The sequence below is a fragment of the Streptococcus panodentis genome (assembly GCF_017884005.1).
GTDB lineage: Bacteria > Bacillota > Bacilli > Lactobacillales > Streptococcaceae > Streptococcus > Streptococcus panodentis.
In genome coordinates, this window is sequence record NZ_QFAY01000015.1 from 1 (window position 1) to 40,802 (window position 40,802).

A 40,802-nucleotide genomic window follows, 5' to 3' on the forward strand; every position below is an offset into this window, starting at 1 on the left:
TTTTCAGCCTGAGCTTAGAAACAAAAGAGTGAAGGGAACTAAATTTTTAAAAATTTAGTTCTGTCCCACCGCCCAGCCGTACGCCAGTACAGCCAGACAGTTTCACTACTAAAAGCAAACTAAAAGACTATAAGCTGACAAAGCAATAAAAGATAAACGGAATAACGTTAAGAGACTATTTCCTCCTCTGTCTCTCACTATTGGGAAGGCAAAAAAAGAAGAAACTTTCGCTTCCGAACAAGTCTAGTATAAAACCGGCCCCCAATCGTGTTGATTGGGGGCCGGCTGCAGGTTTATACTCCATTGATAATCAAAGATGACGGGCCGGGACAGACTCCCATGATGGCTGTCCCACTGCCTTTATTGGCAGTCACAAAACAGAGCTTTGGGCTGTCTGCATTGGTTGACCCTGTCCTCTTCCATTTTTTGAACATGAATTGGAGTCTTTTGAGTTGACAATCAGTGTTTCTTTGCTTGTTTGAGGACAAAGGCTGCTGCTGCCAGCAGAATAACTCCGACAATTCCCAGAAGGGTAAACTGCTCACCTGTTGATGGCAGGCCTTTTTTCTTGCTTTTGACGGACTGCTCATTTCGGTACTGCACTTGGTAGACAGAGAAATGGTCTGTCGTGAAGCTGATGGTCTGATTTTGGTTGATGGTTGCATCAAACTTCTCAACCTGCTTGCCATTTTCATCCAAAGCATAGACAGCATCTACTGGCAGGTCTTTGCGAACTGGGATAGTCACAAGGGTTGGACTGACCTGATGTACGGACTGACCATTGGGAGCAGTTAGGCTGATGTCGTAGGTATCTGTCGGCTGCAGCTTGCTGTCCAGCTTTTTGACAGACAGTTGGATGCCAGCCCTGACCAGCTCAGCATTCTGCAGGCGAATGCCGGTTGCTGCGTCCAGCAGACTGTCCCCCTCTGCACTTTCGACTTTCCGTGTATCAGAAGAACTGCTAGAAGTTTCTGAAGAGGAAGAACTTGATGAACTTTGAGCTGATGATGAGCTGATAGAGTCTTTGTTGGAGCTGGAAGGAGTCGTTTTGGTTGCTTCCTTGATTTTTGCTTCCATTTCTGCTTCCAGATCTTTCATTTCCTTAAAAACTGCTTCTGCCCGCTCTTTGCTTTCCTCGGTCACCTTGGCTGCAGAATCCGGCAGAGCTGCATTGGCCTCATCAAGTCCGGCCTGCTCTTCAATCAGGCGAGCTTCCAAGGCCTTCCACTTGTCTTGGACAGAAGTGCCAAAGAGGTCTGAATGCTTGGCCGCCATATCATAGATATGCGACGCTACCCAGTACCAAGAGTCTGGACTGTAGCTGGTCGTAGGGACCTGATAAGCACTGTAAGTATCGGTAATATTGCCATTGTAAGGCAGATAAGGCGAGAAGCGGGGACTGCCGACTGCCAGCCACATGGTGCCGCCGCCCATGCTAGCCGGCATGCCGTCTTTGAGCTGGAAGATATGGGCTTCCATGACATTGGGATTGCCCAGCGGGTATTTGTAAACAGGATCAACAGCTCCGCGCTGAGGAATTCCTTTGCCGTCCAACTCCATCTGATCCAGCGGTTTGAACGGGGTCCCCTCAAAGCGGTTGCGCTGCATGGCCATGACATCGGCTACAGAGATTTTCCTGTCGGTGGAGTGCAGAAGGTCAAAGTAAGGGTCATCATAAGACACGCCCGCATTCGGATCGAGACTGGTAATACCGGCCCAGGCGCGGGAGCGGTCAGCCTCTGCCATCGGTGGATTGTAAGACTGGGAGATATGGAATTGACCGTTAATTTCCTTGTACGAATTGGCTTTCTTAGCCACTTCTTCTACACCTTTGGAGGCAATGACATGGTCCGTATCTGAGAAGTTGACACTGCCAAGGAAGAACGTATTAGGGAAAACGGCATACTTATCATCTGGGAATTTGATGGCGACGTATTGGTGGCCGGAGAGGATTTCCATATACCAAACGCCGTCCTTATCGGCAATGGTGACGATATTGCCCTCTGCTGCTCCCTGCTCTTCGACAATCTTTGCCATCAGCTCCACGCCTTCTCTGGCCGTCTGCACATGAGGCAGGACAACTGTCGTCAGGATAGACTCAGCCAGACCGTTGCTGATGTAAGGATCCACCTTCTGAATCGCATCATTAGCCTTGGCTGAAACGGTAGCTGAGATAGATACGCCGTATTCATTGAAGCCGACTTCGTCATAAATCCCGTCTGCAGGGGTCACATCTGATACGGATGTATACTTGTAGCTCTCCTGCGGCAGGGTCCAACTAAAGCCGTTAGACTCATCAACCAGCTTTGCGCCGGCTGCATTGGTCTTTCGGGGATGGACCAGAAAGACTTTGTTATGATTGGGTTCCAAATCCTCCGTCCGGCCGTAAAGCGTCGTGCCGTCCGCCGTCAGATTCTTGCCGACGATAAATCCTGTACAGGCTTCAACCACCTGAAAAGGAAAAAGCAAGACAGTCGACAGAGCCAGAATCGAGCGAAAAAGTATTTTTTTCATAAAATAACTCCTTTGAAGTTTGCAAAATTACAAAACCGTATACCATATCAAGTATAGCTTTTTTTGCTTGTTTTTGCAAGCGATTTCAATATTTTATTATATAAAATTAAAAAGCGAAAACGGGTTTATCCCTACTGCCATTCAGCAGCAGCCATTTCAGGTCTTTGCCATGAAGGGCATGATAATAAAGCGGCTGCTCCATGAAAATCAGCAGCAAATCAGGCAGGAGCCAGCCGCAGGCCGTACTAGGGTACGGCAAGGCGAGTTAACGACATAATAAAAGATAAACTAAATGACGATAAAGAGGCTGAGACAGACTCCCATGATGGCTGCGCCCTCACCCACAGAGGGATGGATCTTTTGGAAGATACCGTATAAGAACGAATTTTCCCAAGCAAAAAAGCCAGGCAAAACCTGACTTTTAAAAAGCACGGCTGCGGCGGCACAATCCGCAGCCGCGCCAAGTCTTCAAGACTGGATTGGGAAGGATTGCACCAGCTGATGAAGCAAGATGGACAGGCTGGCTTTACCAGACACTGACCCGCTTGTCGGGATCCAGATACATGGCATCGCCTTTCTTGATCTCTGGATAGGTATCATAGAAGGCCTGTATATTTTTGAGCTGCTGGTTGACCCGGAGCTCGGCCGGCGCATGCACATCTATTTTCAGAAGCATTTGATTGAACTGAAGGCTGGATTTATTGCGCCAGATATTGGCATAGTTTTCAAAGTAAAGCTTGAGATCAGCCTTTGGATTTTCTTTCTTAACGACTTCCAGAGTGGCAGACAGGCCGCCTGCATCGGCTACATTTTCTGTCACTGTCAGCTTGCCGTTGACCTTGCCGCCGTAGATTTCGAGGCCGTCCCACTGCTTGGCCACAGCCGCCGTCTTTTCTTCAAAGGCTTTTTTATCAGCTTTTGTCCACCAGTTTTTCATATTGCCTTCTTCATCAAACTCGGCGCCATTTGAGTCAAAAGCATGGGTCATTTCATGGCCGATGACCATGCCGATACCGCCGTAGTTTTTTTCCATATCCTGCTCGGCATCAAAGAAAGGTGCCTGCAGGATTCCTGCTGGGAAATTGATACTATTGTCAATCTGTGAGTAGTAAGCATTGATGTCAAAGGAAGGCATGCTCCACTGTGTCTTATCCACCGGTTCTGAGAAATGATCAATAGCATACTGATTCTTAGCTGTGCTCATGGCAATGGTGTTCTCAAAGAAATTCTTTTGGCTGTCTGTTTTCAGTACCTTGGTCTCCTCCTGGATCTTATCCGGATAGCCGATGCGCAGTATCATACTGTCCAGCTTCTTGACCGCTTCCTGCTTGGTCTCCTCGCTCAGCCAGTCGTTTTTCAGCAAGCGTTCCCGATAGACCGTCTTGATACTGTCGACCATCTGAGCGACTTTTTCCTTGGCTTCCTGACCAAAGTATTTTTGTCCATAGTAGAGGCTGAGACTGTCTGCAAAGACTGTCGTTGTCTGGCTGTAGACATCATCCTCTTTTGAAGAGGCTTCCTTGGTCCCCTGCCAGGCCTTGTTAATCTCTGCATAAACCAGACGGTATTGGTCCGTCAAGAGATTGCTTGCCGCGCCGGCCTGTCTGACCAGCATCCATGACTTGAGCTTGGCAAAGTTCTTGTCGTTGACCACTTTGGCGAAATTTTCATAATACTTGGGATTTGGAATGTTGACCTGGTCAACCTCCTGCCCCAAGTAGGCATGGATGATTTCACTGAATTTGAAAGTATCTGAATAGCTGTTGATTTCTTCAACTGTCTTGGGATGAACCTGTTTTTTTATCTCTGATGCTTCCTCGCTGCTTAGGGCGTATTTAGCGATTTCTGCATCAATATCTAGCGCTTCTTTGACAATCCTTTGGCTGTCTTTCTCGCTGTAGCCCAGCAGCTGCAGAGCCTTTTGAGCTGCTTGCTCGACCGGCTGCATCATGCTTTTCTTAGCATTTTCGTCTTGATAGTAGGAGGTATCCGGTAGAAATGTACTTGGAGTTGACAGATGAATCTGCTTCTGATTGGTATTTTCCACATTCACACTGATATCAAAGCCAAAAGGCAGACTGAGACCCCGGCGCTGCCAGTCGGCAGCCTTGGCCGCCAAATCATCCAAGTCTTTCAAATCCTCGATTTCTTTCAAATAGGGCTTGAGAGGATCCAGGCCGTCCTTTTCCCGCTGCTTAAAGTCGGAGCCTTGCTGGTAGTAGCTGATAAAGTCATCCATCCCCTCGATGCTGGACTTCTCTTTTTCGGATGCTAGATTTTTGACATCGCCCTTGAGCCGCTCCTTGACTTCCTCGCCCAGTTCATAAACGACGCTGTTGGCTGGCTGATCGCTGGGAATTTCCGCCTTTTCCAGCCATTTTTTATTGATGGCCTGGTAATAATTGCTGCTGACCGTGGCATTTTTATCAACAGGCGTTTCCTGAGGGACAAAGGTCTTGTAGGCCCAATAGCCGCCGGCCGCTACAAGCAGTCCGGTCACCGTCAAAGCAGAAGTCAGAATAATTTTCGTTCTTTTCTTCATGTCTTCCTCCTTTACAGAACGTCAGATATAATTGACTTTTTTATTTTACCCATTTACTTTAACACAATCTTTTTTCTGCGTCAAATAAAAAATGGACAGCGAAAGAAAAATATTTTTTTGCCCTTTTTTTCCTTACATCCCTAGTATGCCATCTAAATTTCAAATATTTATCAAGAATTTCTAAATTATTTCTAAAGTTTTTGACCATTCAGTACAGACGAGGCAGGAGCAGACAGAATGGCTGCTCCTACTCTTTGAAAATCAAAGTTGACTCTATTCTTCCCCCTCTGTTCTATCTGCATCGGTTTGCCTCGGCCTCTGCAACTTTCGAAAAGGACAAGTTGGGGATCAGTCAGATCAGACAGTTCTGATTGCCGATGCTGCCCCCAATAAGCTCTCACTTGACAGAAATCGGGCGACAGAAAAGGCGCTATTCCAACTGAATACACGCCTGATTACTTTTATTTTATAGCGCTCTATAAAAATCATCAGCAAACTAGGAAGGGGCTAAAAAGATCCCTCGGACTTTCCCTGCTTTTCCGTTTCCGGGCAGGGGCTAAAAAGGTCCCCCGGACCTTCCCTGCTTTTCCGTTTCCGGGCAGGGGCTAAAAAGATCCCCCGGACCTTTTTACTCCCCAGACTGTTGGAACTGCCAAAGTTTGAAGAGATGTTCAAAGAGGATAAGATCGATTTCAAATCTTTAATTCCCCTTATCGCTTGGAGGAGTCCCATTCCCGGGAAAGGCAGGGTGATGGCCGTTGGGAAGGAGCGGCACTGTGTCTTTGGAAACCTTTCGGCCTGAAGGATGGGCTGTCGTTTGCTTGGTCCCCCGAACAGTTGCTTGATGGCCGTCAGAGCTTGTCACCGTGTAGGTTTTTCCGTCCTTGATGTCCTTATCTGAAAAGACAACATGGTCGAAGTCAACCTCCGCCTTGGTCTCCGCAATGAGACGGCCTTTGGAATCCCGTATCCGAATGGTATCGCCTGCCAAACCGGAGACAATCGCTGCTAGATAAGCCTGTTTGGTGCCGCTTGAGAAGCCCTGAGCAAATCCCATGTGTCCGATGGCCCAGGTCCTTCCGCCGGAAGCAAGGGCTGTGCCGTCATAGTCCAGAGCAGAATTATAATCCGTGACGGACTGTGTTTTTAGACTGCCGCCAGTGATGAGCAAATCACCATTCGAATCCATGCCATCCCCATTTGAAACGGCAGCCACATCAGCCCCTGCTATCACAATCGCCACCTTGTTTTTAATATCGGCTTTGCTGTTAGTCAGGGCTGACAAATCCGCATCATCTTTTCCTGTCCACTCAACAGCATTGATTGCATCATCTCCTGCTTTAATAGTGATATGGCCTTTCTTCAAATGGACATAACGGCCTTCCATGCCTTCAAAGCCTGCCGTAATGGTCAAAGCAGTCGAACCTTTTACGGTTATTTCATCATGAGCTGTGATTCCCTTGTGGGTAGAGGTGATGGTTACTGCCGAATCATTTATCTCTACATCGCCAGCATTGACGTCTGTACGATTTCCCGCCTGAATTCCATCATCCCCAGCAGAAATCGTGATAGCTGACTCCTTGATTGTCACGCTGGAAGCAGCGTGAATCCCATCCTTACTGGCAGAAGACAGGATTAAGTTGACCTTATCTGCTCTCAGTCTATCGGCCTTAATAGCATGGCCGGCTGTACTGCTGACACTGAAGCTGCTTTTCTTCTTGCTGGAAAGGTAGAGCGCCCCTCCTATTTCGACAGTATTTTTCAAAGAAGATAAGACAGAGCTGTCTGACAGAATGTTAATCTCTAAGTCTCTTGACGAATAGATGGTTGATTCACTTAAATTGACCGCATCAAACTTGAGCTTTACCCTATCCGTCACCTGATCTGCGATGACAATGCTGTAGCCGCTGGCAGAGCCTGCCAGAGTGTAGGTCCCCGCCGATGTAATGGTGATATTCTTCCCGTCAGCGCTCACACCAGACGAGGAGGTCCTTACTCCTGATGCATCAAAGGCAATATCTGCTTTTTTAAAGTTTTGATTTTCCCTGTGTTTTTTTGAATTCTCTTCTTCATCGTCTTCGTCTTCATCATCTTCATCTTCGTCTTCATCGCCTTCCCTTGACGCTGCAGAGGCGGCTGAAGATGACTCGAGCTGAGCGTCCCTGCTGACAGCCTGGCCGGCTGTCCCCTGCTCTCCTTGAGCTGCTTCAGATACTGGGGCAGCTTCCTTGCCGCTTGCCTTGGATTCACTGTCGGCTGCCGGGCTGTCATCTGCCGAAGCGGTCTCAGATAGTTGGCTGCTGTCAGCCGGCTGGGATTTTTTATCCTCGGTTGCAGCTTCAGCTGCAGCTGAAGATTCTACAGTGCTCTCAGAAACGCTCAAATCATCTGCTGAAACAAGCTGGCCGCTTCCCAGCAAAACAATCGTTCCCGCCAAGGCAATGCCCGTTGCCAGACCTTTGGAAGACTTGCGCTTGACATCGTGGCCCTTAGCCTCCGAAAAAGCACTGCGGTTGAAAAGAATATTTTTATGATACATGATGGTTCCTAGCCCTTCTAAATAGCCGGAAGATGACTTCCGTTAAAGATTGCGTCCTTTCGTTTGCCTTTTATAACCTCGTTAGTTCCCGCACGTCAGTGGAGTGAACAGGTTCGGGGGAACCTTTTCAGTCTGAGCCTAAAAACAGAAAAACGAGGCAGCTGCTGCCATCCTGTCTGCTTCAGCCTCGTTTGCTGATGAGTTTCTTCGAGGAGTAATCGAGTATAAAAGACTATATGAAAAAGAACACTTAGCAAGCATTCTTTTTTTACTATTGTTTTATTATATCAAAATTCTGGAAAGTTACAAGACCTTATCAGAAAAATGGTTCTCTTGTATCGGCTGACAGGAGAGGAAGCTTGTTTTGATAGCTGCCGGCTATCAGCGCACCTTCTTAGCCAGCATGGTCGCAAAGCGCAGCTGGATGCGGTTGCCGTCTGCACCGCGGCGGTGCAGATGGCCGGGATTTTCATTGTATTTGACCAAGTCCCAGTCTTTATAATAATCTGCCAGCTCGCCTTCCTTAAAGGTAAAGGGGAAGGGCAGTGGGCAGGGATAGTCCTCTGTATCCATGGCGCAGACAATCAGATTGTAGCCGCCGACTGCGGTCTGCTCCTGCATATTGCGGATAATAGCCGGAATCCGCTCCGCCTGCAGGAACATGAGAACGACCGTGGAGACGATAAAGTCATACTCCTGCGTCAGCTCAGCCGAATGGATGTCATAAAGACCAATCGGCAGATCCAGCTCTTCCTGCTCCACAATGCTTCTGAGGATTTCCAAGGCCAGCTCATTCTGATCCACAGCTGTCACTTCAAAGCCCTGCTTGGCCAAAAAAAGCGCATTGCGGCCCTGACCGCAGCCCAAATCAAGGGCCCGGCCGGGCTGAACCGTCTCCATGGCTTCCAGAACCTCAGAATGCACTGGATTGCTTTGGTACTTTTTGGGGAAATAGTCCTCGGGCTGACAGTAAAATTCCAAATACCACTCTACATCATCTGTCAGAGCCTCCACCCGATGCCAAGCCTGCGGCTGGGCAAAGGGATTGTCCTGACCGGCTTCAAAAACATGCTCTGCCAGCTCCTCTCCTGCCTCTGTCATCTCGACAAATTTCAGCTTGCCTTTGACAACGGTAATCTTGCCCCATGTTCCTTCCTTGGTATTGTGCTTTTTCTTGACCGCTTCCGGCATAGTGGCTGCTGTCCAAAGCGGCATGCGCTTATACATAAGTAAATCCTGTTTCATAGGCTTCCTTTCTGCCTGTTAGGGCTGTCTGATACATTTCCCTTTCATCATACCGAAAAATGCTGTACTTGACAAGCCCTAGGGTCAAGCTCTTCTGATGAATGATTCCTACTCTTCACAATTATCGTCTTTTAGTTTGCTTTTAGCAGTGAAACAATCTGGGGGAGTGAAAAGGCTTAGGGAGGCTTTTCAGCCTGAGTCTGGACATGAGAAAACGAGGCTGGGAGAGTGTGAAGAGAGCATACGCAGATTGTGCCAAAGAACCAAACTCAAGTTAAAGGGGGCCCAGATATCGTTTTTTAGTTTGCTTTTAGTACGAGGCAACGAGCCGCAGGCTGTACTGGGGTACGGCAAGGCGAGTTAACGACGGAATAAAAGATAAACTAACTGACGATAAAAGATAAACCAAATGCCAATCTCTATATCAAAAGAAAGGACCAAGACAGGCTCAGTCCTTTCTTCACAGGAGGCAGACTCTTTGTCATGATCCTTTTTTCTTACGGGAGCGCTGAAGGGCGATAATCCCCGGAATGATGACAATCAGGGCCAGAATCAGCAGCAGAGCCAGCTGACTGGAGTCTGTTTTCTTCGCTTCTGATTTTTGGGTCTTTGTCTTGCTGTCCTTCTTGTGAGATTTTTCATAGTCAGCCAACAGATTGGCCTTATTGTAGCCAGTATAGACCAAATCGGCATCGTCCCCTTTTTCTTTCTTAATCTTGGCTTCCATCTCCGCTTCGACAGCCTTGATTTCCTTAAAAATCTTTTCAGAGCGCGCCAGTGCTTCCTTGGTCACTTCCGGACCAGCGGCCTGTGCCTGCTCATCCGTATAGGCAGCATACTTGGCGTCGCTGGCTGCCTGCTCCTTGACCCACTCATCTTCCAGTGCTTTCCACTTATCTTGGATACTGCTGCCAAAGATTTCAGGATATTTCATGACCATTTGGTCAATATGCCAGACAGACCAGTACCAGGATTTGCCGTCATATTTTTCAGAGCGGTTTTTGAAGGCTTCATAAGTATCTTCGACATTGCCATAGAAAGGCACATAAGGTGTATTGCGGCTTTGGGCCAATCCCAGCCAAACGACACCGCCAAATTCACTCGGCAGGTCAGACTTGATTTGGTAGACATGGGCATCAATGACATTTTCATTGCCCAGGGCATATTTGTAGACATTTTTATCGTAGTCCTTGCCTACTTCTACTGTGTCGTCCGGCAGAAACTCAGGCAGATTTTCAAAACGATTGCGCTGTTCGCCGATAACATCCTGCACAGTATAGCGTTTGTTCGGGTCGGTCGGTGTCCGCAGCAGGTCGAAATACTTGTCTTCATAAGTTACTTCAGACTGCGGATCCATCCACTTGATACCGGCATAAGTCCGAGAACGGTTCCGCTCGATATAGTCTTCCGGTCCGTAGGATTGGGCAATCATAAAATTGCCGTCCGAATCCGTCTTATAGCTGTCGGCTTTCTTGGCAATGTCTTCTACTCCCTTAGAGGCAATGACATTGTCCGTGTCGCTGAGATCGACATGGCCCAGATAGTAGGTATTGGCAAAGACGGCATACTTATCCTCTGGGAACTTAATAGCCACATATTGGTGGCCGGAAAGAATCTCCATATACCAGAGCTCATTTTGGTCAGCCGTAACAATGATATTCCCTTCGGCAGAACCTTTTTCATCCAAGGTCTTCGCAACGATTTCAATCGCTTCACGAGCTGACTTTGCCCGCGGCAGGACCAGATCAATCATGGAAGCTTCAGGCAGACCGTCCTTGACCAGGGGATCCGCCGTTAGAATCTTGTCATTCGGTGCTGCAGAGACGGTGGCTGTCATTGATACACCTGCTTCATTGAATCCATGCGCACCAAAGTTGCCGTTGCTGCCGTCTCCGCGCGCAGAATCGTAGGTAGCTGTGTATTTCATTTCATTGGCCAGATGCGGGTAGGTAAAGCCATTGGACTCATCCTCAATCTGGTCGCCTTCTTTATAAGTTTTGGCTGGAACGACCACATAGTTTTGATTATGCCGTCCGCCGTCAGGAGCATACGGATAATCCTCCGTCCGGCCGTAGAGAGTTGAGCCATCTGCCGTCAGTCCTTTCCCAACGATAAAGGCTGAGCAGGCCTGCGCCACCTGTACCGGCAGCATGGATAGCAGCATCACAAGAAACATCATCTTGAACAAGACTTTCTTCATCGTCTTTCTCCTTTATAAAAGATAGGGGCCTCAAAACTCACAGAGCAAATTCTCAGGCCAAGTCCAGTTGACTGCAAGCAGGACCGGGAAGCCCCGGTCCAAGCAATATAAAGATTCTACCACATTCCACCCTTAGTATATCCCTTTAGGAGGAGCTTTGCAAGCGATTACACAAAATATATTAAAATATTTTAATATTCAATAAAAATCATATAGAACTGCTGACTGATGCAGCAAAAAAGACCGGACCTCCGATCTTTCATCTCGTATTAAAGTTCTTCATCTGCCGTGCGATGTCACGGTTTTGCTCGCGGCGCTTGATGGACTCGCGCTTGTCATAGTCGTGCTTCCCTTTGGCCAGGCCCAAAAGCAGCTTAGCGTAGCCGTCCTTGAGATAGACCTTGAGCGGCACCAGCGTCATCCCAGTTCCCTTGGTCTCCTGCTCCAGCTTTTGGATCTGCTTCTTGTGCAGCAGCAGCTTTCTGCGGCGCTCAGGCTCTTGGTTCCAGATATTGCCCTCTTCATAGGGCGCGATATGGACATTGCTGAGCCAGGCTTCGCCGTTTTTGATCTGGGCAAAGCCGTCTTTGAGATTGATGCGGGCAGCGCGCACGCTCTTGATCTCCGTTCCCGTCAGCACCAGACCCGCCTCGATGGTATCCACGATGGTGTAGTCATGCCGGGCCTTTTTATTTTGCGCGACGACCTTTCCTTCTCCCTTTGCCATGCTTGGCTCCTTTCTTGACTGCTTCCTTGTAAAATGCCTTCTGGCTCCTGCCAGTCTTGGGCTTCTTGTCTTTCTGACCCTTGCGGTCTCTTTCCTTGGCAGAATGGCTGCGCGGACCGTCCTCACGGCGTCGGTTGCGCGATTTGCCTCGGCTCTGCTTGCTGGTCTTGTCGATCAGGTCAAATTCACTCGGCAGGTATTCAAAGTCAATCTCGCCGGTCGTCTTGTCTGCCCGTGTCAGCTTGATGCGAATCGGCTGGCCGACCTTAAAGACGACACCGGATTTCTCTCCCTGCAGGGTCATGGCCCGCTCATTGTAGCTGTAAAACTCCGGCAGGTTGGTCACATGAATCAAGCCCTCGACCGTATTGGACAGCTCGACGAAGAGTCCAAATTTAACCACGCTTGAAACCACACCGTCAAATTCTTCCCCGACAAATTCCTCCATGAACTCAGCCTTCTTCATGGCTTCGACTTCCCGCTCCGCCTCAATGGCCCGGCGCTCCCGGCTGGAAGACTGCACCGCAATCTCTGGAATGACCTGCTCAAAGTGCTGAGCTGTTTCCTTGGAACGGCCGTAGTCCCGCACCATGCGGTGGACCAGCAGGTCCGGATAGCGGCGAATCGGACTGGTGAAATGCGTATAAAACTCTGCAGCCAGACCATAGTGGCCGTGATTGTGCTCAGAGTAGCGGGCCTGCTGCATAGAACGCAGCAGCATCATGGACAGGACCTCCTCATAAGGCTGGCCCTTGACCGCTTCCATAATATCCTGCAGAGCCTGCTGACTCATGGAGTTAGCCGTCCCGTAAATCCGAATCCCAAAGCTCGACGCATAGTCGATGAACTTCTGGACCTTCTCCGCCTTAGGCTCCTCGTGAATCCGATAGATGAAGGGCAGATTCAGCCTAGTAAAATGCTCGGCCACCGTTTCATTCGCCACCAGCATAAAGGACTCAATCATGCGCTCGGCAATGCCGCGCTGACGCAGGATAATGTCCACTGGCCGGCCCTTGTCATTGACCAAAATCTTGGCTTCGCTGGTATCGAAGTTGAGCGCCCCGCGCTTAAAGCGCATGCTTTCCAGAATGTCATGCAGCTGGACCATGGCCTCAATGCTGGGCACAATGGACTTGAACTGCTCAGCTTTTTCCTGATCGCCTGCGATGATGTCATTGACATCACTGTAGGTCATGCGAAAGGCCGTATTGATAACGGTCTGCGTAATCCTATGCTTGACCACGCGCCCCTTGGCATCAATCACCATGATGGCCGACTGGGTCAGCCGGTCCACATTGGGATTGAGGGAGCAGATTCCGTTTGACAGGCGCTCTGGTAGCATAGGCACCACGCGGTCGGTCACATAGACAGAGGTTGCCCGATTGAGGGCTTCCTTGTCCAGCTCAGAGCCTTCTTTGACATAGTAGGACACATCTGCGATATGGACGCCTAGCTCAAAGTTGCCATTTTTCAGGCGCTTGATATGGACAGCATCATCCAAGTCCTTGGCATCCGCTCCATCGATAGTAAAGGTAATCTCTTCACGCAGGTCCAAACGGCCTTCCAAATCACTCTCAGTCGGTGCATCCGGAACTCGCTCGGCCTCTTCCAAGACCTTTTCTGGAAATTCGGAGACAATATCCATGGACTCCAGCACTTCCAGCACATCAATGCCAGGGTCATTGACATGACCAACTACATCGACCAGACTCGCCACAAAGAAATCGTGTTTCTTGGTTGGATATTTGTCAATAGCGACCTTGAGCACCTCTGTGCCATCTAAAACCATGGCTGGTTTTTTGACATAAATAGGCTGACGGATTTTCTGATTTTTCGAGCGGATATAGCCTGCATACTTGGGCTTCTCCTCATCCAGAACCAGCTGACCGACGGCCGTCGTCAGACTGTGCTCCAAAATGTCAATCACCTTGGCCTCAGCCGACGTTCCCTTGACCCGGTCGGCGACCTTGGTGACAGCCACTTCGACTGTATCACCGTCAATGGCATGATTGACATCATTGCGGCCGACAAAGAGGTCTTCCTCTTCCTCATTTAAGGTCACAAAGCCAAAGCCCTTCTTATGAGCATGGAAAGTTCCTTTTAGAGTGATGCTTTCCTTTTTCTGCTTGAGCTGCAGGCGGCCCGCATCGTCAAAGCGAATCTGGTGCTTGCGCTCCATTTGGGAGATGGTCCTGACCAGACTGCTAAAGTCCTTGGAAGACTCCTTCCCCAGAGCAGCCGCCAGCTCATCCACGCTGGCCTGCTGCCTTTCTTTTAAATATTCAATAATTTCTGATTTCATATTCCTTTTCTCTTGATGATAGCTTTCTTCACCTTTGCTAAATCTCTTTTAAACTTAAAAAATAGGCCAAGACGAAGTCAGAGCCCATTTTATTTACTAGATAATACTGCTAATACTAAGGCAATCAGCAGCCAGAAGAAAATCATAACTCCTGTCAGACGCTGCATCACAGCCTCAAATCCGCGCGCTTTCGCACGTTCAAAGAGGTCATTTGCACTGGAATCAAAAACGTTGCTGGACTGATTTTTAGTAGGCTGCATGAAAATTGCAATGACAATAACAGCGGATAAGATTAGTAAAATGGTTAACAATAGGTTATACATAGACATAAACTCCTTAAAATCCTATCTATTTTACCACAAAATCTATTTGGATTCAAGATGTAAGGTTACTTTTCTTTCCTTGGGACAATACTTGAGGACCTCAATCCGGTCCGGATGATTTTTGGTGTTCTTGCTGGTCAGATAGTTCTGACTGCCGCAGCTGGAACACTTTAAATGAATTTTGATGCGCACGGTTTTTCCTAACTTTTAGAATGGACTAAGGACTATTATAGCACAAAATATCACTTGCTTCTCAGTCTTGATGAAAAATATTGCCAGAAAGTCATGGACGAAATTACTCTGCCAATTTAAGCCAGCGCCTTTGCCGGTGGCGGTAAAAGAGACGGGCAAATCCCGCTAGCAAGGGCGTCAGCAGGCCGGCTTCAATTTCCAATATATCCTGATAGCGGCAGCCCTGCCCCTCTGGATTCAGCTGGATCAAATGCCGCCATTGCTTGATTAGCTGGCTGTGACCGTCGTCCAGAAGGCTGAAATCCGAGCCAGTCGGATAGGAAATGACCACCGCCTGGCGGCCCATGGGAATAAAGCCCCAGAGGTAAAGGCTAAACCAGTAGGTCCCCTCCTGCCAGCGGCTGGCGGTGGGACAGACTCCTTGACAGGCCGGAAAAATACCAGAGGCCGGGTCACATAAAAGAGAGTAGAGGGCTGCTCAACCAGTTTTACCGCCTGCTCAAGCGGCAAATCTAAAAAGGTCGTAAGAGTAAATTGTGCCATACGAAGCTCTCCTCCGCAAATACAAAATCAGAAGGCCCCTTATCAGATATCCTTCTTTTTCAGCAGATTTCTAAAGGAAAAGAGATTGATCAGGAGACTGACTGCTACCAGGCCGGCCGTAGCATAGAAGACCGAATGGTAGCCGTAGGCCGCCGCAATGACCGAGCCAGAAATAGGCCCGGCCACACCGCCCAGATAAAAGAAAATCTGATTGTAACTGAAAATCCGGGAAATACCAAACTTGGGTGTCATCTTGCTCAGCAGCGCATTGACCCCCGGTATCAGGGCCCCAGTCCCCAAGCCAAACAAAAAACGGTAAAAGCCCAGCTGAAAGGCAGATCCGGCATTGGCACACAGCAAGTAAATCAAAATCGAATAAAACTGAGCCAGCACCAGCAGCCGGTGATTGCCCATGCGGTCGCCCAGCCGCCCCAAGATACTGGAGCTCATCATGCTGGACAGACCCATGCTGGACACGATGAGGCCTGAGACAAACATCAGATTGTCCCTCTGTCCCAGCTCTCTGACATAGAGCGAGAGGATAGGGCTGATCGACTGGGCTGCGAACTGGATGACAAAGCTGGTCAAAAAGAGATTGAGCAGCAACCGAGGATACCTAAGCTGATGCAGCAGCTCTCTCAAACTGACCTCTTCCTGCCGAGACGCTGGCACAAAATCCTCCTGAATGAAGGAAACCGTCATCAAGGCCGCCAGCAGAAAGAAAAAACCAATCAGGAGAAAGACATTGCGAATGCCGAACATCTCCGCAATCAGACCGCCCATAAAAGGCCCCATGAGATTGCCCGCCACAACGCCCGTCGAAAGAGTCCCCAAGGCATAGCCGGTCTTATCCTTGGGAGCCTGACTGGCGATCAAGGCCGTGCTGTTGGGCACATAGCCGGCAAAGACACCATTGAGAAAGCGCAGGAGCAAGAGCCAGAAGATATTGGGCACAAAGGCAATCCCTCCCATGGTGAAGACCATGGCAAGGGCAGCACGCACCATCATAGGCTTGCGGCCGTAACGGTCAGCCAGACTCCCCCAGACTGGGGAGAGCAGAGCCGCAGAGATGGCCGAGAGCGAAATCCCCAGCCCAGCGTAATACTCCACCTCATGGCCCCTAGCCCCCAGCTGCTCCACAAAGAGCGGCATGAAAGGCGTGACCAGAGAAATGCTGGCACCGGTTAGGAAGTTGCCAAACCAGGCGATTTTCAGATTGTGTTTCCAGTTTACATGTGCCGTGATAGGATCATCTTCTTTCTAATTTCTGCAAAGCATCACAGACCTGCTGACGGGTTGCCTCTAGCGAGCCGTTATTGTCAATGAGCAGATTTGCTCGTTTGCGTTTTTCTTGGAGAGAGAGCTGAGCTGCGATGCGTTTTTCCGCCTCTGATCTGCTAAGAGCGTTTCGAGCCATGAGGCGGCTGAGCTGAGTCTCCTCTGACACATCGACCAGCCAGACTTGGTCAAACCAAGCCTCATAGCCCTGCTCAAAGAGCAAAGGAATATCCATGAAAAAGAATTCCTCGCTTTGAGCCAGCTGATCTCGCTGGCGGGCCAGCTCTTCTCGGATAATGGCATTTTGCAGCTGGCTGGACTGAGCCAGCCGGTCAGGATGGCCAAAAATCAGGGCGCCCAGCTTGGGCCGGTCCAAATGACCATCCTCCTGTAAGACAGTTGGACCAAAAGCCTCTACAAGAGCCTGATAGAGGCGGCCGCCCGGCTCCTGCAATTCATGCACCGCCTGGTCAGCATCGATGACCCGATAGCCCTGCTGCCGCAGAAAGTCCGTCACCGTTGACTTGCCCGAGGCAATGCCGCCGGTAATCCCGATAATTTTTACCACAACAACTACCTCGCTTTCTGGCAGTGGGGACAGAGATGGGTGCCACGACCGGCCAGCTTGATCTTTTCAATCGGGCTGCCACACCGAGCACAAGGCTGGCCAGTCTTGCCATAGACCTGCAGAAAATCCTGCATGGTGCCGTCTTCGCCCAAAGCATTGCGGTAGGTCCGGATGGTCGATCCGCCCTTTTCAATCCCCAGCTGCAAGACAGCGATAATCTGCTCATGCAGGCTCTGCACTTCTGCTGCTGTCAGGCTATCTGCTGACTGAGCTGGATGAATCTGCGCCCGCCAGAGCGTTTCGTCCACATAGATATTGCCCAGCCCGACGACCAAGGTCTGCTCCAGCAGATAAGGCTTGATGGGCTTTTTGGACCGGCTCAGCGCCCCTGCAAAAGGCTCCAAGAGAAAATCCGCTTCCGTCGGCTCAGGACCCAGCTTTCTATCCGCAAAATAGGCTTCCAGCTGGCCCTTGCCCAGCAACTCCATAGTTCCAAACTTGCGGACATCCTCATAAACCAAGGTCCCACCGTCTGTAAAGTCAAAAAAGACATGGGCATGCTTACGCTCAGGCACCGCATCAGGATAAAAAAGATACTTGCCCTCCATCCGCAGGTGAGAAATCAAGGCCCAGTCCGTCAGATGTAAAATCAGGTACTTGCCCCGCCGGCCAACAGACTCAATGGTCTGCCCCGGCAAATCCCGCACAAAAGCATCCACTCCCGTCCCAATCATCTTGGCATAGCGCACCCTGACCCTCTCTATGGTCTTCCCTCGGACCAGCCGCTCCAAACCGCGCCGGACCGTTTCTACCTCTGGTAATTCTGGCATCAATATCTCCCCTTCCCAATTCTAAATCAAATATGTCATAAACCCTACAGCTCGCTTCCCGAAAACCTGCATGTTCATGGAAGATTTGACTGACCGTATTCTCTAGCTCACAATCCAAAGTCAGTTGATTAACTCCTTGCTCTGGGAAATCAAAGAGTTTTATACGGCAGCTTATCAAAGACTCCCCCGTTTGTGGGGGGATGCAGCCATCATGGGAGACTGTCCCACAGCCTAACAAATCAAAGCTTTTCAACATCTTTAGACTGTTTGATGATTAGTCAAAACGCTTCAATTTCTCCGGAAAGGCAGCGTTTTGAAAGAAATAGCGCAGCAGCTGAATATGTGTCTCCACATCACTAAAAAGCCAAGCATGCCCCTTGTTAGGATAAGAGGCGCATTCAGACCAAGCATTTTTCTGCGCCAGCATCTGATGAGATTCATGAATAGTCGCAGACTCCTTCCCACCTGAAACGAAAAAGGCAGGATTGTCAAAGTCTGCATGAACCTTTAGCCTATTGGCCTGTGACATGGCTCGGCGGAAGGACTTCCGTGCGGCCCTCTGCAAATCCCCGACAAAAACTTGACACTCTTCCTTGGGCACTCCGTCTTTCTGCATCATCTTTGTCATCAGCTTGGCCATAAGCTTCCTATTTTTCAACAAGGACATCAGGTACACCATAACAATAACCCTGCGATAGCCCTTAATCGGCTGATGGCTCGCTCCGTCAACGATAACCTTATCAACGAGCTCCGCATCTTTTTCTAATAATTTCAGAATCAGACTGCCGCCCAGAGAAAGCCCGACAAGATGCGGCTTGCCATGGGCCTTGCTCCTGATAATAGCAGCCAGCATGTCGGTCACTTCATCAAAGTCTGTCCATTCTATATCGCTGCTCTTACCATGACCCGGCAAATCCACAGCAATACAATGAAAATCATTTTCAAGGGCAGCCAGATGATGCCGCCACATCTGACTGCTGGAGCCTGAGGCATGCAGAAAGATGATGCTTTTCGCATTTTCCTGACCGCTTTCTTCGATAAATAACTGCGGCATCTTCTACCACCCTTTCTGATGTGTCCGGGAAAGTTCAATACTCCTTCTTATTATAGCCAAAGTCGGCCAAGTCCAGCTTCTTGTCCCGCCAGTTTTTCTTGACCTTGACCCAGGTCTCTAGGAAAACCTTGTCCCCCAGCATGAGCTCGATATCGCGCCGAGCCATGGAGCCAACTTTCTTGAGCATGGAACCGCCCTTGCCGATGATGATGCCCTTCTGGCTGTCCCGCTCCACCATGATGGTCGCTCGGATATGGATCTTGTCGGTCTCCTCGTCCCGCTTCATACTGTCAACGACCACCGCGACTGAGTGGGGGATTTCCTCCCGCGTCAGCATCAGAACCTTCTCCCGAATCATCTCTGACACCAGAAAGCGCTCTGGATGGTCGGTAATCTGGTCAGCTGGGAAATACTGGAAGCCTTCCTCCAGATTCTCACTGAGAATATCAATAAGATGGGACACATTATTGCCCTGCAGGGCCGAAATCGGCACGATTTCCTTGAAATCCATCTGCTGGCGGAAGTCATCAATCTGCGCCAAAAGCTGATCCGGATGGACTTTGTCAATCTTATTGACCACCAGAATAACCGGTACCTTGGCAGCTTTCAGGCGCTCCATAATCATGTCGTCACCCTTGCCGCGAGCTTCATCCGCCGGCACCATAAAGAGGACAGTGTCCACCTCACGCAGGGTGCTGTAGGCTGACTCCACCATGAAGTCGCCCAGAGCCGTCTTGGGCTTGTGGATGCCCGGTGTATCGATAAAGACAATCTGCTCTTTGTCTGTCGTGTAAATGCCCATGATTTTATTGCGGGTAGTCTGGGCCTTATCGCTCATAATAGCGATTTTTTGCCCCATGACATGATTGAGAAAAGTTGATTTGCCCACATTGGGACGGCCTAAAATAGCTACAAAACCTGATTTAAAAGTCATTATTTCACCTCTATATTTCCATTAAAACAGCAGAAAATCGGCGGTTGCCCCCGATTTTCAAGCTCTCAAAAAAACCAATCCCAAATCTTGGGAACAAAAATAATCAATCCTGTCACAACCGCAAAGCCGGAAATGACCAGAACAGCGCCTGCTGCCATATCCTTGGCATTCTTGGCCAGCATAGAAAAGTGGTAGTTGCTGGCCAGATCTACGACATTTTCAATGGCAGAATTGACAATTTCAAAGGCAATGACCAGAAAAATGCTCAAAAAGAGAAAGAGCCACTCGACAGCCGACACCCGAAAAACCAGACCCGCGACTATCGCAGCCAGGGCCGAAAAAGCATGGTTGCGCAGGTTGCGCTCCTCTTTAAAGGCTGTAAAAATACCGGTTAAAGCAAATTCCAGACTCGAGACGACATCCCGATTTTTCCATTTGCGTTTGTTATTTCCTTGTGAGTCCATAAGCCGTTAAAATTTCTTCCTGTAAACCAAACATTTCTGCCTCTTCTTCTGGCCTATAGTGATCATAGCCAGTGATATGCAGAAATCCATGCACCGCCAAAAAGCCCATCTCCCGCTCAAAGCTGTGGCCGTACTCTTCCGCCTGCTCGCGCGCCTTGTCCACCGAAATGAAGAGTTCACCGATATAAGCATCAAAATCCTCCAGCATCTCAGCCAGCTCAGGATTGTCCAGCAAGTCCTCCTCGTCCACGGCAATCTCCAGCTCCGGCTTGTACTCCAGACTGATGACATCCGTCGGCCGGTCGGTGTCTCGGTAGGCCAGATTGAGCTCATGGCTGCGCTCATTTGTCACAAAGGTCACAGCCATCTCCTTCTTTTCCTTGCCAGTCTTCTGAGCCGCAAATTCCAAAATTTCCTGGGTCTGCTTGAGGATCTCTTCTGAGACCTGACCCGTTTCATCTATCATTTCGATATACATAGCCAATCTTCATCCTTTTTGAAATAACCCACCCCTCCGCCTGCACAGGCAAGGCAAGGCAAAAGCAACGAACTATTATTATTTCCATTATATCATATTCTGCTTGGCTTTACCTCTCTCAGTGTCAGCTTTTGGAAAATAGCAGAGCATTTTTTGGCAAAGAAAAAAGCCTGGAAAACCCAAGCTTGTCCTATAAGATGCTAATTGCCGGGATCGAACCGGCGACCTCATCCTTACCATGGATGCGCTCTGCCTACTGAGCTAAATCAGCATTACCTATCTACTATATCATGCAAATAGTATTTTGTCAATAACTTTTGAAAAATTTAGAAAAAAACGCTACGATTCGAACGGGCGCACAGACTCTTCTGTCCGTCTAAAAAATGGTGGGACAGACCCCATGACAGCACAGTCATCATGAGAGCCTGCCCCAGCCTCTTTGCAAAATTATAAAACCTTGGTATAGGAACTGTATTTTTCCTTGACTTTCGGTGACAGATTTTCATCCGTGATAATGGCATCAATATTGTCCAGACGGTAGAAAGTGTAAAAAGAATAGCTGTCAAACTTACTGTTATCCGCAACGATGTATTTTTCAATAGCATTGTTGAGGATAATGGCATCGCCGTTCCCCTCTTCTTCATTCGTCGTGGTGACATTGTGGCCATCAATCCCATTCACTCCGATAAAGGCCTTAGACACCTTGATTTCTTTCAGGAGATTATTGGCGAACTGGCCGACAAAGGTCTGGGTCTTGACCCGATAGCGTCCGCCAATCAGGATTAGGTCAAGATTGGGCCGATCTTTGAGCTTTTCAAAAATCGGCAGAGAATTGGTCACGATGCTGATGCTTTTGCCATCCAGATAATCACTGATAAAATCAGTCGTTGTCCCAGAACCGATAAAGACTGTGTCACCGTTCAAAATGAGAGCCGCGCACTTCTTGGCAATCAGCTTCTTTTCCTCAATATTGATCATCTGCTTTTCCGAATGAGACACTTCATTGAGCGCATCCTTGACTTTCTTATGCGCTCCGCCATGGACCCGCGTCAGGAGGCCCTGCTTTTCCAAATCAATCAGGTCCCTGCGAATCGTCATATCCGTAACATCCAATAATTCTTTCAGATTTTTGACAGAGACAACACCGGTTTGATCCAGTTCCTGCAAAATCACTCTATGCCGACTTTCTTTCATGTTTTTCTCCTTTATCCCCACTAGCAAGGCGGGTAAAATCAGCTGCGCCGCTCTGACTGACAGAGAAGCCGAAACAAGCGGGAAGGTGTCAGCAACAGCTGGCAATGCCGTCGGCAAGAATCGCTTCATGCCGGCAGATTCGCTGAATGACGAAAAGGTCTGGGGGCCCCTTTCCAGCAATCCCGTTTCTAAGATTTTAGCCGTTTTCAGACTGGTTTTTCTTTGAGTATGAGCAACCCTTACTTTATTATACTACACTCTGGCCAGATAAACAAAAATTTATGAAAGCTTTTACAAACAAAAATAAAACAGTTCCCTGAATGAACTTGTTCCTATCTGAACAGGCAGGCTTCCCAGCTACTTTCAAGTAAGGCGCACAGCCAAAATCCCACCCATCCAAAGTGCCGCCTCCATAGCTCCGCTGGATCTTCTGACACTTCCTACGGAAGCTTTATCTGCCGCCTGAGGCGGTGGGACAGACTCCCACTGCTAAAAACAAACGAAAAGACTATACAAGAAAGAAGAATCATTCCTGTCCCAACAAGTCTATTGTGTATGAACCCAAAGCTGACCTTAGCGCAAAAAATCTTGTTTCTCAAGCATTCCGGCAAAAACAAAATTTGACCCTGAACTACAGAGCCAAACTGTTATGTATCTGCTTATTTATCCCCTTTATTGCGGATGACAAAGCCGGTTTTCTTTTCGCTGGAGGTATTGCGTGGTTTTTTGTGGTCCTTGCGGTAGCGTTTTTCCTTATCAAAGCGGTCATGCTTACCGCCTTTTTTGTAGCTGTCGCGTCTGCCTCCGCCCTTGCTGTCGCTGCGGCGGCTGCTGCCACGGCCCCCCTTGCCTCTGCCGCCAAATCCGCCGCCTGACGGTTTGAAAGGAAGAGGTTTCTCACGGGCAATCTCTACTTCCGGCAGAGAGTCCGGATCCTGCACGGTCAGCGTCAGGATATACATGGCCAATTCTTCCGGAGAAAACTCAGCGGCCAGCTTGCGGGCATCCTTGCCAAACTTTTCAAAATTGCTGCGGACCGTTTCATCCTCAAAGTCTCGCTCAATTTTCTTGAGGGCTACCTTTTTCTTGGCTTGGAAAGCTTCCTCTGCCGTCGCCGGCTTGAGACCCTTCATCCGCTTCTTGGTCAGATTTTCGATGATGTGCAGGTAGCCCATTTCATTCGGCGCTACAAAGGTAATGGACTGACCTGACTTACCGGCACGGCCGGTCCGGCCGATGCGGTGAACATAGCTTTCTGGATCCTGCGGAATGTCATAGTTATAGACGTGAGTGACCCCAGAAATGTCCAGACCGCGGGCAGCCACATCCGTTGCCACCAAGACATCCAGACCGCCATTTTTAAAATCACGGAGAACCCGGAGGCGCTTGCCTTGATCGAGGTCGCCATGGATGCCTTCCGCCCGGAAACCGCGAAGCTTGAGACCGCGGGTCAGCTCATCCACCCGGCGCTTGGTCCGGCCAAAGACGATAGACAGCTCTGGCTGGTCCACATCCATGAGCCGGGTCATGGTGTCAAATTTTTCATTTTCCTTGACACGGATATAATACTGATCCACCAGCTCAGTCGTCAGCTCTTTGGCTGCAATCTTGACATGGTCAGGATCCTTCATAAACTGGACTCCAATACGCTTGATAGCATCCGGCATAGTAGCCGAAAAGAGCAGGGTCTGGCGCTCTTGCGGAACGCGGGAAATAATGGACTCAATATCTTCCAAAAAGCCCATATTAAGCATTTCATCGGCCTCATCCAAAATCAAGGTTTCCACATGATTGAGCTTGAGGGCCTTGCGCTTGATCAGATCCAAAAGACGGCCCGGTGTCCCGACGACGATATGGGCACCGGACTTGAGAGCCTTGATTTGCTTTTCGATGCTGGAGCCACCATAAACCGAGCGGACCTTGACACCCTTGCTGCGGCCGAAGCGGAAGAGTTCTTCCTGACTCTGCACAGCCAGCTCCCGCGTCGGGGCAATAATCAGAGCCTGCACCGTCGGATTGTCCGTGTCAATCTTTTCCAGAGTCGGGAAGCCAAAGGCCGCAGTCTTACCGGTCCCGGTCTGAGCCTGACCAATCACGTCCTTGCCGGCCATAGCCAGCGGAATGGTCTGCTCTTGGATAGGGCTGGCCTCTACAAAGCCGGCTTTGTCAATCTCTGCCAGCAGTTCAGCTGACAAATGTAATTCATTAAATTTCAATGTTCTTCTTCTTTCTAAAGGCAGTGCGAAGCCACCTTATCAGGCATTTTTACTCTGTGCAATCAAGCTTGAACAGCATGGATTGCTCTTGAGTAGCAGCTAATTCTCAAGAGAATGATGGGTCGTTGATTAGCTGGATAGCTTGTATCCTTTTTTTATCTGCAACCCGCGTTGCTGGTTCTCATTCAGTGAAAATCAACTTAGTCACTTGCAACCTATCTAGTATACCACAAAGCCAGGCCAAAAGATAGGATTTGTGCGTAAGATTTATTTTTTGGCTGAAGTTTCTTGAAATCCTGCGACCCTTTATTTATAATGGTAATAAACATAAGGAGAAAACGATGAACAAATTTTTAAGATTTACTTTTATCTTGCTCATCCTGGCTATGCTGGGAGCGGCCTTGATTCAGCTATTCCGTCCCCAGCTTCTGGGCACGGAATCAGTTTACGGTCTGGCTCCATATTGGCAGCGGGAAATCGGCTTTTGGAATCTGGCTATCCTTCCCCTGCTCATAGCCGTCAACATCAAGTACGACTGGTTTTACCTGCGGATGACGCTTCTAGCATTGATATTGGGCGGACTGGGCTTTGGCACCAACCACCTGATTGGCTACCTAGCTAAGATCAATCAAGCCAATCTGCTGGGCTGGGTGGAAAATTATCTATTAGTCGGCCTCTGGATAATCGGCTGGGTACTGGAATATCGCACAAGACAAAAAAGTAGTGCAGAAGCTGCCTGACTGGAGGCAGCTTCTGCACCACTTTTATTTTTTATTCGCCACCCATTTGAGGACCTTGGTCAGGACTCCCCAGAGGATGAGGCTGATGACAACGATATAAATCCAGGCATTTTTGTCATCTGATAGAGGAAGAGGCACATTCATGCCGAAAAAGCCGGTGATGACTGCCAAAACTGCCAAAAGGACAGAAATAATGGTCAGAAGCGTCAAATTATCGTTCAGATTGTTGTTCAAAATGTTATTGTAGGACCCAGACAGCTGACTGAGAACCTGAGCAATCAGATCGGTCATGGAAACCAGCTGGCGGGCCTCAATCATGGCATCGTCAAACTGCTCTTTCTCTGTCTCATCAAAAGAGCGGTAAATACCGTGACTCTTGATATGCTCCAGCAGCATGCGATTCTGTTTGGCCGCAGCGACCAGATAGACCATAGAGGTCTCCAAGTCAGACAGAGCAAAGAGATGCTTCTTGGTCGTCGTCTTGCGCAGCAGGCGGTTGATGTCATCTTTGGACTTGTCCATCTTCTCAATGACCGGATAGTAGGAATTGGAAATCAGCTCCAGCCCGGCAAAGAGAAATTTATAGATTGAAACCGGCTCATGCTGCTCCGTGTAGGCCCTCAGCATATCCACCACATAGGCATTGTCCTGATTGCTGATGGTGATCAACCGTCGTTCCTGTACGATGAAAGTCATAGGAATGGTCTCATAATAATCCTTGTCCGTCGCTAAATTGAGAACATTGTAGATGAAAAGCACCGTTCCATTCTCCCGGTTGTAGTCCATGTGGGCCCGCTCATTTTTATCCAGCGCATACTCAATGGTCTCCTGATCAATCCCATAATCCTGATAAATCTGCGCATTCTTCTTGACTTCATCCGAATCAATATTGATCCAGACGGACTGGTCTTTCAATTTTCTTTCCAGAAACATGGGAGGTCCTTTCTGATATTTCTACAAGTTCGCGCTTCCTCGGCGGTTTTCTAATGTCTGTCAAACATTAGATTGGTTTAGAAACCGTATGCTGAGCCAGGCCGCCATAGCGATTGCCGTCAGCTAATCAGCAGTTTCAGATTCAGCAAATCATTCAGTCCTACAGAATCAAATCAGATAATATAGGCGTTACAACAAGGTGTTTGATTTATAAAGTTACAACACGAAGCCAATCGAATCGATAGCATTCGATTGGCGAAGTTAGTAGGGCAATTAGACATGGTCTCATCAGACATGGCCTACTATGCAGCCAAGCAAAACTTAAAATAAGGATACGATTTTAGCATCACGACACAGAGACAATCGAATTGATACTATTTATCGAACGCAGTCAGTTTCAGTTTTCCAAAAGTTACGACACGAAGACAATCAAATTTAGAGTTACGACACGGAGACAATCGAATCGATACTATTCGATTGTCGAAGTTAGTAAGGCGATTAGGCAATTCGCCATAGCGATTGCCGTCAACTGATTAGCAACTTTAGTTGCAATCAGTTAAATCGCGTTACATCTTCTCCTCCAGCTTGACATCTGGATACTTATCCGCAAACCAGCGGAGGGCGAAGTCATTTTCAAAGAGAAAGACGGGCTGGTCAAAGCGGTCCTTGGCCAGAATATTGCGGCTGGAGGACATGCGCTCATCCAGATCATCTGGGGAAATCCAGCGGACGGTCTTCTTGCCCATGGGATTCATAACCACTTCGGCGTTGTATTCATTTTCCATGCGGTGCTTGAAGACCTCAAACTGGAGCTGGCCGACCGCGCCCAGCATGTATTCGCCGGTCTGATAGTTGGTATAGAGCTGGATAGCTCCCTCCTGGACCAGCTGCTCGATGCCCTTGTGGAAGGACTTCTGCTTCATGACATTCTTTGCAGAAACTTTCATGAAAATTTCTGGCGTAAAGGTCGGCAGGGGTTCAAATTCAAACTTATGTTTACCAACAGTCAGGGTGTCGCCGACTTGGTAGGTCCCCGTATCATAAACCCCGATAATATCACCGGCCACTGCATTGGTCACATTTTCCCGGCTCTCAGCCATAAACTGGGTCACATTGGACAGCTTGGCTGATTTTCCGGTCCGAGGCAGGTTGACGCTCATACCGCGCTCAAATTCACCGGAAACAATGCGGACAAAGGCGATGCGGTCGCGGTGGCGGGGATCCATATTGGCCTGAATCTTAAAGACAAAGCCGGAGAAATCCGGGCTGAGCGGCTCGACCTCATCACCGTCTGTCTTCTTGTGGCCGTGGGGTTCCGGCGCAAACTTGAGGAAGGTTTCCAAAAAGGTCTGCACACCGAAGTTAGTCAGTGCAGAGCCAAAGAAGACCGGTGTCAGCCTGCCGTCCAGAATGGCTTCTTCGGAAAATTCATTGCCCGCTTCCTGCAGGAGCTCAATATCCTCCTTGACCTGCTCATAGAACGGATTGGAAGCAAAGAGCTGGTCTCCCTCAGCCAGCGTCGCAAAGCGTTCCTCCCCCTTATAGAGCTCCAAGCGCTCATTATAAAGGTCATAGAGACCTTCAAAGCTCTTGCCCATGCCGATGGGCCAGTTCATCGGATAGCTGGCAATCCCCAGAATCTCCTCCAGCTCCTCCAGCAAATCCAGCGGCTCGCGTCCGTCACGGTCCAGCTTGTTCATAAAGGTAAAGACAGGGATATTGCGGTGCTTAACCACCTCAAAGAGCTTCTTGGTCTGGGCCTCAATCCCCTTAGCCGAGTCAATGACCATAACGGCTGCATCCACCGCCATCAAGGTCCGATAGGTGTCTTCCGAGAAATCCTCGTGCCCCGGCGTATCCAAAATATTGACCCGCTTGCCCTCGTAGTCAAACTGCATGACAGAGGAAGTCACCGAAATCCCCCGCTGCTTCTCAATATCCATCCAGTCGGACTTGGCAAAATTGCCAGTCTTTTTGCCCTTGACCGTCCCCGCTTCACGGATCTCACCGCCAAAATAGAGCAGCTGCTCGGTGATGGTCGTCTTCCCCGCATCCGGGTGGGAAATGATGGCAAAAGTACGGCGTTTCTTAATTTCTTCTTGTAAAGTCATGGCATTCTCTTTCTTTTTTAAATATATTAACACGATTGTCTTGATTTTTTATCTCACGTTGGACTGTCATGATTCCTTTCAACCTACCTATTATAGCGGATTTAAGGCTTTTTTTCAATTAGTTGGGGAATTTGTTACGTTTTCTCAAATAGCTTTTCTCAAATAGGATTTAACATTTTTAAAAACCAGCTATCACTAGCTGGCAAGTTCTTCTATTCTCTTTCAGCGGACTTTCTGATAAGCCGGCATCAATTTCTTCTTCCACCGTCGCTTAAACAATTCGTCAAAGAGGACCAGGGCGGCGGCCAGGATGGTCGATACGACCAGGTAATTCACCAGCACACTGTCTCCCTTGATCAGCGGCGGCCGAGCCATGAGGCCGTAATTGCCACCCGTCAGATGATTGACACCGACCAAGAAAAGATCCAGGGCAAAGGTGTAGGCGATAATCATGTATTTCTTGAGCAGGGTCTTGTCATAATGGTTCATCAGGTAAACCAGGGAATTGACTAGGAGGCAGTAGTGGCCCAGCAGGAAGGAAAAGCTGGTGATATGGGGGAAATTGTAGGGGTCGAAGACCGGATAGACCAGGGCAAAGACCGCTCCGCTGGCCCCCAAGAGGGCAAAATACTGCTTGCTCCGCCATTTGTCCGGCAGGAGCAGGACGGCAAACATGGCCAGCCGGCAGTGGTAAAAGGGCAGGCTGTTGGCCACCGAAATCTGAAAACCAAAATACCAGCTGTAGAGCACCAAAAGCTGGATAGCCTGCAGGACCTTGAAAGTCTTACGGTAGGCAGCATTATGGGCATAGCGGACAGAGGTGTAGATCAAAAGCAGCATCAAAGCCATCATAATGCCATACCAGAAGGGCGGAATCGGCGGCGGTGCTGTTTTGGTCGTGCTTAAAAAATCGTTCATAAAATCTCTTTTCTCATTGCTCTAGTTGTTTTTCATTTTTAAAATTTTTATCTTTCAAAAAATTTTATAATATTTTTTCTAGTTTTAAAACACAGCTTTTGAAATAATTTATTATTATTAAGCTTGAAACTTAGAATTTGATAAAGTGCAGTAAATATAGCTATTATAACTAAACGGCTAATCCCCTTGGAAATTTGTATTAAAATAAAATCATGGGCTGTCTTTTTTGTTAAAATCCAATTTTGGGTAAAATTCCAATCTTTTACTATAAGCAAAAATAAATAAAATATTGGTATAAAAAAATTAAACAAAAACTTCTTTTTAAATATTTTTCTCTCTATTTCAAACGGAATTTTATATCCATTTCTACGTTTTTTTATAAACCTATACATATCATTTGATAGAAAAAGATTTCCTATTAAGGTGAATACAAGTGCGTAAAATGGCCAATCGTCAGTTTTCATAAACCCTAAAAAGAATAAAAAAACAAAATAAGATAAAAACACTGCTTCGTTCAAGCCAAATGCTCTGATAAAATTAATTATAATCCCAATCAAAGTTATACTAAGCACAATCAATAATAAGAAATATTTCCAATCATTAGCATTTATTGATTTATTAGCAATTAAAATTTTATTCCACTCAACACAAATATGCAGATTTGCACAGTAAGATAGTAAATTGATAAAATGATAAGTATGAATTTTATTTCTACTTAATTTAAAGTAGTTTGAAAACGTCACTCTATATAATCTATCCCCACTTTTATTGCAAATGAGTGATACCAATGTTATTAGCGGAAGCACAGCAAAAGTAAAGATTGAATATCTGGAATATAGAAAAAGTAAAACGAGAAAAAATTGTAATTCCATTAAAATAGTCAAACTATCAAATACTGACAATTTCTTCAATCTATGAACGGCTATTCTCATCCCTTCTCCAACTCCTCCACCAGCTGAGCCAGATTCATAGAATTGCTGCCTTTGAGCAGGATTTGGTCGGCAGGCTGAAGAGCGGTTTTGACTGCCTCGGTCAGCTGGTCAAACTGATCTTGGTCAGCGGTTTTGACAAAATAGCGGACCTGACCGGGCGGGAAAATTTCCTTGGCATAGTCATAGAGAGCAGCCATGTCATCCCCGTAGAGAAAGAGCTGAGTGATCACTTCAGGATTGAGGCTGGTAATGATGGAGCCGTGCATCGAGCGGGAATCCGCTCCCAGCTCCTTCATATCCGCCAGTACCGCCAGTTTGCGGCCGCCGGGATTGGCGTCAATGGTGGAAAATGTCTCCAAAATCAGCCGCATAGCCGTGGGATTGGCATTGTAAACATCCGACAGGATATCTGCACCATTGTCGGCTTTCTTCCATTCCGTCCGATTGCGGGTCAGCTCCAGCTGGGCAAAGGCCTGACGGACAGCCGCCTCGCTCACCCCTTCCTGCAGGGCTGCATAGGCTGCAATCATGGCATTGCTGGCATTGTATTTGCCCGTCACCGGCAGGAAGATCTCTTCTTCTAAGAAATTGGCCGCAAAGGTCAGACTGTCCCTGCGCTCCTCCAGCCGGGTCAGGAAAATATCCGCATCCGGACCAAAGCGGACCAGCCGCTGTGTCTGAGGCAGAAAGTCGTTGACAAGCTTATCCGCGGGCAGCAAGAGCAGCCCTCCTTCTTTCATGCCGTCTGCAATCTGCATCTTTCCCTGAGCAATTTCCCTGCGGCTGCCGAAAAATTCCAGATGGGCCTCGCCGATCAGAGTAACGATAGCGGTCTTGGGCCTGGCAATCTCAGACAGGAGATGAATGTCTCCCAAATGATCCTGTCCCATTTCCAGGACCAGCTTCTCCGTATCATCAGGCATGTGCAGGACCGTATAGGGCAGTCCAATTTCATTATTGTAATTTCCCTGAGTTTTGTAAGTCTTGTAGGTGGAAGCTAAAAGCTGAGCCAGCATATCCTTGGTCGTTGTCTTGCCGTTAGAGCCAGTCACTGCCAGCACATCCACCGGCATTTTCTCCAGTACATACTGGGCCAGACGCTGAAAGGCCGCCAGCACATCATCGACTAAAATATAAGGGCCCTGATCCAGCTCGATTGCAGACAAGGTGGCTGCGGCTCCCTTTTCAAAGGCAGCCGCGATAAAATCATGGCCGTCACGCGCCCCTTTGAGGGGCACAAAGAGGTCTCCCGCCTCAATCAGACGGCTGTCAAATTCAGGCTTGGTCAGAACCCTATCGCTAAAAGCTCTTACATCATTTTTAGCAGCCAGAACTTCTGCCGCTTCATATAAACTTATTTGCATAGTCTTCCTCTATTTTTTCGGAATTTTCCCAAAAAGAAAGAACCGAAAGTTTTTCAGTTCTTTCATTATACCATATTTTACAGCAGATGCGCTTCGCGTTTTTCAAAGGCTTCCTGAGCTAAATCAGCTAATTTTTCGATCAGGTCTGCATAAGTCAGGTCCATATTTTCCCAAAGCAGCGGATACATAGACCATTGGGTAAAGCCCGGCATGGTGTTGAGCTCATTGAGGAAGACCTCGCCCTTTTCCGTATAGAAGAAATCACAGCGGGACAGACCCAGTCCGCCCAAAGCCCGAAAGGCTGTCTCTGCATTTTTGCGCATGAGGGCCGCTACCTCATCCGGCACCTTGGCCGGAATATCCATGGTAATTTTATTATCAATATACTTGGCTTCGTAGTCATAGAAAGCCACATCCTTGACCACTTCGCCGGGCAGAGTGCTCCTCACATCGTAGTTGCCCAGGAGTCCGACCTCAATCTCCCGCGCAGTGACCCCCTGCTCCACCAAGACCCGACTGTCATATTTAAAGGCCAGCTCCAGCGCTGCCCGCAGCTCCGTCCGACTGTCAGACTTGGAAATACCGACACTGGAGCCCATATTGGATGGCTTGGTGAAGACCGGATAGGTCAGCTGGCTTTCGATTTGGGCGATTTTTTCCTCAATATCCTCCCCTTCAATGACAGCCACATAAGGTACTTGGGCAATCCCTGCCGACTCCAATATCCGCTTGGTGCTGATCTTATCCATAGCCAGACTGGATGCCAGAACAGCAGTGCCTACATAAGCCAGCTTCAGGGTTTCCAAAAATCCCTGAATCGAGCCGTCCTCGCCCATAGGGCCATGCAGGACCGGAAAGACAATCGCCCCCTCCTCATAAATGTCACTGGGCTTGATTTGCTGGGAACGCTCCACCGTCTCATTGGTCATGAGTCGGACATCCGCAGCCGGCTTTCTATCAAATGCCTGAGTCCGGATAAAGTCCCCGTCCTTGCTGATAAAATAGGTCTTGACAGCAAACTGATCATAATTGACCGCCCGCATAACACTCTCAGCCGACAGGACCGATACTTCCCGCTCCGCACTCCGGCCGCCGTACAGTAAAATCAAGGTTTTTTTACTCATTTTTCATCCTAACCTTTTTTAAAAGTTGATTTGCTGCTCAAAGAAAATCGAAAATGACAGGGGATAAGAGGAAGATCGATGGGCCATAAATACCTCCACCGCCTGATTGCAGATAAAGCAAACGAAAAGACCCTAACATCTTCTTCGATTTTCAAAGAGTCGGACTGAGGAATCCCCAGCCTTTAGACTGTTTCAGTATACCATATTCTGCCGGATAAAAAAAGATTCCCTGACCGGATTGGTCAGAAAATCTTGTCACTCTTATAACTCCGTCCGGTTTTCAATGGCCCTGAGCAAGGTCACTTCGTCCGCATACTCAATGTCAGAGCCGACTGCCAAGCCACGTGCCAAGCGGGTCACCTTAATCCCGGCAGGCTTCAGGACGCGCGAAATATACATAGAGGTCGCTTCGCCATCGGCCGTTGCATTGGTAGCCACGATGACCTCCTCCACCTCGCTGTCCATCAGCCGGGTAATCAGGCTTTTGAGATTGATGTCATCCGGTCCGATACCATTCATAGGAGAGATCAGACCATGCAGGACATGATAGAGACCATGGTATTCCTGAATGTTTTCCATAGCAGACACATCGCGGCTGTCCTCAACAATCAAAATCGTCGTCTGATCCCGCGATTCATCCTGACAGATGGCACAGGGGTCCTCATCGGTCAGATTGCCGCAGATAGAGCAGTAAGACAGCTCACGCTTTGCGGCCAGCAAGTTTTTGGCAAATTCATTGACATCATCATCACTCATGCCAATCGTGTAAAAAGCCAGACGAGTGGCTGTTTTGATGCCAATACCAGGCAGTTTGGAAAAGCTGTCAATCAGTTTGGCAATAGGAGTGGGGTAAAGCATAAAATCCTTTCTCTATTCTCAAAAAATCTCCTCAAACCAGATTGCTGTACTTGAGCACTGACTGCTGTTAGTCTTCCCCGTTTGGTGATGATTTTCATTGAGCGCTAATTCATAGGGTGTTGTTGATTATAAAGATTGATAATATCGCGGGTGATGCTGTGGCTGACTGTAGAAGATAGGTCGGTATTGTGGGGGAAAACGACCGCCACCGCAATCTGGGGATTGCTGGCAGGTGCATAGGACACCACATTGGTATTGATGGCTTCTTTCTTGCCCTTGTCCACAAAGGTCTCAGCCGTCCCCGTCTTGGCACTGATAGGCACCGACTCTCCTTGGGAAATGGTCCGTCCAGTCGTAAAGCCGCTGCTGCCGTGCACTACCTGATAGAAGCCCTGCTTAATAATGTCCATATTGTCCTCGGAAATGGAAACCTGATTCAGCTCCTTGCCGTCTATCTTTTCAACCAAGTCACCCAAACCGCCTTGGTCGCTATTGCCGTAGATACCTTCAACCAAATGCGGAGCAATCCGCTTGCCGTTATTGGCAACCGTAGCAGCATACTGGGCCAGCTGCAGGGTCGTGTAGTTGTCAAACTGGCCGAAGGAATTAGTCAGATAGTTGGCGAAGGTGAATTTTTCAGGGACATAGCCTGCGGATTCATTGGGCAGGTCAATCCCAGTCTCCGTCCCCAAGCCGTACTCCGCAAAGGTCGAGCGCAGCTTTTTCATAGACGAATCCAGCTCATCAAAATTCAGCTTCATATCGGCGGAGTAAGGCGTTCCCATCATTTTCAGCGCCACCTGCACCATATAGGTATTAGAAGAATATTCCAAGGCTTCCTGAGCTGTGATGGCGCGCGAACCATACTGGGTAAACCAGGAAGTGATGGTATCCGTACCGCCAAAGCTAATGGGCTGGTCAGTCAGGACCTGATTGCCGCTGATGGCATCATTCTCCCAGCCAGAGGTCAGAGTAGCCGCCTTGACGACAGAGCCCGGCTCAAAAACATTGGTCATGGTCCCTAGAGCATCGACAGACACATCTCCTGATTCCGTATCGTGCTTGACACCTGCCATGGCTAAGATAGCCCCTGTATTCGGATCCATCGCCACAGCATAGGCTCCTTCTGAGTAGGTCGCATTGCCGCTGGCCAATTCTGCATTGAAGGCATTTTTGAGAATATCCTCCACACCCTGCTGGAAGGTCAGGTCGATGGTCAGCTTGAGATTATCCCCCTTGCTGCCGTCGGAAATAGTTTCAACGCTCTCCATGTCGCCGTTCTTGTCCAGATGAATCTCTTTTTCAGCTCGCTTGCCCTGCAAAACTGACTCATACTGCTTTTCCAGATAAGAGGTTCCCACCCGGTCATTGAGCGAGTAGCCCTTTTTCAGGTAGGCATCCGCTTCTTCTGCAGGCAGACCGGTCTTCTCGGTGGAAATATTTCCCACGATAGAAGCCAGAGAAGTATCCAGCACCTTGCGGTCCCAGCCAGTTGACACACTAATCCCCGGCAGCTCCTTACTGCTGGATGCCAGAATAGCTACCTGCTCCGTAGACAGGGCATCCGTTTGGATTGTTCCAGTGGAAAAGTTGGAAATAGCATTCATCTGGCTGAAAAGGACGATTGCTTTTTTCTCCTCGTCCGTATAGCCCAGCTGGGCTGGATCAATGCTTTCAGCCGCTGCCTTATAAATGTCAGACTCAGACCGGCGGTTGCCATCCGCATCAAACTTTTTATCCTTGGGCAGCTTGTCAACGACTTCCTTGTAAACATTGCTGTCGGCCAGATAATAGTCCACCTCCTGCCGATCTGTGACCGTGGCATCTGAAACAGAGACATATCCGAGCAGTTTCTGAGCTGTCTCGCGGATTTCACCTGCTGTCAGCCGATTATCCCGCGTATAGGTCACGACCTGCTTGGTCGTATTTTCCACCAAGGGCGTACCCGCAGCATCGTAAATCTGCCCCCGCACCGAGCTGGTGGTAATCTTGGTCTTGCTGGCCTTGGCCAGCTTTTCTGTATAAAAGTCCTGATTGACCACCTGCATGTAGCCCAGACGCGCAATCAGGGCTAAAAACAACATCATGACAAGCCCGAACAGCAGATAGAGCCGCCGAGTGATGGAATGACTGTCAAATTTTCTCTCTTTCTTGGCCATGTTTTCTCTCATTCTAGTAAAAAGTTCTGACCTTTATTTTACCACAAATCCCAGCTGATGAAAAAACAAAGCTGACAGAACAGTTTAAAATCCTGACTAATCTATCCGGAAATCCCTTAATAACTCAGAGCAGACTGCTGCCAGACAGGCTTTCCTGACAAAGCAAAGAACCTGAGACCAAGTCCCAGATTCCTGTACCCTTATTTACCAAGGTAGTATTCTTTTACGACATTCAATTTGTCATCAAACTCAAATACCAATGGCGGGAAGTTTGGAATTTCCACATTCATAATTTCGTCATCAGACAGGTGTTTGATGTGTTTTACCAAAGCGCGGATAGAGTTACCATGCGCTCCGACAAAGACATTTTTACCATCTTTCAGGTCTGGTGCAATCTTGTCTTCCCAGAATGGCAGGGCGCGTTCCAAGGTTACTTTTAGGTTTTCTGCATCAGGGATGACAGAGTCGTCCAGATGAGCGTAACGGCGGTCCGTGTGAGCTGAATGCTCATCGTCTTTGGCCATATCTGGAGGCAAAACATCGTAAGAACGGCGCCAGATGTGAACCTGCTCATCACCGAACTGCTCTGCTGCTTCTGCCTTGTTTTTACCAGTCAGGCCGCCATAGTGACGCTCGTTCAGCCGCCAAGATTTTTCAACTGGCACCCAGAGCTGGTCAGCTGCTTCCAGAGCCAAGTTAGTAGTCTTGATAGCGCGTTTCAATACTGAAGTGTAGGCTTGGTCAAACTCAATGCCTGCTTCCTTGATCAGCTTACCAGCGTCGATCGCTTGCTGTGTTCCTTTTTCAGAAAGGTCTACATCAGCCCAACCAGTGAAAAGATTGGCCTTGTTCCACTCAGACTCACCGTGGCGAGCAAAAACTAATTTTACCATTAGATGGATTCTCCTTTTATTTTTCGGGGGAGTCCCCCTTTATCTATTCCATTTTACAAAATTTTCGCCTAAAAAGCTAGTCTAATTGACAAAATCCAGCCTTTTTATCCAGAAATCTTCTCTCAATCTCAGCAACCACCAGCCAGATAAGCCTCATTAGCTTCCTTGAGCCACTTGGTTCTGCGCCTATCTACTAACTCATGAATTGCCAACAGGCCAGCCGTCATCCAAATTGAAAGCATGTTAGTCTGGATAAAAAGTTCTACCCCCTTGGCATGCTGGGCGGGAGTCAGATAATCATGCTTGGATATATAATACTGTGCATATGGCTCGTAAATCTTAGGCATGTAAAGATTAAGCAAAAAGATGATAAGGGCAAAAAGAACAACACGCACAGGCCAAGAATAAAGGATTTTATGGAAACGCTCAAAGCCCAAAGAAAAGGTTGTAAACCGTTTAGTGCGCTCCTGACCTAGAAAAAAGAAAAACAGGACAAAATAGCCTTCAATAGCATAACTAATCATTGTCGGCCGATGCCGACTTGGAAGAAAGAAGCTAGTAAAACCATAATCTCCCGTACTTAAAAGCCAGTAACCTAGATATTCTGGAACAAAAATAGCTGGAAAGAGGACTAACCATAATGAATAACCCTCTCCAAACTTGACGCTCCACAGTTTCTGAACCTTTTTCCATATCAGGTGTAGCCGGGCCTTATCCGTATTTTTCTGAGGGAAATTCTCTTTTATCAGTCCACCGCAAGCGGGACAAATGGGATAACCCGCCTCCTCCTCAAAAAGAAGGTGGCGGCATTCCAAAAAAGGGGACTCTTCGCCGTCTGGCAAGTCATCCAGCCATTTCTTTCTCCAGAACATAAGACCTCCTAAAAATCAAACTTCTCTTCATCTCAGCAACCACCAGCCAGGTAAGCCTCGTTGGCTTCCTTGAGCCACCAAGTCCGCCGCCTGTCTATCAGTTGATGAACGACTAACAATCCTGCTACTATCCAGTTACAAAGCATATTGACAAAGATGAAGAGCTCTACACCCTTAACGTGCTGGGCGGGAGTCAATTGACTATGTTTACCTATAAATACATCTCCCTCAACCCCATAAATTTTTGGCATAATGACATTGATAAAACAAATAACAGCAACAAAAGTAACAAGGCGAACAGGCCAAGAATAAAGGATTTTATGGAAACGCTCAAAACCTAAAGAAAAAGTCGTAAACCGTTTGGTGCGCTCCTGACCGAGAAAAAACAGACAAGGAAGAATATAACCAGTCATAGCAAAAGCAAACATCCCAGGCGTACGATGACTTGGAACTACAAAAGTAGTAAAGCCATAATTTCCATTCTTCAGTATGATATTACTTAAAAAATCAGGCAAAAAAAGAGCTAAAATAAATATAAGAAACCAGGAATAGCCCTTCCCCAATTGGACACTCCATATCCGCTGTACCTTTTGATGAATCAGATAAAGATGTGAACGGTCCACACTGTTTTGAGGGAGATTTTTCTTAATTAGCTTGCCGCAGGAAGGACAGATAGGATAATCTGCCTCCTCCTCAAAAAGAAGGTGCCGGCATTCCAAAAAAGGGGACTCTTCGCCATCTGGCAACTCATCCAGCCATTTCTTTCTCCAGAACATAAGACCTCCTAAAAATCGAAACTTCTCTTCATCTCAGCAGCCACCAGCCAGATAGGCCTCGTTGGCTTCCTTGAGCCACCAAGTCCGCCGTCTGTCTATCAGCTGATGAATGACCAGCAAGCCTGCTACTATCCAGTTACAAAGCATATTAACAAAGACAAAGAGCTCTACACCCTTGACGTGCTGGGCGGGAGTCAGCTGAATTTGCTTAGCAATCAAGGATTCTCCTTCCATCTCGTAAAATTTAGGCACATAAATACTTAATAAGATGATAATAAAGATAAAGAGAGTAAGCTGAACCGGCCAAGAATAAAGGATTTTATGGAAATGTTCAATCCCCAAAGAGAAGGTGAAAAATCGCTTAACACGCTCTCTAGCTACAAAAAAGATAAATAAGGGAATGTAGCCAAAAAGTGTCACACTAAATAAGGTGGGATTGTGAGAACTAGAAGGAATAAATCTACTAAATCCATAGTTCCCCGTCCATAGAAACCATCCACCTATAAGCTGTGGCAGTAAATAAGATAGGATAAGAATGAGCAGTGTCGAAGCAATTCCAATTTTGACACTCCAGACTCGCTTCACCTTTTGACAAATCAGGAAAAGACGTGAGCGGTCCACACTGTTTTGAGGGAGATTTTTCTTAATTAGCTTGCCGCAGGAAGGACAGATAGGATAATCTGCCTCCTCCTCAAAGAGAAGATGCCGGCATTCCAAAAAAGGGGACTCTTCGCTTCCTGATATCTCATCCTCCCAATTTCTTCGCCAGAACATAAGACCTCCTAAAAATCGAAACCATAGTAACGGCAGTTATTGTATGCAATAACAAGCTTTTCAATGTTCCTTTAACTGACTCCTCATATCCTTCCAATTCAAAGCTTATTGAAAAGCCGGTTCTTAGTTTATTATAACAAAAAACTTAAAAATCCTAGCACAAAAATATCAGGTCTTGCTGAAAAAATAGACACTTAGCAAATACTGTACAATATCATCGCATGTGTCTTGCAGCAGTTTCCTGCAAAATAAAAAGCCGTTCTCCTCAGCTAAGAACTTGCTTTTTCTGGCATTGGGGGCAGAGGCCGTAGACGGTCCTCTGGCTTTTGGCAATCCGATAGCCGGTTTGCAGCTCGGCCTCATGCTTGACATCCGGAATATCAATGTCCATATCGGCGATCCGGCCGCACTTTTCACAGATGACATTGAGGTGCTGATGGCCCATGAAGTCAAAATAGGTCGTCATATCATTGGGAACCTTGATTTCTGAGACAAAACCTTCCTCCATCAGGACCTTGAGATTGTTATAAACCGTCGCCAGACTCATACTGGGATACTGGGGCAGGAGGGCCTGATAAATCATCTCTGCACTGGGATGGTCATGACTGTTGATAATAAAGGCAGTGACCGCCTTGCGCGTTTCTGTTATGCGAACCCCTTTGGTCCGCAGATGTTCCAGCACTTCCTGATAATGCTGCTTATTTTGTTCATTCATCATGCTTGCGCCAAATCCTTCACTTGTTTGTTTCTATTATAGCATGACAGGCTACACTTTACTATCAAGAATGATTGTAAATAACAATTCCGTAAAAAAATGACGGCCCAGAGCCATCATTTCTTTATGTCATTAGACTGTGAATTTTTTCAGGTTTGCTAAGTAAAGGGCACCGCCTACAATAGCAAGAATTCCTCCAAGCCAGCCCAATAATGGAATCAAGGCAACAATACCAGCAATGATTAAGAGTACAGGACCGGCAACACCGACACGCTGATCTCCTTTATAGTAGACAAGGCTAGCAATTCCTAAAGCTAAGATAGCAATTTTCAGAATTGTGAACAAAAAGCTGGAACCCAATACAGTGAAAATCAAAATTGGTCCTAGCAGCAGGAAAATACCACCAATCAGGCCAACTAATCCACTGGTAAGTACGATTGATTTTGTTTGCATCAACAGTCTCCTTTATATAATTTTTTACCAAAATAGTTTACCACACTTATTAGAAAAATACAAGGCCATTTTAAATGTTATAAAAAAATTTAAGTTTTTTTGCCTGCTTATAATGTTTTTCTTTCCCCTAAAAAAAGCCTGCTATTCCCAGCAGAAAGGGAATAACAGACTTTTGAAACAGTTTTTTGAACTTGCTCTTACTGAAGCTTGGGGTTAGCTGCGCTGATGCTTGATCAAACCAACCGCCCCTCCAAGAGTCAGGAAGCCAAGAGCCAGCAGCCAGATGGAAGCATTCTGACCAGTTCTCGGCAGAATCTGCTTCTTCCCAACCTCTCTGACCTCAGGTTTGACAGCCAGATGATTGGTCACATTCATACCATCTGCTTTGCTGCTGTAGCCTTCTACTTCGTCTTCACGGACGCTGTAGATGATTTCCTTGCCATCCTTGTAACGCGGCAGGTTTTCAAAGCTATACCTCCATCCCATGGCTTCATTGACCGTCACACTGATACCGGTATCCTGTCCATCAGCCAGCAGGTGAATGAGCACACTTTGCGGACGGCGGCCAGTGCTGTTGTCCTGATCCATCCAAGTCACGCTGCCAGTAAGTGTCCTTGAATCAGCTGCAAAAGTCCAGCTGCCAAGGAAGTGAGCATCCGCACCATTGATGGTTTCTTCGTTCTTGTCATAAGACTTGAAAGTCCAAGTGCCGTCCGCAGTCTTGACCTCTGTCTGTGACGGCGCGGTTGGCGTCGTCTTCGTACCATCGGCCAAGTCGGTCTTGTCCGCCGGAAGCAAGTCCTTGACTTCCTGGGGCAGTTCCCTGCCGGCTGTGCCGCTGACAAATGCATGGACTGCTTTGTAAGTTAGCACTGGGCTTGGAGTTGGAGTGAATTCCCAAGTGCCGACGAATTTCACATCCGCACCATTGATGGTTTCTTCGTTCTTGTCATAAGACTTGAAAGTCCAAGTGCCGTCCGCAGTCTTGACCTCTGTCTGTGACGGCGCGGTTGGCGTCGTCTTCGTGCCATCGGTCA

At 48.0% G+C, this 40,802-nt stretch carries 36 protein-coding genes and 1 tRNA gene (1 of these 37 running past the window's edge); 2 read left to right on the forward strand and 35 right to left on the reverse strand.

Annotated features, from left to right (window positions below):
* Window positions 1-459: 459 nt before the first annotated feature.
* The 19 genes from DHL47_RS07695 to DHL47_RS07785 form a co-directional block, all read right to left on the reverse strand.
* On the reverse strand, window positions 460-2,514 hold the full coding sequence (locus DHL47_RS07695; protein WP_209551463.1) for a C69 family dipeptidase: 2,055 nt from the start codon (window positions 2,512-2,514) through the stop codon (window positions 460-462).
* A 526-nt stretch (window positions 2,515-3,040) separates the two neighbouring features.
* A complete protein-coding gene (locus DHL47_RS07700; RefSeq protein WP_128837010.1) occupies window positions 3,041-5,056 on the reverse strand; it encodes a M13-type metalloendopeptidase in 2,016 nt (671 codons plus the stop codon).
* Window positions 5,057-5,756: 700 nt separating this feature from the next.
* A complete protein-coding gene (locus DHL47_RS07705) occupies window positions 5,757-7,595 on the reverse strand; it encodes a carbohydrate-binding domain-containing protein (RefSeq protein WP_209551464.1) in 1,839 nt (612 codons plus the stop codon).
* Between the two features lie 381 nt (window positions 7,596-7,976).
* Window positions 7,977-8,840, reverse strand: coding sequence for an SAM-dependent methyltransferase TehB (gene tehB / locus DHL47_RS07710; RefSeq protein ID WP_209551465.1), 864 nt, complete (start codon window positions 8,838-8,840; stop codon window positions 7,977-7,979).
* 481 nt (window positions 8,841-9,321) lie between these two features.
* Window positions 9,322-11,040 (reverse strand): C69 family dipeptidase, encoded by a 1,719-nt coding sequence (locus DHL47_RS07715; RefSeq protein WP_128837013.1) that lies wholly within the window; start codon window positions 11,038-11,040, stop codon window positions 9,322-9,324.
* A 259-nt stretch (window positions 11,041-11,299) separates the two neighbouring features.
* On the reverse strand, window positions 11,300-11,767 hold the full coding sequence (gene smpB, locus DHL47_RS07720; RefSeq protein WP_209551466.1) for an SsrA-binding protein SmpB: 468 nt from the start codon (window positions 11,765-11,767) through the stop codon (window positions 11,300-11,302).
* Entirely contained in the window at window positions 11,730-14,069 is a 2,340-nt protein-coding gene (gene rnr / locus DHL47_RS07725; RefSeq protein ID WP_209551467.1) for a ribonuclease R, read from the reverse strand. Before rnr ends, smpB begins: the two co-directional genes overlap by 38 nt.
* 89 nt (window positions 14,070-14,158) lie before the next feature.
* On the reverse strand, window positions 14,159-14,392 hold the full coding sequence (gene secG, locus DHL47_RS07730; protein ID WP_128837015.1) for a preprotein translocase subunit SecG: 234 nt from the start codon (window positions 14,390-14,392) through the stop codon (window positions 14,159-14,161).
* A 42-nt stretch (window positions 14,393-14,434) separates the two neighbouring features.
* Window positions 14,435-14,584, reverse strand: coding sequence for a 50S ribosomal protein L33 (gene rpmG / locus DHL47_RS07735; RefSeq protein WP_128837016.1), 150 nt, complete (start codon window positions 14,582-14,584; stop codon window positions 14,435-14,437).
* A gap of 103 nt (window positions 14,585-14,687) precedes the next feature.
* Window positions 14,688-14,930, reverse strand: a complete 243-nt coding sequence (locus tag DHL47_RS07740) for a hypothetical protein (RefSeq protein WP_209551468.1) — start codon at window positions 14,928-14,930, stop codon at window positions 14,688-14,690.
* Between the two features lie 239 nt (window positions 14,931-15,169).
* Window positions 15,170-16,372 (reverse strand): multidrug efflux MFS transporter, encoded by a 1,203-nt coding sequence (locus DHL47_RS07745; protein WP_338060104.1) that lies wholly within the window; start codon window positions 16,370-16,372, stop codon window positions 15,170-15,172.
* 4 nt (window positions 16,373-16,376) lie between these two features.
* Window positions 16,377-16,973 carry a dephospho-CoA kinase gene (gene coaE / locus DHL47_RS07750; RefSeq protein ID WP_209551469.1) on the reverse strand — a complete coding sequence of 199 codons (597 nt, stop codon included), beginning with the start codon at window positions 16,971-16,973 and terminating at the stop codon, window positions 16,377-16,379.
* Window positions 16,974-16,978: 5 nt separating this feature from the next.
* Window positions 16,979-17,803, reverse strand: a complete 825-nt coding sequence (gene mutM / locus DHL47_RS07755) for a DNA-formamidopyrimidine glycosylase (RefSeq protein ID WP_209551470.1) — start codon at window positions 17,801-17,803, stop codon at window positions 16,979-16,981.
* Window positions 17,804-18,077: 274 nt separating this feature from the next.
* Window positions 18,078-18,857: an alpha/beta fold hydrolase gene (locus DHL47_RS07760; protein WP_128837020.1), complete on the reverse strand. Its 780-nt coding sequence runs from the start codon at window positions 18,855-18,857 to the stop codon at window positions 18,078-18,080.
* Between the two features lie 34 nt (window positions 18,858-18,891).
* Window positions 18,892-19,791 (reverse strand): GTPase Era, encoded by a 900-nt coding sequence (gene era / locus DHL47_RS07765; protein WP_209551471.1) that lies wholly within the window; start codon window positions 19,789-19,791, stop codon window positions 18,892-18,894.
* A 65-nt stretch (window positions 19,792-19,856) separates the two neighbouring features.
* On the reverse strand, window positions 19,857-20,255 hold the full coding sequence (locus tag DHL47_RS07770) for a diacylglycerol kinase family protein (protein WP_209551472.1): 399 nt from the start codon (window positions 20,253-20,255) through the stop codon (window positions 19,857-19,859).
* Entirely contained in the window at window positions 20,236-20,733 is a 498-nt protein-coding gene (ybeY, locus tag DHL47_RS07775) for an rRNA maturation RNase YbeY (RefSeq protein ID WP_209551473.1), read from the reverse strand. Before ybeY ends, DHL47_RS07770 begins: the two co-directional genes overlap by 20 nt.
* A gap of 198 nt (window positions 20,734-20,931) precedes the next feature.
* A tRNA-Thr gene (locus DHL47_RS07780) sits at window positions 20,932-21,004 on the reverse strand.
* Between the two features lie 176 nt (window positions 21,005-21,180).
* A complete protein-coding gene (locus DHL47_RS07785) occupies window positions 21,181-21,927 on the reverse strand; it encodes a DeoR/GlpR family DNA-binding transcription regulator (RefSeq protein WP_128837023.1) in 747 nt (248 codons plus the stop codon).
* A gap of 85 nt (window positions 21,928-22,012) precedes the next feature.
* Between DHL47_RS07785 and DHL47_RS07790 the strand changes: the two genes are divergently transcribed.
* Window positions 22,013-22,153, forward strand: coding sequence for a hypothetical protein (locus tag DHL47_RS07790; protein WP_209551474.1), 141 nt, complete (start codon window positions 22,013-22,015; stop codon window positions 22,151-22,153).
* A 433-nt stretch (window positions 22,154-22,586) separates the two neighbouring features.
* Here DHL47_RS07790 and cshA read toward each other — a convergent pair whose 3' ends face one another.
* Window positions 22,587-24,143, reverse strand: a complete 1,557-nt coding sequence (gene cshA / locus DHL47_RS07795; protein ID WP_209551475.1) for a degradosome RNA helicase CshA — start codon at window positions 24,141-24,143, stop codon at window positions 22,587-22,589.
* 341 nt (window positions 24,144-24,484) lie between these two features.
* Here cshA and DHL47_RS07800 point away from each other — a divergent pair, with 341 nt between their 5' ends.
* Window positions 24,485-24,883 carry a hypothetical protein gene (locus tag DHL47_RS07800; protein WP_209551476.1) on the forward strand — a complete coding sequence of 133 codons (399 nt, stop codon included), beginning with the start codon at window positions 24,485-24,487 and terminating at the stop codon, window positions 24,881-24,883.
* Window positions 24,884-24,907: 24 nt separating this feature from the next.
* On the opposite strand, the gene DHL47_RS07805 is transcribed toward DHL47_RS07800, so the two are convergent.
* From DHL47_RS07805 to DHL47_RS07875, 15 genes are all read right to left on the reverse strand, one after another.
* Window positions 24,908-25,816, reverse strand: coding sequence for a magnesium transporter CorA family protein (locus tag DHL47_RS07805; protein ID WP_128837024.1), 909 nt, complete (start codon window positions 25,814-25,816; stop codon window positions 24,908-24,910).
* Between the two features lie 566 nt (window positions 25,817-26,382).
* Complete coding sequence (locus DHL47_RS07810; RefSeq protein WP_209551477.1) at window positions 26,383-27,927, reverse strand: peptide chain release factor 3; 1,545 nt, start codon at window positions 27,925-27,927, stop codon at window positions 26,383-26,385.
* A gap of 222 nt (window positions 27,928-28,149) precedes the next feature.
* Window positions 28,150-28,845 (reverse strand): YwaF family protein, encoded by a 696-nt coding sequence (locus tag DHL47_RS07815; RefSeq protein WP_209551478.1) that lies wholly within the window; start codon window positions 28,843-28,845, stop codon window positions 28,150-28,152.
* A 47-nt stretch (window positions 28,846-28,892) separates the two neighbouring features.
* Window positions 28,893-29,777: a hypothetical protein gene (locus DHL47_RS07820; protein WP_209551479.1), complete on the reverse strand. Its 885-nt coding sequence runs from the start codon at window positions 29,775-29,777 to the stop codon at window positions 28,893-28,895.
* Window positions 29,774-31,141 carry a UDP-N-acetylmuramoyl-tripeptide--D-alanyl-D-alanine ligase gene (locus tag DHL47_RS07825; RefSeq protein ID WP_209551480.1) on the reverse strand — a complete coding sequence of 456 codons (1,368 nt, stop codon included), beginning with the start codon at window positions 31,139-31,141 and terminating at the stop codon, window positions 29,774-29,776. Before DHL47_RS07825 ends, DHL47_RS07820 begins: the two co-directional genes overlap by 4 nt.
* 77 nt (window positions 31,142-31,218) lie before the next feature.
* A complete protein-coding gene (locus DHL47_RS07830; protein WP_209551481.1) occupies window positions 31,219-32,265 on the reverse strand; it encodes a D-alanine--D-alanine ligase in 1,047 nt (348 codons plus the stop codon).
* Between the two features lie 261 nt (window positions 32,266-32,526).
* The gene (gene recR, locus DHL47_RS07835) at window positions 32,527-33,123 is read right to left on the reverse strand and encodes a recombination mediator RecR (protein ID WP_128837029.1); all 597 of its coding nucleotides are present in this window, start codon (window positions 33,121-33,123) and stop codon (window positions 32,527-32,529) included.
* A 104-nt stretch (window positions 33,124-33,227) separates the two neighbouring features.
* Window positions 33,228-35,294 carry a penicillin-binding protein PBP2B gene (gene pbp2b / locus DHL47_RS07840; protein WP_209551482.1) on the reverse strand — a complete coding sequence of 689 codons (2,067 nt, stop codon included), beginning with the start codon at window positions 35,292-35,294 and terminating at the stop codon, window positions 33,228-33,230.
* Window positions 35,295-35,482: 188 nt separating this feature from the next.
* Complete coding sequence (locus DHL47_RS07845; RefSeq protein WP_209551483.1) at window positions 35,483-36,175, reverse strand: phosphoglycerate mutase; 693 nt, start codon at window positions 36,173-36,175, stop codon at window positions 35,483-35,485.
* 128 nt (window positions 36,176-36,303) lie between these two features.
* A complete protein-coding gene (locus DHL47_RS07850; protein WP_209551484.1) occupies window positions 36,304-37,047 on the reverse strand; it encodes a hypothetical protein in 744 nt (247 codons plus the stop codon).
* 32 nt (window positions 37,048-37,079) lie between these two features.
* On the reverse strand, window positions 37,080-37,823 hold the full coding sequence (locus tag DHL47_RS07855) for a hypothetical protein (RefSeq protein ID WP_209551485.1): 744 nt from the start codon (window positions 37,821-37,823) through the stop codon (window positions 37,080-37,082).
* A 33-nt stretch (window positions 37,824-37,856) separates the two neighbouring features.
* Window positions 37,857-38,597, reverse strand: a complete 741-nt coding sequence (locus tag DHL47_RS07860) for a hypothetical protein (RefSeq protein ID WP_209551486.1) — start codon at window positions 38,595-38,597, stop codon at window positions 37,857-37,859.
* A 265-nt stretch (window positions 38,598-38,862) separates the two neighbouring features.
* Window positions 38,863-39,312, reverse strand: a complete 450-nt coding sequence (locus tag DHL47_RS07865; RefSeq protein ID WP_209551505.1) for a Fur family transcriptional regulator — start codon at window positions 39,310-39,312, stop codon at window positions 38,863-38,865.
* Between the two features lie 132 nt (window positions 39,313-39,444).
* Complete coding sequence (locus DHL47_RS07870; protein WP_209551487.1) at window positions 39,445-39,765, reverse strand: hypothetical protein; 321 nt, start codon at window positions 39,763-39,765, stop codon at window positions 39,445-39,447.
* A gap of 213 nt (window positions 39,766-39,978) precedes the next feature.
* Window positions 39,979-40,802 carry the 3' end of an LPXTG-anchored SHIRT domain periscope protein gene (locus DHL47_RS07875; protein ID WP_209551488.1) on the reverse strand. Its footprint extends 1,816 nt past the window's final position, so 824 of the gene's 2,640 nt are visible here — the last part of the coding sequence; its start codon lies off the right edge, out of view; its stop codon occupies window positions 39,979-39,981.

What these genes read in the sequence shown, in the direction of transcription:
- DHL47_RS07695 (WP_209551463.1), bottom strand. Translation starts at nt 2,514, where the DNA reads ATGAAAAAAATACTTTTTCGCTCGATTCTGGCTCTGTCGACTGTCTTG.
- DHL47_RS07700 (WP_128837010.1), bottom strand. Translation starts at nt 5,056, where the DNA reads ATGAAGAAAAGAACGAAAATTATTCTGACTTCTGCTTTGACGGTGACC.
- DHL47_RS07705 (WP_209551464.1), bottom strand. Translation starts at nt 7,595, where the DNA reads ATGTATCATAAAAATATTCTTTTCAACCGCAGTGCTTTTTCGGAGGCT.
- tehB (WP_209551465.1), bottom strand. Translation starts at nt 8,840, where the DNA reads ATGAAACAGGATTTACTTATGTATAAGCGCATGCCGCTTTGGACAGCA.
- DHL47_RS07715 (WP_128837013.1), bottom strand. Translation starts at nt 11,040, where the DNA reads ATGAAGAAAGTCTTGTTCAAGATGATGTTTCTTGTGATGCTGCTATCC.
- smpB (WP_209551466.1), bottom strand. Translation starts at nt 11,767, where the DNA reads ATGGCAAAGGGAGAAGGAAAGGTCGTCGCGCAAAATAAAAAGGCCCGG.
- rnr (WP_209551467.1), bottom strand. Translation starts at nt 14,069, where the DNA reads ATGAAATCAGAAATTATTGAATATTTAAAAGAAAGGCAGCAGGCCAGC.
- secG (WP_128837015.1), bottom strand. Translation starts at nt 14,392, where the DNA reads ATGTATAACCTATTGTTAACCATTTTACTAATCTTATCCGCTGTTATT.
- DHL47_RS07740 (WP_209551468.1), bottom strand. Translation starts at nt 14,930, where the DNA reads ATGGGCCGCCAGGCGGTGGTCATTTCCTATCCGACTGGCTCGGATTTC.
- mutM (WP_209551470.1), bottom strand. Translation starts at nt 17,803, where the DNA reads ATGCCAGAATTACCAGAGGTAGAAACGGTCCGGCGCGGTTTGGAGCGG.
- DHL47_RS07760 (WP_128837020.1), bottom strand. Translation starts at nt 18,857, where the DNA reads ATGCCGCAGTTATTTATCGAAGAAAGCGGTCAGGAAAATGCGAAAAGC.
- era (WP_209551471.1), bottom strand. Translation starts at nt 19,791, where the DNA reads ATGACTTTTAAATCAGGTTTTGTAGCTATTTTAGGCCGTCCCAATGTG.
- DHL47_RS07770 (WP_209551472.1), bottom strand. Translation starts at nt 20,255, where the DNA reads ATGGACTCACAAGGAAATAACAAACGCAAATGGAAAAATCGGGATGTC.
- ybeY (WP_209551473.1), bottom strand. Translation starts at nt 20,733, where the DNA reads ATGTATATCGAAATGATAGATGAAACGGGTCAGGTCTCAGAAGAGATC.
- DHL47_RS07785 (WP_128837023.1), bottom strand. Translation starts at nt 21,927, where the DNA reads ATGAAAGAAAGTCGGCATAGAGTGATTTTGCAGGAACTGGATCAAACC.
- DHL47_RS07800 (WP_209551476.1), top strand. Translation starts at nt 24,485, where the DNA reads ATGAACAAATTTTTAAGATTTACTTTTATCTTGCTCATCCTGGCTATG.
- DHL47_RS07805 (WP_128837024.1), bottom strand. Translation starts at nt 25,816, where the DNA reads ATGTTTCTGGAAAGAAAATTGAAAGACCAGTCCGTCTGGATCAATATT.
- DHL47_RS07810 (WP_209551477.1), bottom strand. Translation starts at nt 27,927, where the DNA reads ATGACTTTACAAGAAGAAATTAAGAAACGCCGTACTTTTGCCATCATT.
- DHL47_RS07815 (WP_209551478.1), bottom strand. Translation starts at nt 28,845, where the DNA reads ATGAACGATTTTTTAAGCACGACCAAAACAGCACCGCCGCCGATTCCG.
- DHL47_RS07820 (WP_209551479.1), bottom strand. Translation starts at nt 29,777, where the DNA reads ATGAGAATAGCCGTTCATAGATTGAAGAAATTGTCAGTATTTGATAGT.
- DHL47_RS07825 (WP_209551480.1), bottom strand. Translation starts at nt 31,141, where the DNA reads ATGCAAATAAGTTTATATGAAGCGGCAGAAGTTCTGGCTGCTAAAAAT.
- DHL47_RS07830 (WP_209551481.1), bottom strand. Translation starts at nt 32,265, where the DNA reads ATGAGTAAAAAAACCTTGATTTTACTGTACGGCGGCCGGAGTGCGGAG.
- recR (WP_128837029.1), bottom strand. Translation starts at nt 33,123, where the DNA reads ATGCTTTACCCCACTCCTATTGCCAAACTGATTGACAGCTTTTCCAAA.
- pbp2b (WP_209551482.1), bottom strand. Translation starts at nt 35,294, where the DNA reads ATGAGAGAAAACATGGCCAAGAAAGAGAGAAAATTTGACAGTCATTCC.
- DHL47_RS07845 (WP_209551483.1), bottom strand. Translation starts at nt 36,175, where the DNA reads ATGGTAAAATTAGTTTTTGCTCGCCACGGTGAGTCTGAGTGGAACAAG.
- DHL47_RS07850 (WP_209551484.1), bottom strand. Translation starts at nt 37,047, where the DNA reads ATGTTCTGGAGAAAGAAATGGCTGGATGACTTGCCAGACGGCGAAGAG.
- DHL47_RS07855 (WP_209551485.1), bottom strand. Translation starts at nt 37,823, where the DNA reads ATGTTCTGGAGAAAGAAATGGCTGGATGAGTTGCCAGATGGCGAAGAG.
- DHL47_RS07860 (WP_209551486.1), bottom strand. Translation starts at nt 38,597, where the DNA reads ATGTTCTGGCGAAGAAATTGGGAGGATGAGATATCAGGAAGCGAAGAG.
- DHL47_RS07865 (WP_209551505.1), bottom strand. Translation starts at nt 39,312, where the DNA reads ATGAATGAACAAAATAAGCAGCATTATCAGGAAGTGCTGGAACATCTG.
- DHL47_RS07870 (WP_209551487.1), bottom strand. Translation starts at nt 39,765, where the DNA reads ATGCAAACAAAATCAATCGTACTTACCAGTGGATTAGTTGGCCTGATT.